Source organism: Kitasatospora sp. GAS1066B (genome assembly GCF_041262605.1).
Lineage (GTDB): Bacteria > Actinomycetota > Actinomycetes > Streptomycetales > Streptomycetaceae > Kitasatospora.
Genome location: NZ_JBGCCO010000001.1, coordinates 1 through 55,712 on the forward strand (window position 1 = coordinate 1; position 55,712 = coordinate 55,712).

Genomic DNA, 55,712 nt, shown 5'->3' on the forward strand with positions numbered 1-55,712 from the left:
CCCAGAGGAAGCACGGACCCCGGCGCGGCCCGGGGGCCCCCCCGGCGGGGGGGGGCCCCCCCCCCCCCCCGGGGGGGGCCCCCCCCCCCCCCCCCCCCCCGCGGGCGCGCCCCCCCGCGGGGGGGGGGCCCCCCCCGGCCCGCTGCGGCGTTCCCGCGATGTCTGAAAGGCGAGTACCCACTCCCCGCCACTCTCAATGTATATCGCACCGGGGGGCTTGCGGCAAGGCCCCGGTCGTGCCGCAGAATCGTCGACCGAAGCCGGAATCCGCGGAACCGGCTGCCAGGAATTCAGCGTTGCCGAACGTTGCCGGAACCTGCCGAAAATGGGGATTGTGATGATCGACGTGATCGTGGTCGGCGGTGGACCGACCGGCCTGATGCTGGCCGCCGAGTTGCGGCTGCACGGCGTGCGGGCGCTCGTGTTGGAGAAGGAGGCGGAGCCGACCAAGGTGGTCCGCGCGCTCGGCCTGCACGCGCGCAGCATCGAGGTGATGGACCAGCGCGGTCTGCTGGAGCGCTTCCTCGCACTCGGCAAGCAGCATCCGGTCGGCGGTTTCTTCGCCGGCATCGCCAAGCCGTCCCCGGAGCGGCTGGACACCGCGCACCCGTACGTCCTCGGCATCCCGCAGCCGACCATCGATCGCCTGCTGGCCGAGCACGCCACCGAGGTCGGCGCCGAGATCCGGCGGGGCTGCGAGCTGGTCGGGCTGAGCCAGGACGAGGACGGGGTGACCGTCGAGTTGGCCGATGGTACTCAGCTGCGCTCGCGCTACCTGGTCGGCTGCGACGGCGGCCGCAGCACGGTGCGCAAGCTGCTCGGCGTCGGCTTCCCCGGCGAACCCAGCAGGGTCGAGACGCTGCTGGGCGAGATGGAACTGACCGCGCCGCCGCAGACGCTGGCCGCCGTGATGGCCGAAGTCCGCAAGACCCAGCTGCGGTTCGGCGCCATGCCCCTCGCGGACGGGGTGTACCGCGTCGTCGTGCCCGCCGAAGGGGTGGCCGAGGACCGCACGGTCCCGCCGACCCTCGAGGAGTTCAAGCAGCAGCTGCGGCTGGTCGCCGGCACCGACTTCGGCGTGCACTCACCGCGCTGGCTCTCCCGCTTCGGCGACGGCACCCGGCTGGCCGAGCGCTACCGGACCGGCCGGGTGCTGCTGGCCGGCGACGCGGCGCACATCCACCCGCCGGCCGGCGGGCAGGGGCTCAACCTCGGCGTGCAGGACGCGTTCAACCTCGGCTGGAAGCTGGCCGCCGCCGTCAACGGCTGGGCACCGGAGGGCCTGCTGGACAGCTACCACACCGAACGGCACCCCGTGGCGGCCGACGTGCTGGACAACACCCGCGCGCAGATGCAGCTGATGGCGCTCGATCCGGGGGCTCAGGCCGTGCGCCGGCTGCTGTCGGAGCTGATGGCCTTCGACGACGTGAACCGGTACCTGACCGAGAAGATCACGGCGATCGGCGTCCGCTACGACTTCGGCGAGGGCCACGAACTGCTCGGCCGGCGACTGCGGGACGTGGGGCTGAAGCGGGGACGCCTCTACGAGCTGATGCACGGTGGCCGCGGGCTGCTGCTCGACCAGACAGGGCGGCTGTCGGTGGCGGGTTGGGCGGATCGGGTGGACCACGTCGTCGACGTCAGCGAGGAACTGGACGTGCCGGCGGTGCTGCTGCGGCCGGACGGCCACGTGGCGTGGGTCGGTGAGGATCAGCAGGAGCTGCTCAGCCGGCTGCCGAGGTGGTTCGGCGCTGCCGCGAGCTGAGCGCGCCGGCCCGGCGACAAGTACCGAGCACGACCAAGGGATAGCCGAGCCGTCCTCCAGGTTCGTAGGCTTCTGCTCAAGTCGAGGATCCAGCAGCAGAGACCGCGAGACCGAGGTGCGGTATGACGCGCAGCCCATCCCCCCGCCCACCCACCCCCGGCGCGGTCGCGCTGTCCGGGGTCAGCAAGGCGTTCGGCGCGGTACGCGCCGTGGACGGCATCGATCTGGAGGTCAGGCCGGGCGAGTTCTTCTCGATGCTCGGCCCCTCCGGCTCGGGCAAGACCACCGTGCTGCGCATGATCGCGGGCTTCGAGGCGCCGAGTGCCGGGCGGGTCCTGCTCGGTGGGATCGATGTCACCCGTCTGGCGGCATTCGACCGCGACGTCAACACGGTGTTCCAGGACTACGCCCTCTTTCCGCATCTGTCGGTGCGTCAGAACATCGAGTACGGCCTGAAGGTGAAGCGGGTGCCCCGGGCGGAGCGGGCCGAGCGGGCCGCCGAGGCGCTGGCGACCGTTCGGCTGCACTCCTTCGGCGACCGGCGCCCCGCCGAACTGTCCGGCGGACAGCGCCAACGCGTCGCGCTGGCCCGCGCCCTGGTCAACCGCCCGTCCGTGCTGCTGCTCGACGAGCCGCTCGGCGCCCTCGACCTGAAGCTCCGTCAGGAGATGCAGCTGGAACTCAAGCAGATCCAGCGCGAGGCCGGCATCACCTTCGTCCTCGTCACCCACGACCAGGACGAGGCGCTCACCATGAGCGACCGGATCGCGGTCTTCAACGCCGGGCGGATCGAGCAGGTCGGCACGCCGGCCGAGGTGTACGAGCGGCCGGCCACCGCGTTCGTGGCGGGCTTCGTCGGCACCTCCAACCTGCTCCAAGGCCCCTGTGCCGTACAGGTGTTCGGCGAGCCCGGGACGTACTCGGTGCGCCCCGAGAAGATCCGCGTCGCCCACCTCGACGACCCGACCGGGCCCGACGAGCACGCCGTCACCGGGACGATCGGCGAGGTCGTCTACGCGGGCGCGCAGACCCGCTTCCTGGTGGACCTGGAAGCGGGCGGCCAACTGGTCGCCGTCCGGCAGAATTTCGAGGAGTCCGGCGCCGACGCCGCCCGGCACCGGGGGGCGGCCGTCCTGCTGGCCTGGCAGCGACAGCACACCGTCCGCATCAACCCCTGATCACCGTGAGGACGTTCATGAGCATCCGTCACCCGCTCCGCACCCTGGCGGCCGCCGCCGCCCTGCTGCTGGCCGCCGCGTGCGGCTCGAACGCCGGTGGCAACAGCGCGAGTACGGGGTTCGCCGCGCCAAACATCCCCGCGCAGAAGTCCCTCGGCCCGGGCGAGGGCACCGTCAACATCGTCGCCTGGGCCGGCTACGTCGAGTCCGGGCAGGACAGCAAGACCGTCGACTGGGTCACCCCGTTCACCAAGCAGACCGGCTGCAAGGTGAACCTCAAGGTGGCGGGCACCTCCGACGAGATGGTCGCGCTGATGAAGACGGGCCAGTACGACACCGTCTCCGCCTCCGGCGACGCGACGCTGCGGCTGATCGCCGGGGGCGACGTCGCGCCCGTCAACACCGCGCTGGTGCCCAACTACGCCGACATCTACCCCGGTCTCAAGAACCAGCCGTGGAACTCGGTCAACGGCGTGGCCTACGGGATCCCGCACGGGCGCGGCGCCAACCTGCTGATGTACAACACCGACAAGGTCGCCCCCGCCCCGACCTCCTGGGGCTCGGTCTTCGCCGCCGACTCCCCCTACGCCGGGCACCTCACCGCGTACGACAGCCCGATCTACATCGCCGACGCCGCGCTCTACCTGATGAAGACCAAGCCCGAGCTCGGCATCAAGAACCCCTACGCCCTCACCACCTCGCAGCTGGACGCCGCGGTGGCCCTGCTCAAGGTCCAGAAGAAGCAGATCGGCTCCTACTGGAGCGACTACACCAAGGAGCAGGCCGCGTTCGACTCCGGCGACGACCTGATCGGCACCACCTGGGAGGTGATCCACCAGGCGGTCGCCGCCGACGGCAAGGTGAGGACCCAGGCGATCCTGCCCAGCGAGGGCTCCACCGGCTGGTCCGACACCTGGATGATCTCGGCGCACGCCCAGCACCCCGACTGCGCGTACCAGTGGATGAACTACATCGTCTCGCCGTCGGTCAACGCCCAGGTCGCCGAGTACTTCGGCGAGGCCCCGGCCAATTCCAAGGCCTGCGCGCAGATCACCGACAATCCGAACTTCTGCACCGACTACCACGCCACCGACGAGAGTTGGTGGAAGAACGTCTACTACTGGACCACGCCCACCGCGCAGTGCGCCGACGGCGGCGGTCGCAACGACTGCACCACGTACGCCCAGTGGGTCACCGCCTGGAACGGGATCAAGAGCTGATGACCGCCCCCGCCGCGACCCGTGCGCCGGACCGTACACCGGAGCGGCTGCCGGCCCGTACGCCGGTGCGCAGGCTGGCCGGGGCGCTGCACCGGCGCCCCGGCCTGCGGTTGGCGGCGCTGCTGGCCGCGCCGATGACCTGGCTGGTGCTGGCGTACCTGGGGTCGCTGACGGTGCTGCTGCTGTCGGCCTTCTGGACCACCAACGAGTTCACCTCCAACATCGAGTACCGCTGGACCGCCGACAACTTCCGCTCGCTGCTGACCGATCCGCAGTACCGGACGGTCGCGCTGCGCACGCTGGGCATCGCGGCGTCGGTGACGGTGATCGACGCGGTGATCGCGCTTCCGATGGCCTTCTACATCGGCCGGGTGGCCAGACCCGGCAGCCGGCGCCTGCTGCTGGTGGCGGTGCTGACGCCGCTGTGGGCCGGCTACCTGGTGAAGGCCTACGCGTGGTGGGTGATGCTCAGTCACGGCGGCGTCCTGGACTGGGTCACCGCCCCCTTCGGCGGGCACTCCCCCGGTTTCGGGGTGTCGGCGGTGGTCATGGTGCTCGGGTACCTGTGGCTGCCCTACATGGTGCTGCCGCTCTGCACCGCGTTCGAGCAGTTGCCCGACAGCCTGCTCGCCGCCGCGGCCGACCTCGGTGCCGGACCCTGGCGGACCCTGCGCACCGTGGTGCTGCCGATGGTCAGGCCGGCGCTCATCGCCGGGTCGATCTTCACCTTCTCACTCAGCCTCGGCGACTACCTGGCGGTGCAGATCGTCGGCGGCACCACGTCCATGCTCGGCAACGTCATCGCGTCCAACGTGACGCTCAACCTGCCCCTGGCGGCGGCGGTGTCCTGCGTGCCGGTGCTGCTGATCATCGGCTACCTGCTCGCCGTGCGCCGCACCGGTGCGCTGGACAGCTTGTGAGGGCCTGATGCAACTCTCCCGCACCGCCCGGATCCTGCTCCGCCTGGCGACGGCACTGGGGCTCGCCGTGATCTACGCCCCGCTGCTGCTGGTCCTGGTGAACTCCTTCAACGCCTCGCGCTCCTTCGCCTGGCCGCCGTCCGGTTTCAGCACCCGCTGGTGGGCGGCGGCCTGGCAGGAGACCGGGCTGCGCGCGGCGCTGGCCACCTCGCTGAAGGCCGGGCTCGGCGCGACCGCGGTGGCGCTGGTGCTCGGCACCATGGCGGCCTTCGCCGCGACCCGCTACCGGTTCTTCGGCCGGCAGTCGGTCTCCTTCCTGCTGATCCTGCCGATCGCCCTGCCCGGCATCGTCACCGGCATCGCGCTCAACGCCGCGTTCCGCACCGTGCTGACTCCGCTCGGGGTGGGCTTCGGCCTGTTCACCGTCGTGGTCGGACACGCCACCTTCTGCATCGTGGTGGTCTTCAACAACGTCGCGGCGCGGCTGCGACGGATAGCGCCGTCGGCCGAGGAGGCGTCGGCGGACCTGGGGGCGCACACGTTCCAGACCTTCTGGTACGTCACGCTCCCGGCCGTGCGCAGCGCGCTGCTCGCCGGCGCGCTGCTGGCCTTCGCGCTCTCCTTCGACGAGATCGTGGTGACCACCTTCACCGCGGGCCCGGGCACCCAGACGCTGCCGCTGTGGATCTTCGACAACCTGGCCCGCCCCAACCAGGGCCCCGTGGTGGACGTCGTGGCCGCGGTGCTGATCGTCCTGGCCGTGCTGCCGGTCTACCTGGCCCAACGCCTCTCCGGCGAGCCGCTGCGCTAGGGCCTGTCCGCTGCCCCCCGGGGGGGGTCAGTCGCTGAGGTGGCGGGCGAACCGTTCGTGAGCGGCCTGCCGGCTGCAGCCGAGCGCCTTGCCGATCGCCTCCCAGGACACGAGGTTCGCGCGGGCGGCCCGGACGGCGCCGATGCCGTAGCCCGGGACCGCCTTCTCGACACGGGCCACCACCCGCAGCGCGGTGACCGACTGACGCTCCGACAGCTGCCCGATCCGCTTCTCCAGCGCGGCGAGCAACTGCTCCACATCGCGCGGCACCATCCCCTCGGCCTGGTCGACGTGGTACTCCCAGTCCGCGTACGGGCCGGTGCGCTGCTCCACGCCCTCGGTCGCCTCGTCATCCCCGAAGTCGATCGGATGCGTCTCGGCGCCGCGCCAGCCGCACTCGCAGGCTCCCCGGACCCCCACCGCGCGCGGGCCGTCCGCCCCGTTGTAGAGCCACCAGGTCGTCCGTCCGTCCGCCACCGGTCCCGGTTCGCTCCCGTCCGCCAGCACCGCTGCCAGATACCCCTCGTGACGACCGGTCTCATCAACCCAGCGCATACCGCACCTCTTCCGCCGCCGAAAACGTGTGTCAAGGTTCCTTGACAACGACGACGCGTGTCAAGGAACCGGGGTGGCCGAACCGATCAGGAATCGAGAAGCGCGGGTCACGGAGCCGCACCTAGCATGACCGCCATGGACATCACCATTCACATGAGCGCCCTCCCGCACGACGACCCGGACGCGTCCCTGGCCTTCTACCGCGACGTCCTCGGCTTCGAGGTCCGCAGCGACGTCGGACAGGGCAAGATGCGCTGGATCACGGTCGGCCCCGCCGGCCAGCCCGACACCTCCATCCTGCTGGCGCCGCCGGCCGCCGACCCCGGGATCACCGAGGACGAGCGCCGCACCATCGCCGAGATGATGGCCAAGGGCACCTACGGCTGGATCCTGCTGGCCACCCGGGACCTCGACGGCACCTTCGAGAAGGTCCAGGCCGGCGACACCGAGGTCGTCCAGGAGCCGACCGAACAGCCGTACGGCGTCCGCGACTGCGCCTTCCGCGATCCCGCGGGCAACCTGGTCCGCATCCAGGAGCTCCGCTGACCCGTCCGGCCGGCGAGCCAAGGAGTCCACACATGTGCCACCCCTCGTGGGGCCCCGCACGCATCGCGGCGCAGCACCTGCACGACCTCGCACGGCTGCGCCGCGTCCGCGACCGGATCGACCGGGAGTACGCGCAGCCGCTGGACGTCGAGGCACTCGCCCGCGGCGCACACATGTCGGCCGGGCACCTCAGCCGCCAGTTCCGGCTCGCGTACGGCGAATCGCCGTACGCGTACCTGATGACGCGGCGGATCGAGCGCGCGGCGGCGCTGCTGCGTCGCGGCGACCTCAGCGTCACCGAGGTCTGCTTCGCGGTCGGTTGCTCGTCGCTGGGTACCTTCAGCACCCGCTTCACCGAACTGGTCGGCGTGCCGCCCAGCGTCTACCGCAGCGACGCGGCCCGCACGACGGCGGGGATGCCGGCGTGCGTGGCGAAACAGGTGACCAGACCGGTCAGGAATCAAGAAGCACCGGTCACCGAGCCGCAACTAGCGTGAGGGCCATGGCAACCATCGAATCCATCATCCTCGACGTGGCCGACCCCACGGCCGCCGACCACTTCTACACCACCGCCTTCGGCCTGGACACCCAGCTGCGCCTGCGCTCCTCGCAGGAACCGACGACCGGCTTCCGCGGGTTCACCCTCTCGCTCACGGTCTCCCAGCCGGCCACCGTCAACGGCTTCATCGACGCCGCGCTCGACGCCGGAGCCACGGTGTTGAAGCCCGCCGCGAAGTCGCTCTGGGGCTACGGCGGCACCGTCCAGGCCCCGGACGGGGCGATCTGGAAGGTCGCGACCTCGGCGAAGAAGGACACCGGCCCGGCCACCCGGCAGTTCGACGATCTCGTCCTCCTGCTGGGCGTCGCGGACGTGGCCGCGAGCAAGCGGTTCTACGTCGACCGAGGCCTCACCGTGGCGAAGAGCTTCGGCCGGATGTACATCGAGTTCGCCGCCGGATCGAGCCCCGTCAAGCTGGGGCTGTACCGGCGCCGCGCCCTCGCCAAGGACGCCGGCGTCTCTCCCGAGGGCACCGGCTCGCACCGCCTCGCGATCGACAGCACCACCGGGCCGTTCACCGACCCGGACGGCTTCACCTGGGAGGCCGCAGCGGCACCGTCGGCGCCCACGCCCTGAGGCGTTACTGCTGCCTGCCTGCCCTGGCCGCCGAGCCGCCCTCCCGCAGTCGAGCCCCACAACGGCGTGGCTCGCCGAGAACCTCGCCGCCCTGCCAATGCCCACCGAGCGACCCGGGCGCGCGGCCGTGCTGCTACGGCGCTGCGGCCGCAGGCCCGGGTCTCGATCGGGGGATCGTCGTCGGTCCAGCACTCGGCGGCACGTGCTCCGGGTACTGTCGCTCAGGAGGCCGAGCCGTCAGGTACGGACGGCGTCATTGCGGACCGGTGGGGAGGGCCACGGTGCTTGAGGAACGCGAGTCGATCGGGAAGCGCATCCGACGTCAACGACTCCGACTTGGCATGCCGCAAGCCGACTTCGCGGCGGCGGTGGGCAGGACGCAGGGATGGGTGTCGAAGGTCGAGCGTGGGCTGATCGAGCTTGATCGCGCCGCCGTCATCAACGAGGTTGCGGCGGCGTTGCACTGCCACCCGAACGACCTGATCGAACGACCCTTCGTCGCGGGGAAGGCATCCGAGAACCAGTGGCAGGTGGCTGCGGCATCGATCCTCCGGGAGTTGCGCCGCTACGACCTGGTGCCCGTGTTCGACGGCGCCCCTCGTCCCTCTGCGACTCTGTGGCAAGAGACCGCGCGGCTTCACCGGCTCCGCGACGCGGCCGCGAACGTCGCGATTCTGCGTGTGCTGCCTGACCTCCTGCGCGAGGCCCGCGCTCTGGCGGAGACCGCCACGGGCCACGAACGGGAAGAGGCGTTCGGAATCTACGCGGTCTGCTGCAAGTTCGCCCACACGGCAGCGCACACCCTCGGCCACCCCGAGCTGATCGCCATGGCCTGCGAGCGTGCGGCATGGGCCGCCGGTCGATCTGGGGACACGGTGCTGCCGGCCGTGGCCGACTGGATGCGGGTCTGGGACATGTGGGCCACCGCCGACTGGGAGGATTCCCTGGCGCTCTCGAACAAGGCACTCAGGTCGATCGACGCGGAGTATGAGGCTGGCCAACCCCTCGCCGTCCGGGCCTGGGGGACCCTGCAACTTCGCGCAGCCGTTTCGGCCGCTCGCGCCGGCAGCCCCGGGGAGACCGAAGACCGGATTTCCCATGCACGGGCAGCAGCAGCCAGGTTGGCGGCCACGGATGTTCCCGTGTTCGATCGGCACTCGCTGACCTTCTCCTCCGGGAACGTTCAAATCCACTCCGTCTCAGTCCAGTTGGAGATGGGAGACCACTCCAAGGCCCTGATGCTGCACGAGCGCGCAGACCCCGCGCAGGTCGCCACGCTCCCCAACTCCCGACGTGGTCACCACCGGATGGACCTGGCCCGCGCTTGGCTGTGGGACGGCAACCGGGACAAGGCACTCGCCGAACTGGAGGAAGCCGAGCGCATCGCCCCCCAACTCGTCCGGAACCACCCGATAGCACGGGCCACCCTGCGCAAGATCGTGTACGCCGAGCGAAGCAGCACCCGGGAGAAACTGCGGCGCATGTCGGACCGCTTCCACCTGGACGGATAGCTGTATTCCGCTGATTCATATTCAGCTGTAGTCGGCCGCCTACTGTCTGTTCCATGAGCGGACGACGTATCAAACCCGCAGACGCGAACGGCCCCGCATCGAGCTGGACGCCCCGGTTGGGAGACCTGGCACGGGACTCGCTCGTTGAGCGCATTGGCGTTGTGGTCGATGTCCCCGGCGAGGGTGTCTACTCCTACCACCTTCGACCCCCGGGCGGTGGAGCGGAGTGGACGGCCCCACGTGACGGCTCCACCCTCCACCCGACCGATGGCCGGCGGCCACGGCGTACCGCAGGCCAGCAGCGCCGGCGGAGTGAGCTGCTGAACGCCTCCTCTGCCCGGGACGCCCCACCCTCCGCGACCGCCTTCGAATGCAGCCCCCAACCAGAGACGGGGGCGCGCTGATGAGCCCGTTGAATACGGCGTCGTTCCCAGTCCCGTACGAGTGGGGTGTTGAGCCTGACGCGGCTGCTGTTCCGCCGGCCCGGCGCTTGATCGTCGACATCGCCCGGTTCTGGAAGGTCCCGTTGTCGGACGACGCGTTGCGGGATGTGGAGTTGTGCGCGGGCGAGTTGTTGGCCAACGCCGTGGAGCACACGAAGGCCCGGTGCATGGTGACCGTTCGCTGGACGGGCCTGCGATTGCGGGTGGAGGCGGCGGACACCAGCCTGCACCTGCCCGATCCGGCGACCACGCAGGACATGGTCACCGGTGGCCGGGGGCTGCTGCTGGTCGCCGGACTGGCGCACTCGTGGGGCTGGGCCCCGGCGGGTGCGGGCAAGGTGGTGTGGTTCGAGGTCGCGTCCGACCAAGTGGTGACCGGCGACCGGCGCTTGGCCGTCCTGGTGGACGCCGCGAAAGCCCAGGTCCTCGACCGCCTCTCGGGCTGACGGCCCGGGGAGCGATGCGCACGAGCCTCCGGCGCCTGGACAGGCCTGCCACAGGCCGACCCGGTAGCAGCCGCACGTCAGGGTGCGGGCCGCTCCATCGACTGGCCCCGGTCACCAGGGCGACCTTGCCGGCGAACGTGTCGGTCCCGGACATGATCAGACCTTCCGATAGAGGATCGGCATCGCCGTCGTGTCGTTGGCGCGCAGGTTCGCCAGGACGTAGCTGCGGAACGAGCTCTTGCTGAACTGCTTGGCCGCGAACCCCAGCAGGCCAGTGTCCCAGCGCGCGTGGTTGACGAACACGTAGTCGGCCGGGCCGATGGGTGCGAGCAGCGTGGAGTTGTCCAGGCCGGTCTCCGTGACGTACCAGCCGGCGAGGTGCTCCCACAGCCGGGTGGCGACCTCGGCGTCCTCGGCCGCGAAGTAGTTGAACAGGAACAGCCCCTGGCGGCTCTTGTCGACATCGCCCAGGTAGCGCAGGCAGTTCGCCGCCATCTCGTGGGTGTCGCTCGCGACCTCGGTGACGTCGGCGACCATCCGCTGGTAGGGCTCCGACGACCGGATCTCGTCGAGAACGTCCGTCGAGGCCGCCTCCACGAGCACCACCACGTCGAAGCGCGCCGGGTGCGCGGCGGCCGCCGGCGCCGGTGGGAGCAGGACGGCTCGGAAGACGGTGGCCTTTCGCACCGTGTCCAGCTGCTCCAGCTCCGCTGTCAGCACCTTCAGCCGGTTCAGCAGCGCCGCCTTGCGCGTGCCGCCCCCGGGGAACGGGGTCCGCCCGCGCGCTGGCTCGACGGCGGCGGCGAGGTGGAGGTACCCGGTGGGCGGGGGTTCGAGGAACGAGGGCGGCGCGTACTCGCGCCGCGGGTTGACGATTCGCAGTTCCATGACGTTGCCTCCTTCAGCGGCAACGTTAGGCCTCTAACGCTTCTACGTCAAACGCTTCGACATCTATTGATTGTGCTACCATCAAGCCATGCCACGACCTGCCCACACCCCGCTCGGCCTGCACCTCGCCCGCACCGCCAGGAACGTCGGCCGCGCTTTCGACGACGCGCTGGCCGAGGTCGGCGGGTCGATGCCGACCTGGCTGATCCTGATCTCGCTGAAGACGCACCAGCTCGGCAACCAGCGCGAACTGGCCGACGCGGTGGGCATCCGCGGCGCGACACTCACCCACCACCTGAACGCGATGGAGGCCGACGGACTCGTCACGCGCCGCCGCGACCCCGCCAACCGCCGCATCCACCAGGTGGAGCTCACCGAGAAGGGCGAGTCCGCGTTCGACTCGATGCGCGGCGCCGCACTGGCCTTCGACCAGCGGCTGCGCCGCGGCCTGTCCGAGCAGGAGACCGCCGTCTTCGAAGAGGTGCTCGGCAAGCTCCAGGGCAACATCGCAGAAGCCTGAGCGCCGCCGGCACGGGTGCGGATCCGCCCGTGCCGACAGCGTGGGTTCAACGGTGGATCCGCCCGTGCCGGCAGCGCGGGTTCAACGCCGGTGCAGGGCCAGGCGGGTGGCGAGGCCGCCGCCCACGCCGGCGACGACGGCCACCGGCAGCCACCAGGCGGGCCAGGCCAGCAGCCCGAGCGGCGCATCGAGCGACCAGCGGCCGGGGCCGGTGGCGGACAGCACCGCGCCGATCGTGATCAGCACCAGCGGGTACTCGAACCCGTCGTTCTGCACCCAGATCCCGTGCGGCCACTTGACGGTCATCGCCACCGTCATCACACCCATCGTGCCGGCGGCGGCCAGCGGCGTGAGCAGGCCCGCCGCGAGCAGCAGCCCCGCCCCGACCTGGGTGCCTCCCGCGGTGAGCGCGGTGAACACCCCGCCGCGAAAACCGTCACCGCGGAACTCCTCGGTACCGCCGGCCAGCCCCCGACCGCCCAGGTGGAAGCTGACCTTCTGGACTCCGTGCCCCGCGACCAGCAGTCCGGCGACCAGCCGGAGCAGCAGGAGACCTGTGTTCACTGACGAACTCCCTTTTCCTGATGCCCGGTTGCCGGTCAGCCGGCCGCGTGCTCGTTGATCATGGTCTGCGCGTAGACCACGCCCAGGCCGTAGGCGCCGGCGTGCTCCTTGATCACGTCCATGACCGGCAGGTAGGTCCCGGTGCGGGCCCAGTCGCGCTGCAGCTCCAGCAGCACCTGGATCCAGGTCACCGGCACCGCACCGGCCGCCGTCATCCGGTGCAGGGCGTGCTCGTGGGCCAGCGGGCTGACGCCGCCGGAGGCGTCCGAGACCACGTACACCTCGTAGCCCTGGTCCAGCGCCGAGAGGGCCGGCAGCACCAGGCACACCTCGGTCCACAGGCCGGAAAGGATGATCTTGCTGCGCCCGGTGGCCTTGACCGCCTCGACCAGCGCCGCGTCCTCCCAGGCGTTCATCGACGTCCGGTCGACCACCTCGTGGTCGGGGAAGACCGCCTTCAGCTGCGGCAGGATCGGGCCGGAGAAGGACTCGGCGGCCACCGTGGACAGCACCACCGGGACGTCGAAGACCCGGGCGGACTTGGCCAGGCCGACGGTGGCGTTGATGATCGCCGTGCGGTCGCCGCTGCCGGTGCCGAAGAACATCTGCGGCTGGTGGTCGACGAACAGCATCATCGAGTTGTCCGGCGTCAGCAGGTCCGAGCTGGGGGCGGCGTGCACGAAGTCGAAGTCGACCATGGCGGTTCTCTCTTTCGGCTGATGAGGTGTCACGGGGACGTCTGCGCGGACGTCGCAAGGCGTGGAAGGCTCGGAACCCGAGCGGTGCCGCAGGCGCTCCGGCGCAGCCACGACGCTAGCCAGTGGCGTCCGAACATCTCTTCTCCCGCCGCGCCCAGGGCTGTTCCCACACTGCACGGCACCGCGCTCCACCACGTCCAGGTGTCCCTGCTCGCGCAGGACAGAGCCGGTGCGTGCAGAGGAAAGTCGCGGCTCGAGGCCTCCCTAGATTGGCTCCGAATGACGCCGCCCGGCCTCCTGAGAGCGAGACCCCATGTCGACCATGCCCGTTGCCGGGCTCCACGCCGGCCACCCCGACCACGCCGCCGACCTGGTGCTGCGCAACGCCAAGGTGCACACCGGCGACCCGTCGCGCCCGGCGGCGAGCGCGGTGGCGATCCGCGCCGGCCTGATCACCGCCGTCGGCGACGACGCGGACGTCATACCGCAGATCGGCCCGCGGACCCGGGTCGTCGACGCACTCGGCCGCCGCGCCGTCCCCGGCCTGAACGACGCCCACCTGCACGTGATCCGAGGCGGTCTCAACTACGTGCTGGAGCTGCGCTGGGACGGCGTGCCGACGCTGCGTCAGGCGCTGGCCATGCTCCGCGTCCAGGCCGAGCGCACCCCGCCGGGCCAGTGGGTACGGGTGGTCGGCGGCTGGTCCGCGGATCAGTTCGCCGAGCGCCGGCTGCCCACCTTGGCCGAGCTGAACGCCGCCGCCCCCGACACCCCCGTCTTCGTGCTGCACCTGTACCAGTCGGCGCTGCTCAACAAGGCGGCGCTGCGGGCCGCCGGGTTCGACCGCGACACCCCGGACCCGCGGGGCGGGCAGATCGTGCGCGGCCACGACGGGCAGCCGACCGGCATGCTGCTGGCCGCCCCCGGCGCCCTGCTGCTCTACTCCACGCTCGCCAAGGCGCCGGCCCTGGACGAGGCCGACAAGGCCGCCTCCACCCGGCACTTCCTGCGCGAGCTCAACCGCTTCGGCCTCACCTCGGCGATCGACGCGGCCGGCGGCTTTCAGAGCTTCCCGGAGAACTACGGCACCGTCATGCAGCTCGCGCAGGCCGGCGAGTTGACCCTGCGGATCGCCTACCACCTCTTCCCGCAGACCGCCGGACAGGAACTCGACGACCTGGCGCGCTGGGTGGCCACCGTCCGGCCGGGCGACGGGGACGAGTGGCTGCGCCTCAACGGCGCCGGCGAGAACCTCACCTGGGCGGCCGCCGACTTCGAGAACTTCACCGAGCCACGGCCCGAACTCGGCCCGTACGAAGCCGGGTTCGAGCAGGCCGTACGGCTGCTGATGGAGAACGGCTGGGGCTTTCGGCTGCACGCCAGCTACGACGAGACGATCCGCCGCCACCTGGCCGTCTTCGAGAAGCTCGCCGCCGAGGGCCTCTTCCCGGGCGGGAACCGCTGGCTCTTCGACCACGCCGAGACCGTCTCCCCCGCGAGCCTGGACCGGATCGCCGCACTCGGCGGCGGCATCTCGGTGCAGAACCGGATGTCCTTCCAGGGCGAGGCCTTCGTGAACCGCTACGGCGCCGCCGCGGCGGCCACCGCGCCGCCGGTGCGGGCGATGCTGGAGCGCGGACTGGCGCTCAGCGGGGGCACCGACGCCACCCGGGTCTCCTCCTACAACCCGTGGGTGGCGCTGCACTGGCTGGTCTCCGGGCGGGCCGTCAGCGGACGCACGCTGTACCCGTCCGGCAACCGGCTCAGCCGCGAGGAGGCCCTGGAGCTCTACACCCTGGGCGGCGCCCGGCTCACCGGCGAGCAGGAGCTCAAGGGCCGCCTGCGGGTGGGAAGTTACGCCGACCTGGCGGTGCTCAGCGCCGACTACCTGACGGTGGACGAGGCCGACATCCCGCACATCGAGTCCGTCCTCACCGTGGTCGGCGGCCGCATCGTGCACAGCGCCCAGGAACACGAGGGCCTCGCCCCCGAGTTGCCCGCCGTGGTCCCGCTGTGGAGCCCGGTGGCGCGCTTCGGCGGCTACCAGGCCACCCCCGCACCCAGCCTGACCGGCGTCCGCCAGGCCGAGCTGGTGGTCGAGGCGGCCGCCGCCTCCGACGAGCAGCGCGACTGGCGCCAGGCCCGCGGGCAGTTCGTCCCCGGCCACGGCGGACCGGCTTTCGACGACCCCTGCTTCTTCTGACCGCCTTCCGTCTCCGCCGTCTCCACCCTCTCCACCGCGCGCTGCCCGGCGGCGCGCGGTGCCAGGCCGCCTTGAAAGGACGCCTTGATGACGCCACCTCAGCCCGAGAGCGCCGTGGCCGCCGCACCCGCAGCCGCCGCACCCGTGGCCGCCGCACAGATCCGCGACCGCCACCCGCTGGCCCTGGCCCTGTTCGCGCTGACCGTGGTGAGCGGCCTGATCGACGCGGTCAGCTACCTGGGGCTCGGCCACGTCTTCACCGCGAACATGACCGGGAACGTCGTCGTGGTCGCCTTCGCCCTCGTCGGCACGCCCGGCTTCTCGCTCGCCGGCTCGCTGACCTCGCTCGCGGCCTTCCTGCTGGGCTCGGTACTGGCCGGCCGGCTGGCCCTGCGGCACCGCGAGGGCCGCCGGTCGCGCTGGCTGCGCACCGCGCTGCTGGCCGAGACGGCGCTGCAGGCCGCGGCGACCGTCATCGCGTTCACCGCGAGCGGGCGGACGCAGCAGGAGGCGCTGATCGCGCTGCTGGCCGTGGCCATGGGCCTGCGCAACGGCACGGTCCGCAAGCTGGGCGTGCCGGACCTGACCACGACGGTGCTCACCCTCACCCTGACCGGCCTCGCCGCGGACTCCTCGCTCGCCGGCGGCACCAACCCCCGCCTGGGCCGGCGCCTCTACGCGGTCCTGGCGATGCTCGCGGGCGCCGCGCCCGGAGCCGCGCTCGTCATCCACGGGCACCTCGCGTGGGCGCTGCTCACCAGCACTCTCCTGGTCGCCGCGATCGCGATCGGCTACCGCGAGCGCGACTGAGGCGTTCGCCCTCCCGCACTCTCTCCGTCAACTCCCGCCCCCGGAAGGACACTTCAGATGACCATGCGCCTGTCCCTGCGACTGCTGACGGCGGTCACCGCCGTCACCGCCCTGGCCTTCGCCACCGCGCCGTCGGCCCCCGCGGCCCCCGACTCGGCACGTCCCTCCCTCGCCGTCGGCCCCCAGTACGACACGGCGCACGTCTACGTGACGCCCGGCACGATGGACTCCTTCGTCGGCAGCTGGGAGTCGACCTTCGGCGGCACCAACACCCCGCAGGCCACCGTCGACGTCACCCCGACCCCCAGCCTGACCAAGTCCGAGCTCATCCTCTCCCCGGTCGGCACGCTCTCCGTCTTCGACTACCAGACGCCGGCCCCCTACCCGTTCGGCGCCGAGCGCACCGGCTGGCTCGTCACGGACCTGGACCGCGGCGTGCACAAGGCCGACTCGGACGGGGCGAACACGGTCGTCACGCCGTTCGCCGACCCGATCGGCCGCGACGCGGTCGTGCAGTTCCCCGGCGGCATCGACGCGCAGCTGTACTGGCACACCAAGGCACCCTCGTACCCGGCGCTGGCCTCCGTGCCGGAGAACCGGCTGTACCTGCCGAGCAGCGCCGCCCGCTCCTTCCTGCACGCCTACCTGGCCTTCACCGGTGGCCGGGTGGTCTCCGACGACCGGCAGGCACCGGGCGCCGAACTCGGCCTGCCCGGCACCAGCTACCGGCGGATCCGGATCAGCTCACCGTTCGGCGACACCTCCGTCGCGGTCACCGACGGGCACCTGCCCTACCCCTTCGGACGCGAGAGCACCGGCTACGCCGTGAACGACCTCGCCACCACCCTGACCAAGGCCCGGGCCGCCGGCGCGACCGTGCTCTGGGGCCCGTACGCCTCCCCGCAGCGCGACAGCGCGATGGTGCAGTTCCCCGGCGGCTACATCGCCGAGATCCACGACGGCGGCTCGCGGTCGTAACCGCGTGCTTGATCACCATCTTGTTGAATGATAAATTAAATGCGGCGCCCGGGCCCCCGGCGCGCCGCCCCACAGCAGGAGGCGTGGAACGATGACGACCACCGTGACGGACAACCCCGACCGCTCGCGCTTCGAGATCACGGACGACGGTGAACTCGCCGGCTTCGCCGAGTACTTCCGGCACGAGAACGAACTCGCCTTCATCCACACCGAGATCGACCCCGCGTTCGGGGGTCGCGGCCTCGGCGGTGTGCTGGCCCGCGCCGCCCTCGACTCCGCCCGGGAGCAGGGCGCGGACGTTCTCCCGTACTGCCCCTTCATCCGCGCCTGGCTGACCAAGCACCCCGACTACGTCGACCTGGTCCCCCCGGCCCAGCGCACCCGCTTCGGCCTGTGAGCACCACCGCCGCCGCCGCTGCCGCCGAGGAGTTCGTCCGGTCCGCCGCCGCCCTGGTCACCAGCACGGGCGAGGACCACCGGGTGGACATCCGCTCGGGGCACCACCGCCTGGCCGCCGACGAGCCCGCCTCGCTCGGCGGCGCCGACACCGCCACCACGCCGACCGGGCTGCTGCTGTCGGCGCTCGGCTCCTGCACCGCGATCACGCTGCGGATGTACGCGCAGCGCAAGCAGTGGCCGCTGGAGACCGTCCGGGTGCACCTCGGCTACGAGAAGGGCCCGGACCACACGGCGCGGATCACCCGGCGCATCGACCTGGTCGGCGAGCTGGACGAGGCGCAGCGCGCCCGGCTGTTGGAGATCGCCGAGCGGACCCCGGTCAGCCGGGCGGTGTCCGGCGGCACGCCGATCATGGAGGAACCGGCCCACCATGAGTGAACTCGACCAGGCCTCCCCCACCCTGCGCGGCGGACGCGAGGACGTGCCGGCCGGCCCCGTCCGGGAACTGCTCGCGCCCCGTGAGACCGCGCTGGGCGGCAGCACCGTCGTGCGCCGCCTGCTGCCCAACCTCGGGCGGCGGATGGTCGGCGCCTGGTGCTTCGTCGACCACTACGGCCCTGACGACATCGCCGACGAGCCCGGCATGCAGGTCCCGCCGCACCCGCACATCGGCCTGCAAACGGTCAGTTGGCTGCACGAGGGCGAAGTCCTGCACCGCGACAGCCTCGGCAACCTGCAGACCGTGCGACCACGCGAACTGGGCCTGATGACCTCCGGCCGCGCCATCTCGCACTCCGAGGAATCCCCGCGCCCGCACGCCCGCCTCCTGCACGGCGCCCAACTCTGGGTCGCCCTCCCCGACACCCACCGCCACACCACCCCCACCTTCGAACACCACGCCCAACTCCCCGAGATCACCGCACCCGGCCTGCACGGCACCGTGATCCTCGGCTCGCTCGACGGCACCACCTCCCCGGGCACCACGTACACCCCGCTGGCCGGCGTCGACCTGACGCTCCGTCAGGATGCAGAGGCCAGCCTCCCGCTGGAGCCCGACTTCGAGTACGCCGTGCTCACCATGTCCGGCCTCACCGAGGTGGACGGCGTCCGCCTGGACCCCGGCTCGATGCTCTACCTCGGCAGCGGCCGGCGCGAGTTGCCCCTGCGCGCACTGGCAGACGGCTCCCTGCTGCTGCTCGGCGGCGAGCCCTTCGACGAGAAGCTCGTCATGTGGTGGAACTTCATCGGCCGCTCGTCGCAGGAGATCACCCAGGCCCGCGAGGACTGGATGACAGGGTCCCGGTTCGGCCAGGTACGCGGCTACGACGGCGACCCGCTGGCCGCTCCCGAGCTGCCCCAACTACCCCTGAAGCCACGGGGAAGGGTGCGCTGACCTGGGACTACGTGGTCATGAGGCGGTGCGCCGAGTCGCGGTGGATCGGGGTCCGGGAGGTCTGCGATCCACCGCTCCGGGGTCTCCTCACCGATCCCACCCAACTGGTCACGATTTCACGCCGATGCTCACCGCAGCAGCCCCGTGCCTACGCTGCGGCCGGTGATCTGGTCGGGCTCGACTCGGATCCACAGTGGACGGTCTCCGCCGGCCCACGGCTCGGTGCCCGGGAGCCCGGCCAGCCGCCGGACCGTGTCGGGGTCGGTGACGTGGCGGGCGGTACCCACGATCAGGACGCTCCAACCCCGGCTCAGGTGGTCGTCGACGCGGTCGACCTGGAAGGACACCGCGGTACCCGCCTCAGCGGCGGCGCCTCCCGACGGGTTGGTGCGGTAGAGCACGGTTTCAGCGTCCACCGCGTAGTTGACGGGGAAGACCAGCGGGCTGGGCACTGCTGGTAGGACGATCCGGCCCACGCCATGCGTGCCGAGCTTGTCCCAGCACTCGGGGATGGTGAGGCGGAGCAGGACCGGACGCGAGGGCGCTCCGCTGTGGCCCGGGGCCGGGTCGCGGCGGCCTTCGAGCAGCTCCTGGTAGGTGAGGTGCAGGGCGGCGGCGACGCGGAGTAGGCCGTTCGGGTCGAAATCGGTGCCGGCGTCGAGCAGTTGCCGCAGGTACCGCGGGGCCATGCCTGCTTGCTTGGCCAGTTGGTCCTCGCTCAGGCCGAGCTGGGCGGACCGTTCGGCGATCCGGCGCGCCACCTCGGTGGCGGGATGCGTGGTCACGGCGGCTCCTCCTCGGCAACGCAGGTGCGGTTCACTCCAGCGTCCGCCCGAGGCGCCCGGAGCGCATGGGCCGAACGGTCCCGATGCGAGGTCTGACGGCCCTCGGAACGCCGCCCCCCGAAGGCGCGCCTGGGCGTGGACCCAGCTGGCAAGCCGCTCTTCGACGAGGACGAGTCGGCGCCGCTGGCGGGCTTCGCCGGGCAGGCGGCGGTCGCGATGCAGCTGGCCGAGCGGCGCCGCGACTCCGAGCAGGTCACCCTGCTCGAGGAGCGCGACCGGATCGCCCGGGACCTGCACGACCTGGCCGTCCAGCGCCTGTTCGCCACCGGCATGACCCTGCAGAGCGCGGACTGCCGGCGGACGGCCGGCGCAGCGGGCTGGCCAACCTCGTCGAGCGGGCCGCCGCCCACGGAGGCAGGTTCCGGGCGCAGGCCCGGCCGGAGGGCGCGACGGAGCTGAGCTGGCGGGTGCCGCTACCGGCCGACTGACTCCTCGGCTGGCTCTGCGGCGTCCACCACGTCGGAGACCGCCAGTCGCGGGGTCGCCGTCCCCTCTCGGCCGTATCCGAGCCGCAGCACCATCTGCACGAAGCCCGGCCGGAGTTCGGGATCCCGCGCCTCCCAGCGAAGCGAGGGCCATTCCAGGGCCTGGTGGAGCAGCGAGGCCCGCACGTCGTGGACGGTCGCCATCAGCAGCACGTGCTCCAGGGCCAGCCCGGCGCGCAACCAGTCCACGGGACGGTCGTGCTCGGTGGCCAGGACGGCCAGGCAGGGCTCGGCCTCGAACTCGGCGGGCGGCAGGTGTTCGGCGGGGCGGATGGCGGAGAAGTCCCGCATCGGGAGGTGGCCGGTGGCGTCCTGCGGTCCGAGGGCGGCGGACGGGATGCCGTACGGCGCGGCGTCGGGCCCCTGGATCCAGGCGCGGCTCTCGGCGCGGCGCTCGGGGTCGGTGGTGCTGCGGCGTTCGGCCTCGGCGGTCAGGCTCAGCAGCCGTTCACGCTCCGCGTGGTCGGGGAAGACGAGCAGCGCTTCCTCGATGCGGGCGGCCTCGGCCAGTTGGTCGAGGACGGTGGCCGGTATCGGGGCTCCGCTGAACGGTGTGCGGATCGTGTGCCGGTGCCAGATCGCGTCGTAGAGCGCGCTGGTGGGGGCGAGGTGGACCTGGGAGGGCTGGTCGAGTTCGACGGTGGCCAGCAGGTCCGGCTCGCCCGGGTCCGGCAGCAGCCGCACCTCGGGTGCCCAGCCCAGGTGGCGGGCGGCGGTGCGCAGGTTGAGCACGGCGGCGCCCACCGAGATGTGCAGGGCCCGGCCCTGCGGGTCGGTGGCCGGCACCGCGCGCTCGCGGGCGGCGCGCACCTCCAGGGTGGAAGTCTCGGGGCACAGCCGGAAGCGCCAGGGCTGGCTGTTGTGCAGCGACGGCGCCGCGACCGCGGCCGAGATCAGCTTCTCCAGTGCGGCGGCGTCGAGGGTGATGGTGAACATGGTGCACTCCCTGACTGACGCGTCAGCCCGCGGCGAGCCGCAGCGCGGAGCTGGGACGGTCCGACGCTCCTCGCCGCTGTGCCGGTGGGCTGTCGGTTCTGGGCTCTCACCTCCCACGGTGCACCGACGGCGACCGCCCGCGCATGGGCCGATCGGCTCCGTCGAGCGGGCCGGACGGGCTCAGTGGTGCCGGGCGGAGTGCCCCTGTTCGGTCTCGACGTGCGCGGCGAGCACGGCCGCCTGGAGCCGGCGTTCAACGCCCAGCTTGGCGAGCAGGCGCGAAACGTGGTTCTTGACCGTCTTCTCCGCCAGGTACAGCTCCTGGCCGATCTGCCGGTTGGTCTTGCCCTCACCGACCAGGACGAGGATCTCGCGCTCGCGCGGGGTCAGTTGGCCCAGTGCCGCCTCGGTGTCGCTCTCCTCGTGGTGGCGCAGGCTCTCCATCAGCTTGCGGGTGGTGGCGGGGTCCAGCATCGACTGACCGGAGGCGACCGTGCGCACGGCGGCCACCAGGTCCTCGCCCTTGACCTGTTTGAGCACGTACCCGGCCGCACCGGCCATGATCGCGTCCAGCAGGGCGTCGTCGTCATCGAACGAGGTGAGCATCAGGCAGGCCAGCTCGGGCAGCCGGTCCCGCAGCTCGCGACAGACGGTCACCCCGTCCCCGTCGGGCAGCCGCACGTCGAGCACCGCCACCCGCGGCCGCAGCGCGGGGATCCGGGCCAGCGCCTGGGCACACGTGCCGGCCTCGCCGACCACGTCGATGTCCGGCTCGGCCTCCAGCAGGTCGCGCACTCCCCGCCGGACCACCTCGTGGTCGTCGAGGAGGAAGACGCGCAGGGGTTGCTCGGGCTCGGGGGATTCGGTGGCCATCGCTGCTCTCCTGGACCGGACGGCTGATCTCTGCCTCGATTCTGCGCGCCTTCGGGCCACCGTGCGCGCATGGTGGAGGACGGAGGTGGACGAGATGGCCGTAGACCGGCAGACGCGCACGCGGCGGCTGGTCGCCGAGGGAGTGGGTACCTTCTTCCTGGTCCTGGTCGCCGCCGGCGCGGGCGTCGTCGATGCCGTCACCGGCGGCCGGGTCACACCGGCGGCCCAGGCCATCGCACCTGGCTTGATGGTCCTCGCCCTCATCTACACCCTCGGCGTGACCTCCGGTGCCCACCTCAATCCGGCGGTGACGCTGGCGTTCGCCGCGCGCGGCCACTTCCCGTGGCGGCGGGTACCGGCCTACCTCGGCGCGCAGCTGCTCGGGGCCGTCACGGCGGCAGCGGTGCTGCGGGCCCTGTTCGGCACCGTGGGCCAGTTGGGGGCCAGCCGGCCGGGGCCCGGCGTCGGTGCGGGCGCGGCCTTCGGCCTGGAAGTGCTGCTGTCGCTCGGCCTGATGACCGTCATCCTCGGCACCTCCACCGGAGCGCGGAACATCGGCCACAACTCGGCCATCGCGATCGGCGGCTACATCGCGCTGGCCGGGCTGTGGGCCGGACCCGCCTCGGGGGCGTCGATGAACCCGGCGCGGAGCCTGGCCCCGGTGCTGCTCGGCGGGCAGGGCGGCCCGCTGTGGATCTACCTGCTCGGGCCACTGATCGGCGCCGGCCTCGCGGTGCCACTGGCCTGGCTGCTGCGCGGCCCGCCCAGCCCGGCGGCCACCCAGGCCGCGCAAGGCACCGACCTGGACGGCGGCCAGGGCACGGGCAGCACACATACACCTGGTGGTGGGACCACATGATCCGATGCCGGGTGGGTGCCTCACACCGTGTGCTCGGTCAGCGCTGCCCGGTGCCGAAGGCATGCGGATGCTCCACTTGGAGCTGCATGTCGTCCTCGCTCCAGTCCAGGGTCTGGTGGACCGCCACCACGCCGTCCACCGCCCGGCACAGCTGCTCCGCGATCGGGATCAGGCTCTTTCGCGGGAGGCGACCGGTCAGCGTGACCACCCCGTCGTGCACGGCTACGCGCACGTCACCGGGGGCCAGCCACAGCGTCTGGCCGAGCACGTCGTGGTTGATCTCCTCACGGATCGCCGAGTCGTGCCGCAGGAACACCTGCAGCAGGTCGCTGCGGCTGACGATGCCGACCAGCCGGCCCACCTCGTCCACCACCGGCAAGCGCTTGACCTTGTGCTTGTCCATCGCCCGGGCCGCCTCGGCGATGGTCCAGCCGGCGCGGGCGGTGACGGCCGGGCTGGTCATCAGGCCACCGGCCGTCTCCGCCTCGGCGCGAGCCCGGTCGTGCGCGTCCAGCCAGCGGCCCGGATCGCGGCCCTCGGGATCGGGCAGCACCGCCTCCTTGCGGATCAGGTCGGCCTCGGAGACCACGCCGATCGGACGGCCCTGGTCGTCGACGACCGGGATGGCGGTGACGTCGTTGCGGTGGAACAGCGCCGCGACCTCCTTGAACGGTGTGTCGGGCCGCGCCGTGACGACCTCCCGGGTCATCACCTCGTGGACACTGCGGTGCTGCATGGTCCTCACTCCTCACAGCTCTGGTTTCCCACCACCACTGTGCGCCCGCCCGGCCGCACTCCCCAGGGCCGTTCGGCCCCCGCACCGGGGCCGGCCCGGCCATGACATCAGGGGAGCGCGGGCTCACGATGGAAGGGCGCTCCCCAGCATCGGAGACGATCATGGACTACGGAATCAGCGTCTGGCTCGACGTCTCGTTCAATGACGCGGTCGAGCGCGTGCGCGCCGCGCTCGCCGCAGAGGGGTTCGGCGTCCTGACCGAGATCGACGTGCGGGCGACGCTGCGGGCCAAGCTCGGCGAGGCGATGGAGGACTACCTGATCCTCGGCGCCTGCAACCCCCCGCTCGCTCACCGTGCCCTCGGCGTCGACCGCCGGATCGGCCTGCTCCTGCCGTGCAACGTCGTGGTGCGCTCCGCCGACGGCGGAACGGTGGTGGAGGCCATGGACCCGCAGGTGATGGTCCAGGTCAGCGGCCAGGCGGAGCTGACACCCGTGGCCGACGAGGCCGCCGCCCGGCTGCGTTCGGCGCTGGACGCCCTGCACGAGTGAGGAAGCCGGGAGGACCTGCGCCCCGAGGCCGGAGTGAGACCGGAGGATCACCGTGAGCAGACTGATCATCGCCGGATTCGACGTGTCGACCGAGAGCACGGCCGCCACCGACTGGGCCGCGCGCGAAGCACGGCGGCGCGGGTTGCCGCTGGAGCTCATCCAGGCCTGGCCCGGGTCGCCGAGCAGGCCCCTGGGCACCGGGCAGGCCGAGCGCTGGGGGCGCCAGCGGCTGGCTGATCAGGCGGACGCCATCCGCGCCCGCTTCCCCGAACTCGACGTGCGGGCGGCGTACGTTCCGGACGACCCGGTGGCCGTACTGGAGGCAGCGGCCGACCGGGCCACGATGCTGGTGCTCGGCTCTCGCGGGCTCGGCACGCTGCGCGGTTTCGTCGTCGGCTCGGTGAGCCAGCAGGTGCTAGGCCGGGCCAACTGCCCGGTCGTCCTGGTCCGGGCCGAACCCGCGGCGGCCGCCCCTGGTCGCCAAGCCGACGAACCACCGCCGGCCGCCACCGGGGAGCCGGGCGTCACCGTGGGGCTGGACCTGGAGCACCCCTACGAGAAGGCGCTCGCCTTCGCCTTCGAGGCCGCCTCGCTGCACCGGGTCCCGCTGACCGCAGTGCGCGTCTGGGAACCGCCGCCCGGCAGCGAGTACCTGACGTTCGGCGCGATCGCGAGCATGGACGAGGAGTTGGAGGCCGACGAACGGCGCCGCCTGGACGCGGCGCTCGCCCCCTGGCGTGAGCGCTACCCCGACCTGCCGGCGGCGACCGAACTGCTCCGCGGCCACGCCGGCATCGCCCTGGTGGAGGCCGCCGCGCACGCGGGGCTGCTGGTCATCGGCGCCCGCCACCGCAGCAGTCCGCTGGGGGCGCACCTGGGGCCGGTGGCCCACGCGGTGATCCACCACGTGCGATGCCCGGTCGCGGTCGTCCCGTTCAGCTGACCCACGCTCGGTCAGCCGCCCCAGCGGACCACCGAGGCCGGGATCGGCGAAGGACTCGGTGGAAGTGCCGTCGAGCACGCCGCGGTTCATGGCTCTCGCTCCTGAGCGGCGGCCGGGCGGCGCAGCCGTCGCAGGTACGGGTCGAAGGCGGGCCGCGGTTCCAGGCGGACCCGGGCGTCCACGCAGAGCAGTCCGCCCGGGCGGGCGATCAGCGGGTTGAGGTCGACCTCGGCCAGCTGCGGGAGGTCGGTGGCCAGCCGGGAGAGTCCGGCGAGCACCCGGCGCAGGGCAGTCAGGTCGACCGGCGGTGTGCCGGGGCGGCCCAGGAGCAGCGGGGCGGAGCGCAGTTCGGTGACCATGGTGGTCAGGTCGCGTTCGGTGAGCGGGGCGAGCCGGGCCGTGCGGTCGTCCAGCAGGTCGGTGGCGGTGCCGCCCAGACCGAGCATGACCAGCGGCCCGAAGACCTGGTCCTGGACGACGCCGGCGAGCAGTTCGAGCCCGGGGGCGGCCATCGGCTGCACCACGACACCGGCCATCGACTCGCCGAAGCGCGCCTCGAACTCGCGGTAGGCGGCGCGGACCTCGTCGGTGCCGCCGAGTCCGGTGCGCACGGCGTCGGCCGCGCTCTTGTGGAGCTGATCGGGCCAGTACGCCTTGAGCACCGACTTGCCCTCGTGGCCGAGTTGACCCAGCGTCCGGGCGGCGAGCAGCACGTCGTGCTCGCCGCGTGTCCAGATCGAGGTGGTGAGCGGCAGGTCGTAGCAGTCGAGCAGGTCGGCCGTCTGCTTCGGGTCGAGCCAACCGCCCCGCGGGTAGTCGGTGAGGAAGGCTGCCGCCAGGTGCCGGGCCACGGCGGTGTCGGCGGTGTCGGGCACCGCGGCGGCGGTGGGCGGCTCGGCGAGCCAGCGCGCGCGGTCCCGGGCGTGGGCGAGGGCTCGGGCGGCGCTGGCCGGATCGGCGTAGGCGGGGAGCCGGTCACCGTCCGTACAGGTCAGATACCGCACGGGCGCCTCCTGGTCGGGCAGCACGGCCAGCACCGGTACCCGCCGCCGGGCGGGCTCCGAGCGCAACGCCCGGTGCGGATCCTGCTCGCCTCCCGCGCCCAGCGCGGTCGGCACGATCGACACCAGCACCGCGTCGATCGACCGGCACTTCGTCAGTACTCGTATGCAGCGGGCGAGTTCAGCCGCTGCGACGGAGGCCGTGGTGTCCACCGGATTGCTCACCCCGGCGCCGTCCGGCAGCAGCTCCCGCAGCTCGGCGGCCGTGGCGGCGGGAAGCTCCGGCAGGCTCAGTCCGGCATCGGCGCAGGCGTCGGCGGCCAGGATGCCGATCCCACCGGCGTTGGAGACCACCGCGACCGCTCCCCGGGTGCCGGGCAGCGGTTGGGCGTGCAGCAGCGCGGCGGTCTCGACGAGTTCGGCGATGCTGCGGGTGGCGGTGATGCCCGCCTGGCGGAAGAGTGCCTCGCGGGTCACCGTCGGGGTGGCCGCGGCCGCGGTGTGCGAGGCGGCGCCACGGCGCCCGGCCGCCGAGCGTCCGGCGTCGACGGTGAGCACCGGCAGGCGGCGGGTGACCCGGCGGGCGGTGCGGGAGAAGGCACGTGGGTTGCCGAAGGACTCCAGGTGCAGCAGCGCCAGGTCGGTGCGGCCGTCACCCTCCCACCACTGCAGCAGGTCGTTGCCGCTGACGTCGTACTTGTCACCGAGCGAGACGAAGCTGGAGACGCCGATCCCGAGACGGGCCAACTGCCCCAGCAGCGCGATGCCGACGCCCCCGGACTGCACCGCGACCCCGGCCGTGCCGGGCCGGGCGGCAGCACCGCCGAACTCGGCGTCCAGCCGCACGGCCGGGTCCAGCTGCGCGATGCCCAGGCTGTTCGGGCCGACCAGCCGCATGCTGTGCCGGCGGCAGGCGTGCATCAGTTGCCTCGCCTGGTCGGCGTCCAGGCCGGCGGTGAGCACCACCAGCGCACGGACCCCGGCGACCCCGCACTCCTCGGCCGCGCCGGGCACCACTGCCGCCGGCACCGCCAGCACGGCGAGGTCGGGCGCGGCGGGCAGGGCGGCGAGCGACGGGTAGGCGGGCGCGTCCGCGATCCGCTCCGCGTAGGGGTTGACCGCCCACAGGTCCCCGGTGAACCCGTTGCCGCGGATCTTCAGCAGCACCGCCTGTCCGACCGAACCCGGCCGTCGGGAGGCGCCGACGACGGCGACCGAGCGCGGGCGCAGCAGCGCCGCGAGGCTGGCCACGTCAGCGGCCCGGCCGCGCTGCTCGACGGCCTCCTGGTAGTGCTCGGCCTCCTCGTTCAGGGGAACCAGGACCCTGACCTCGCCCTGCTCGAAGCGGCGGTGGACAGGCAGCCCGAGGTCGGTGAAGAGCCGGTGCACCGCGCGGTTGTCGGCGAGCGTGTCGGCTTCGAACGTGGCGATGCCGCGCTCGCGGGCGGCATGGACCAGGTGCTCGATGAGCAGGGTTCCGGCGCCACGGTGCTGCCAGGCGTCCGCGACGGCCAGCGCGAGCTCCGCGGTCTCGGGGTGGCCCTCCACCGGCTCGCAGTCCGCCTCCCCGACCAGCTCGCCGTCCACCCAGGCTCCGAGCGCCAGCAGCTCGGGTTGATGCCCGCCGCACAGCCGGTCGGCGGCCAGTTGCGGTGCGCGGCGGCTGGCGCCGAAGAACCGCAGCCGGCGGCTTCCCTCGGACATCCGCTCGCCGTGCAGATCGAGCACGGCGGCGTGGTCGCCCGGGCGCAGCGGGCGGATCGTGGCGGTGGTCCCGTCGGCCAGCAGCGCCTCAACGGCGTGCGGCAGGTACTGGACGGTGGACATCTCGGCTCCCTCGATCGGTCCCTGCCTCCACACTCCTGCCGAACGTCGCCTGCGGACAGGGCCGGACGGCCCTCCCCGAAGAGCCCGGCCGGCCCTCGCGACACCCGCCGATCCGGCCGACGATGAAGGGAACGAGCCTCGCTGAGAGGGCATGAGAGGGCAGGTGACGGGAGATGTTCATGAACTCCGAGCAGCGCGATCCCGCCCGAGCGGGCCCCGCCGAGGTCCGCCCGGGACATCCTGGAGACCTCGGCCGCCGGGTCACCCAGCGCCGCGAGAAGCTCGGCCTCAGCCGAGCCCGGCTGGCGGCCGAGGCCGGGCTTTCCGCCTCCTGCCTCGCGTACCTGGAGTCCTCCCCCGGCGTGGTCGAGCTGGCGACGCTCACCCGGCTGGCGAATGCTCTCAGCACCACGGTCTGGTTCCTGCTCGGCGTCAGCACCGACCCGCTGGCCGGCCAGCCCCTGCCCACTGTCACCGGGCGACCGGTCCGCACGCCCGACCCGCTGCCGTGAACGACCCGGACCGGCCGGACGACGCCTGGCACCTGCGCTTCGAGGGCTTCGAGGCGGCCGAGGAGGGCGTGCGCGAGGTGCTGTGCGCGGTGGGCAACGGCTACCTGGTCAGCCGGGCCGCCGCGCCCGAGTCGTCGGCGGACGGTGTGCACTACCCCGGCACCTACCTGGCCGGCGTCTACGACCGGGCCGTCTCGGTCGGCGGCGGCCGCACCGTCGAGAACGAGGACCTGGTCAACTGCCCGAACTGGCAGGCCTTCACCTTCCGCCCCGCCGACGGCGAGTGGTTCACCGGCCCGCCGGACGAACAACGGCTCGAGCTCGACCTGCGCCGGGGCGTGCTGACCCGGCACGCGCTGGTCGTCGACCGGGACGGGCGCCGCACCCGCCTGCTACAGCGCCGCATCGCCAGCCAGGCCCAGCCCCACCTGGTCGTGCTGGAGACCGAGCTGACGGCGGAGAACTGGTCCGGCCCGCTCGAAGTCCGCTCCGCCCTGGACGGCACCGTCGCCAACACCGGGGTCGCCCGCTACCAGGGTCTGACCAGCCGTCACCTCGCCCCCGCTGGGCAGGGGTTGAAAGAGGAGGGCACGCTGTGGCTCCAGGTCACCACCGCGGGCTCAGCCCTGCACATCGCAGTCGCCGCCCGCGCCCGCGCCACCCCGCCCGCGACGCACCGCTCCACCGAGCTGCGCGAGGGCTGGGCTGCCGAGCTGCTCACGCTGGACCTCACCGAGGGCCGCCCCGTCACCGTCGAGAAGACCGTGGCGGTGTACACCTCCCGCGACCCCGCCATCGAAGCGCCCCTGCCGGCAGCCCAGCGCCTGGCCGCCCGAGCCCCCGACTTCGACCACCTGCTGCACGAACACGGCCTGCGCTGGGCCGAACTGTGGCGGCGCTGCCGGATCGAGGCCGACTTCGACGGCGAACTCGCCCTCCACCTGAACCTGTTCCACCTCCTGCAGACCTACTCCGAGAACTCGGTGGACCTGGATGTCGGCATCCCCGCCCGGGGCCTGCACGGCGAGGGCTACCGCGGCCACGTCTTCTGGGACGAGCTGTTCGTCCTGCGCCTGCTCAACCTGCGCTTCCCCGAACTGGCCCGCGCCGTGATCGGCTACCGCCACCGCCGCCTGGACGCCGCCCGGCAGACCGCCCGCGAGGCCGGCCTGCGCGGCGCGATGTACCCGTGGCAGAGCGCGAGCGACGGCCGCGAGGAGTCCCAGCAGTTGCACCTCAACCCGCTCTCCGGCCGCTGGCTCCCGGACCACAGCCGCCTGCAGCGACACGTCGGCTCGGCCGTCGCCTACAACATCTGGCAGCACTACCAGGCCACCGGCGACCTCGACTTCCTCGCCACCACCGGCGCCGAGATGCTGCTGGAGATCGCGCGCTTCTGGTCCGCCCTCGCCGCTCACGACCCGGCCCGCGAGCGGTACTCGATCCGCGGCGTGCTCGGCCCCGACGAGTACCACGACGCCTACCCCTGGGCCGACCAGCCCGGCCTGGACGACAACGCCTACACCAACGTCCTCGCCTCCTGGGTACTGGCCCGCGCCCTGGACACCGTCGAACTCCTGCCCGACTACCGGCGGGACGAACTGCTGGAACGCCTGGCGATCGACCGGGCCGAGCTCGACCGCTGGCAGGAGGTCGGCCGCCGCCTGCACGTCCCGTTCCACGCGGGCGTGATCAGCCAGTTCGAGGGCTACGAGCGGCTGGCCGAACTGGACTGGACGGCCTACCGGCGGCGCTACCCGGACCTGAGGCGCCTCGACCGGATCCTGGAGGCCGAAGGCGACAGCGTCAACCGCTACCAGGCGTCCAAGCAGGCGGACGTCCTGATGCTCTGCTACCTCTTCTCCCCGCGTGAACTGCGCGACCTGCTGCGCCGACTCGGCTACCGGGCCGGACACGAACTGCTGCGCCACACCACCGACTACTACCTGCGCCGCACCGTCCACGGTTCGACCCTCAGCGCGGTCGTGCACGCCTGGGTCCTCACCCGCGCCGACCGCCGAAGGTCCTGGCGGTTCTTCCGCGACGCCCTGCGCAGCGACCTGCTCGACCTCCAGCACGGCACCACCGCCGAGGGCGTCCACCTGGGCGCGATGGCCGGCGCCGTCGACCTCCTCCAGCGCTGCTACACCGGCCTGGAGATCCGCGAGGACACCCTGTGGCTGGACCCGCGCCTGCCCTCCGCCCTCGGCCGCCTAGAACTCGACCTGCGCTACCGGGGCCACTGGGGCGTACGGATCACCGTCGACCGCCACACCGCCACCGTGAGCCTCCCCGAGAGCCATCAGCCGCCGATCCAGGTCGCCGTGCGGGGCTCGACGACGGCGATCCACCCCGGTGAGAGCCGCAGCTTCACGCTCTGACGGCTGCTCGTGCCGACCCGCGTGCCGGACCCCGAGCAAGTCGACGCCGAAGCCCACCGCGCCGAACTCGATCACCGGAGCCCGATCCGCCACGGGACTACTCCTGCTCGCCGGCGCGCAGTTCCTCGCCCACCTGGTGGGCCCAGCGCCGGAAGGCCTCCGAATCGCGGAAGGGCCGCTCGCCCCATGTCGTGGGGACCGAGCCGCCCCTTCCATGCCGGGCTTCAGGAGCCGCTTTCGCCCCGCTCGACGGTGAGGTCGAGGAAGTGGGCCGAGCAGGAGATGCACGGATCGTGGTTGCGGATCGCCCGTTCGCACAGGGCGGTCAACTCCGCGTCGCCGGGATCGCCGGCCCGCAGCCGGTCCCGCACGATCCGGCGCAGGTCCTCCTCGATCGCCCCCTGGTTCTGCGCGGTGGGCGGGACCAGGACGGCGTCGGTGACCGTGCCGTCCTCGTCGAGGGTGTAGCGGTGGTAGAGCAGGCCTCGCGGCGCCTCGGTGGCGCCGTGGCCCGTACCGGCCCGCGCGGGCACGTCGACATACGGGCGCGGTGCGGGTTCGTAGGCGTCGATGATGCGCACTGCCTCGTCGAGGGCGTGGAGCACCTCGACCGCGCGGACGACGATGCTGCGGAAGGGGTTTCGGCAGACGGTGCCCTGCCGGGGGTCGCCGAGTCCGGCGTCCTGGGCGGCCTGGAGGGCGATCGGGGAGAGCCAGCGGCCGCTGATCGCGTAGCGGGCGAGCGTGCCGGTCAGGTGGCGGCGTCCGTCCAGCCGGGAGTGCAGCGCGGTGGAGTGGGGCACCTGGCGTTCCACGACGTGGCCGCCGAACGTGTGGAGTTCGAAGGTGCGGATGGGCAGCGCCCGGTCGGAGCCGGCGGGCAGGCCCGCGGTGGTCGGGGCGGGCATGACCGCCGGGGTGCCGGACTCGATGGCGTAGGTGCCCGGTTCGGCCAGCGCGAGCAGGTCGTGGTCGCAGCCGGCGTCGGGAAACTCGAAGCCGGCCACCCAGCGCACGGTCTCCTGCGCGTCGTCCCGGGCCCGGCGCAACTTCTCGGCCAGTGGCCGCAGTTCGGCCACGCTCGGGATCCGGTGGAAGCCGCCGAGCCGGACGTTGACCGGGTGGATGGCCCGGCCGCCGAGCAGTTCGACGATCGCGTTGCCGGTTTGCTTGAGTCGCAGGCCGCGCTCCACGTCGGCGCGCCGGGTGCGGGCCAGCTCGACGGCGCCGGCGCAGCCGAGGAAGTCCGGCGCGTGGAGCAGGTGGACGTGCAGCGTCTGGCTCTCGATCCACTCGCCGCAGTACAGCAGCCTGCGCAGCGCTGCCAGTTGCCCGTCCACGGTGACGCCGCAGGCGTCCTCGAGTGCTCGGCAGGCGCTCAACTGGTAGGCGACCGGGCAGATCCCGCAGATCCGGGAGGTGATGTCGGGCGGCTCGGTGTAGGAGCGTCCGCGCAGGAACGCCTCGAAGAAGCGCGGGGGTTCGTAGATCGCCAGCCGGGCCTCGGTGACCTCGCCGCCGTCCACGAGCAGGTGCAGCGCGCTCTCGCCCTCGACTCGGGCGAGCGATCCGACGTGCAGCACCCGGGAGCCGCGGTGGGTCACTGGTCGAGTTCCTTCCGGGAGGCGTCGTCGAACTCCGGGGCGGCCGTGTTGAAGGTTCGCAGCACCCGCACGATGTCCAGGGTGTCCATGCCGTCGCGGCGCAGCAGCGGGATGAAGGAGGGGAAGTTGGTGGAGTCGGACGGACCGAAGCAGCCGTAGCAGCCCCGCCCGTACGCGGGGCAGAGCGCGCCGCATCCGGCGTGGGTGACCGGGCCCAGGCAGGGCGTGCCGTGCGCCACCGTGACGCAGGTCGTGCCGCGCTGCTTGCACTCGAAGCAGACGCTGTGCGCGGGCACGTCCGGTCTGCGCCCGGCCAGGTAGGCGGTGATGACCTCCACGAGCTGGCCACGGTCGATCGGGCAGCCCCGCAGTTCGAAGTCGACGGCGACGTGCGCGCTGATCGGCGTGGAGGTGGCGAGCGTGTCGATGTAGTCCGGCCGGGCGTAGACGACGGCCTGGAACTCGGCGACGTCCGCGTAGTTGCGCAGCGCCTGGACGCCGCCGGCGGTCGCGCAGGCGCCGATGGTCACCAGCCGCTTGGAGACGGCGCGGACGTGCTGGATCCGCTCGGCGTCCTGCGGTGTGGTCACCGAGCCCTCCACCAGCGACAGGTCGAACGGGCCGGGATCGGTCGCGCTGGACGCCTCCAGGAAGTGGGAGATCTCGATCCGCTCGGCGATGCCGAGGAGTTCGTCCTCGCAGTCGAGCAGCGTGAGCTGGCAGCCGTCGCAGGAGGCGAACTTCCACACGGCGAGCTTCGGGCGATCGCTGGCGGTCATGTCACAGCTCCCGGACCATGAGGAGGGGTCGGGCACGGGCCCAGGTGACGACCGGGCCGTCACGGCAGAGCAGCAACGGGCCCAGCTGGCAGTGGCCGCAGTGGCCGGTCGCGCAGTGCATGGTGCGCTCCAGCGAGACCCGGATCCGGTCCGGGTCGACGCCTCGGTGCACCAGCTCACCGGCGGTGGCCCGGATCATCGGCTCGGGGCCGCAGATGAACGCCGCCGTGCCCGGCGGGTCGAAAGCGGCACGGTCGAGCAGGGTCGTCACGACGCCGACCTCGCCCCGCCACCGCGCGTCGGGCCGGTCCACGGTGGTCAACGCCGCAGGCCAGCCGCCGACCTCCGCGGCGTACAGCAGCTCGCGGGGCTCGCGCGCGCCGATCAGGACGTTCAGCCGCCCGTACCGCCCGGGGGCGGCGAGCGCCTCGCACACCAGCGGGCGCAGCGGCGCCAGCCCGATGCCGCCGGCCACCACCAGCAGGTCGAGCCCGGCCGCGCCGGCCAGCTGCCAGCCGGTACCGAACGGGCCGCGCACCGCGACGCTCGCACCGGGGCGCAGCGCGTGCAGCGCACCGGAGATCGCCCCGACCGCGCGCACCGTGTGCGTCAGCCGCAGGCCGTCGATCGCGCAGACCGACAGCGGGATGTCGCCGACGCCGAAGGCGTACACCATCGCGAACTGCCCCGGCGCGAAAGGCCGCAGGGCCTGGCGGACCGGTTCCAGGGTGAGGGTGGCGGTGTCGTGGGTCTCGACCGCGCGGTCCACCACCCGGTACGGCAGGGGAACGGTCATGCGGGCGGCCCGTACAGGTCGAGCAGGCGGGTACGGGTGGCCTTCAGCCGACGGGCGATCACCTGGGCGACGCAGTGGGTCACCGCCAGGCCGAAGGCGGGATCCGCCGCGCAGGCGGCACGCACCCGCTGCGCGTCGAACTCGGACGCCGACACGGCGGCGCGGGTCAGAGCGCCCAGCTGCCAGTGGTAGGGCTCGAACAGCCAGGACCAGCCGAGCAGATCACCCTCGCCGAGGGTCTCCACGACGGCCGCGCGCCGACCCGGAACATGGACGTCGAGCGCGACGAGGCCGGAGCGGACGATCCAGAACCGGTCGGCGACGCCGTCCTCCTCGAAGATCCGGGTGCCTGCGGGGAACGAGACGTCCTGGGCGAACGCGAGCAGGCGGTCACCGTGACCGGGCGCCAGTGCGCCGAGGAAGCCATGCCTGCCGGCGGTCACGGCGTTCCCTTCCGGTCGGCGCCCTCGCGTTCGCGGTTCAGCGCGTGGGCCTCCTCGGTGATGTCGATGCCGACCGGGCACCACACGATGCAGCGACCGCAGCCCACGCACCCCGAGCTGCCGAACTGGTCGTACCAGGTGCCGAGCTTGTGGGTGGCCCACTGCCGGTAGCGGCTGTGCGAGGAGTCGCGGACCGGGCCCGTCGGCAGGTGGGAGAAGTCCCGGTCGAAGCAGGACTCCCAGCGCCGCCAGCGCTCGGCGTGGTCGCCGGTGAGGTCGGTGACGTCCTCCGCCGTGGTGCAGAAGCAGGTCGGACAGACCATCGTGCAGTTGCCGCAGGTCAGGCAGCGGGCCGCGACGTCGTCCCAGCGCTCGGCCGTGAGGCTCTCGCGCATCAGCACCTGCAGGTCCACCAGCGGCATGCTGCGGCCCATCCGGTCCGCCGCCTCGGCGACCCGCTCCTGGGCGGCGGTCCTGGTGGCGGTGTCGGCGGCCCGGCGCGGTAGCTCGGCCAGCACCGCCTCCCCCTGTTCGCTGCCGGCCCGCACGAGGAAGCGGTGGCCGTCCGCGTCGAGCACCTCGGTCAGCGCCAGGTCGTAGCCAGGGCCCACGGCCGGCCCGGTCCCCATGGACACGCAGAAGCAGGTGGCGCCCGGTTCGGTGCACTCCACCGCCACCAGGAAGGCCCGCTCCCGCCGCCCGCGGTAGGCGGGATCGGTGTACAACCCGCCGGTCAGCACCCGGTCCTGGATCGCGATGGCCCGCAGGTCGCAGGGGCGCACCCCGAGGAACGCGTACGAGGGGGCCGGCGTCCGGTCCTCGGTCACCACCAGCTCACCGTCGGCGTCCCGGTCAGCGCTCCACTGCCGCTCGCGCGGCGGGTGCAGGAAGGTCTTCCAGGACTGCGGGCCCGCGCTGTGCGCGAACGCGGCGCCGTCCTCGCGGGCGCGCAGCCGATAGCTGCCGGCCGCCAGCTCGACGCCCCAGCCGTAGGGCAGATCGTCGCCGCCGGAGATCTCGGCCAGCACGATCGCCCCGTCGCGGACCGTCGGCCCCACGACCGTTCGGCCGCGCGCGACGAGCACCGCGATCAGCGTGTCCAGCCCGCCTTTGTCGATCACCGCTGCGCCGTCCGCCACCGTCGACCTCCCGCGCCCGCGCTGCTGTCCGGGCCAGTATCGGCAGCGGTCCGCCGTCGGGGTGGAAGGACTGGCCCGGTTCTGCTCCAGGTGGCCCTGTCTGTGACCCGTGCGGCCCACGTGACACCCGCGAGCGACTGACCGGCACGACAGCCGGGGAGAGCGAGGCACATGAACCTCGCGTCGCGGATCGTCGTCATCGGTGTCGGCAACGAGTACCGCCGCGACGACGGGGTGGGCCGGACCGTCGTGGCCCGACTGGCCGAACGGGCCGTGGCCCGGCCGCTGCCGGACGGCACCACACTCCGGGTGTGCGACGGGGACCCGGCCCGGCTGCTCACCCTGTGGGAGGCCGCCGACCTGGCCGTGGTGGTGGACGCCGCGCACGCGCACCCCGGACATCCGGGTCGGGTACACCGCCTGGAACTAGGCAGTGAACGCCTTTCCCCCTCCGACGGCCCGACGAGCTCCCACGGACTCGGCCTCGGCGAAGCCGTCGAACTCGCCCGCGCCCTGGACCGCCTCCCGGGAACACTCGTCGTCTACGCCGTCGAGGGAGCGAACACCACCATGGGCACCGGCCTGTCGGCACCCGTCGCGGCCGCCGTGGATCCACTGGTCGCTCGGATCGCCGACGACCTGCGCGCGGCCACGGCGGACACCTCGACCCGGGCGGCGGCCGGACCGGCGGCCACCGCGTGAGGCCGGGCCTGCTCGCGCCTGCCCCGGTGCCGCACCGAGGCAGGCGCAACGCACGTGCGTCGGTACGGCGTTGTGCGAGGACGGTCGACGCCGGGAGTCGCTACGGCGTGGTGCTGAGTGTCAGGATCTGTCCGGGGGCGGAGCTGCACCCCGCCAGGTCGAACAGTGGGCCCGGGTATCCGTTCGGCGTCGGGTACACCTGGATGCAGTCGGCGGTGGGGTAGCCGGACGTGCCAGGGGCGACGAACTGGTACCGGTTACCACCCGTGCCGACCGGGTGGAGTGTCCATTCGGTGTAGCTGCTGCAGGCCGCCTGCCGGACGCCCAGGCGGTACTTCTCGATGCACAGACCATTGGCCTGGCTGACGATCTGGTAGGTCGCGGTCGTGCCGGTGACCGCCTGGAAGGCGAAGTTCTGGGTCGTGGACCCGTTGCAGGCGTGGCCGTAGGTGTCGAGGAAGTAGTGAGCGGGGTCGGTCGTGCTGGTGTCCAGACAGGTGTTCTGCGCTGCCGAGTAGATGGTGCTGATCGGCGCTGCCTGCGCGGCGGCCGCCTGGGGGACCACGATCGCGCCCGCGCCCGCGGCCGCGGCTGCTGTCGCCGCGATGAGGAGGGACTTGCTGATCACGAGGAGTTCTCCTGTTCCCCGCCCGCCGTCGGTTCGCGAGCGGCTCGTACCCGCCGGCCCGTCGGCCGGCACCGGCGTCCGTCGTCGAGCTGCCGCGGTGCCGCTGGTGACGATCGCCACCGTGCCGGTTCGGTCAGCGGGTGGTGGAACTGCTGGGCACACGCCGTCCCACGGCGGCCTGCGTCGTCCTGAGGGCAGCCAGCAGGATGGTGGCGGCCGTGATCAGGAGGGTGCCCTCCACGGCGACGCTGATGAGGCCGAGGGGTTCGGTCCAGTTGCCCTTGTCGTCGCTGTAGTCGGGCAGGCCGGGGCCCCGGGAGAGGATGAAGCCGAGCAGCGGGCCGAGGGCGACTCCCGCGGCGAGCAGCCAGTCGACGGGGTAGGCGTCGCGGGGCACGCGTCGCCGGGTGCCGGCGAGGAGCAGTACCGCGCAGAGCACGCCGGTGGCCTCCAGCAGGTAGTAGCCGATGCCGACGTAGTGCGGTGTCTTGTCGCCGGGGAAGCCTCCCTGGTCCTGGACGTGGATCCAGGACACCGCGAGGCAGAGCAGCGCGGCGACCACTCTGGGGAGTAAGCGGGCACGGTCGAGCGAGGGCATGGACATCAGAGCCTCCGGGGCAAGAGCGCGTCGGACAGCCGCTGGGAGCGGACTTGGCGCTGTGCCTTCAATGCTGACGAGATGTCAGCTGAGTTGCCATGTTCCTGACCTCTGAGGATCCTCTGAGTCCCGCCCTGGCCGGGGGCCAGCGTGGCGAGCGAAGAGGCTGCGGTCCCCCGGAGGATGGCTGTGACGACTCGTGCCGGAGGTCCTGACGGCATGTCCTTCCTCGACCAGCTGTATCCGCACCCGGAGCCGGCGGGTCACTCGGCCCACCGGGTGAAGCGCGGTAGCGCCTCGACCACGACGGAACACCCACACGCGACACTCAGCCGTGGGCGCTACGCCGAAGGCCTGACGAAGCCTCACCGCCGTGGTGCGCTCCCTTCGGCCGGTGCTTTCGGGTTCCGGCCCGGGAGTGTCGAGCCCCAGTCAGTCCATCTGATCCAGAGAGTCAGGGGCCCGTGACCGGATCCGGATACCAGTTCACCCGCACGCTCGCCGCGCCGATCGACCTCAACGGCACCGGGCACTACGTCCACTGGGGCGTCGTGCAGATCTCCGTCGCCAATCTCGTGGTGATCGCCCTGATGGTGCTCGTCTTCGTGCTCGCCCTGCTGCTGCCCTTCCCGCGTGGACGGAAGCGCGGATGAGCAGCGCCGCCCCGGCCCCCGAGCGCGGCTGGACCGCGGCAGTGCGTCGCCGGCTGGTCACGGCGCTGCCGCCGGAGAAGCTGCTGCCCGACAGCCAGCCGGCCTACATGGCCTCGTGGGTGTACGTCTTCGGCGTCCTGACGGTCTCCTCGCTGATCGTGGTGCTGGTCAGCGGGGGGTTGCTGGCCCTGAAGGGGCCCGCGTGGTGGCACGTCTCCACGGTCGGGAAGTACGTCAACAGCCTGCACCTGTGGAGCGTCGAGCTGTTCATGTTCGTCCTGGTGCTCCACCTGTGGGCGAAGTTCTTCATGGCGGCCTGGCGCGGCCGACGGGCCCTGACCTGGATGACCGGCGTGGTCGCGTTCCTCACCGCCATCGGCACGGCGTTCTCCGGCTACCTGGTCCAGCAGAACTTCGACTCGCAGTGGATCGCGGACCAGGCCAAGGACGGCATGAACGCGGTCGGCATCGGCGCGTTCTGGAACGTCCTCGACTTCGGCCAGATGCTGATGTGGCACATCGTGCTGTTCCCCGTCGTGATCTGCCTGCTGAGCGCGTGGCACGTGCTGCTGGTACGGCTGCGCGGCATCGTGCCACCCATCGACGCCCCGCTGACCGACGCCGAGCAGGTCCCGCCCGGACAGGAGGGCCAGGCGTGAGGCGCGGAACCCGCCGGGCCGGCACGCCGGAGTCGTCCGCGTTCCCGACCCGGCCCTACGACCTGATCAAAGAGGTCACCATCGCGCTGGTCCTGGTCGCCGCACTGACCGCCGGCCTCGCCGCGCTGTTCTCCTCCCCCGACGAGCCTCCCGTCACCCTGGGCTCGTGGTCACGCGCCGACTCGGCCGACTTCACCGCCACCGCGGTGTCCGAGCTCGGCGGCACCAGCACCACCGCCCAGTACGGCCCCCCGTACAACCACACACCGGGAGCCGGACAGAAGATCGGACCAGTCGGCCTCCAGCGCTTCGCCGGCGTGCGCATCCCGATCGACACAGCGAACGACTTCGTGATCCAACCCCTGCGCCAGGCCCCCGAACCGGCCCCCGTCACCGCCGCCCTCACCACCTGGAACACCGCACCCGCGAACCAGCAGCAGGCGTGGACCTCCGCCTACGCCGACGCCCTCGGCAAAGCCCCGAACGGCGACCTCGCCCAGGTGCCCCCCGGCGACTACGGCCCGGTCCCGGTCCTCACCGCACGCCTGCTGGAACTGGCCCAGTCGGGTGCGCTGGACGGCGAACTGCTCACCGAGGGAACCCAGTTCTACCAGACCGACTACACCCGCCCGCTGCTCTTCCTCGGCGACGGAACCTACTTCGCCGGCCTCGCCCAGGACCAGCACCTGGCGGGCGACCAGTGGGGCATGATGAACGAGACCGGCAACTACCCAGGCCAGGCCTGGCTGTGGCTCTACACCTTCTGGTACCAGATCGAGCCGTTCAAGAGTTCCCACAACGCCGACGCCCTGGTCTGGGCACTGATGGCCCTGCTCAGCCTGGTCCTGGCCCTGGTGCCCTTCCTCCCCGGCATCCGGTCGATTCCGCGCTGGACCAGGGTGCACCGGCTCATCTGGCGCGACTACTACCGCACCCAGCAGCCGCCCCGCTGACCCGGTGCGCGGGGCGGCCCCGTGCGCGGGGCTGTGATGACTGGCAGGTGCCCGGAACTGTTCGCGCCCCGCTGCCGTCGGTGGTTGAACCGAGGGCAACGGGGCGCGGCGGGTGGCGGCCCGGTCAGGTGGTCGTGGCGCGCACGGCTTCGACGATCAGCCCGGCCACCTTCTTGGGGTGGGCCGGCATCACCAGGTGCGAGGAGTGGACCTCGACCTGGACGCATCAGCGAACCGCCGTGCACCAGCACGACGGTCGGGGAAGCCGGCCCGTGGCTGGTGCGAGCGGACGTCAGGCGCCGTGCAGCGCGTCGCGCAGCGTCTGCGCCGCCAGCGTGATGGCGGCCTGGGCCGCATGCGTCTCGCGCAGCGCGTTGAGCATCACGAAGTCGTGGATGATGCCCTGGTAGCGCACGGCGGTGACCGGGACGCCCGCCGCACGCAGCTTGTTGGCGTAGGCCTCGCCCTCGTCGCGCAGCACGTCGGCCTCGCCGGTGATGACCAGGGCGGCGGGCAGGCCGGTGAGCTGGGCGGTGGTGGCGCGCAGCGGGGAGGCGGTGATCTCGGCGCGCTGGGCGGGGTCGGTGGTGTACTGGTCCCAGAACCACTGCATGCCGTCACGGCGCAGGAAGTAGCCGGTGGCGAACTGGTGGTACGAGTCGGTGTCGAAGGCGGCGTCCGTCACCGGATAGAAGAGCACCTGGTGACGGAGCGTCACATCGCCGCGCTCCTTGGCCATCAGGGTCAGCGCGGCGCTCATGTTCCCGCCGACCGAGTCGCCCGCGACGGCGAGCCGGGTGCCGTCCAGCTCCTTGGTGGCGCCCTCCCGCACGATCCACTGGGCGACGGCGTAGTTCTGCTCGATGGCGACGGGGTAGCGGGCCTCCGGCGACAGGGCGTACTCGGGGAACACCACCGCCGCGTCCGCGCCGATGGCCAGCTCCCGCACCAGGCGGTCGTGGGTGTGCGCGTTGCCGAAGACCCAGCCCGCGCCGTGGATGTAGAGGACCACCGGCAGGGTCCCGGTGGCACCGGCCGGGCGCACGATCCGGGCCCGGACGCTGCCGGTCGGGCCGCCCGCCACGGTGATCCACTCCTCGTCGACAGCCGGCAGCTCGACCGGGCCCGACTGGACCTCGTCGACCGCCTTGCGGCCCTCGGCGGGCGCGAGATCGAACAGGAACGGGGGCTCGGCCGTGGCCTGCGCGAACGCCTGGGCCGCCGTCTCCAGTACGGGCTGGACCGGCTTGAAGTCGTGCGTCATTTCCGTCTCCTAATAGTGCGAGTGGTCCCGCCTCGGCGGGAGCCGGCCGGCCTCGGTACCCCGAGGCGCGATCGCCACCGTAGGACCACTCGGCCGGGCCGCGTTTGCCGACAGCGACTCGGCTCTGGCCTGTCCGCGCATGCACCGGGGCGGCCCATCCGAGCCTAGGTCAGTCGACGGGTCGGTCAGTGGACAGCACGTCGTCCAGCGCGTCGCGCAGTTGGGCCCGCGTGGTGATGCCCAGCTTGGGAAATATCTTGTGCAGGTGGAAGCCGATGGTGCGCGGGGAGAGCAGCAGCTTCGCGCCGATCTCCCGGTTGGTCAGCCCGGCGGCCGCCGCCTGGGCGATCTGCAGCTGTTGCGGCGTCAGTTCGGCGGCGTGGTGGGCGGGTTCGGTTCGCGCGGTCGGCACGCCGGCGGCCCGCAGCTCCGAGGCGGCGCGCTCGGTCCACGGGCGCGCGTCCAGTCGCTCGAAGACGCCGAGGGCGGCGCTCAGCAGCGTGCGGGCCTCGGTGACCCGGCGGCGTCGGCGTAGCCACTCGCCGAACTCCAGTCGTGCCAGGGCCCGTTCGAAGGGCCACTGGTCCCCGGCGGGGTCGGCGAGGGCGGCGCGGAAGTGCGGTTCCGCCTCGTCCGGCTCGCTGAGCAGCGCGGTCGCCCGGTGCGCCACCGCGTCCAGGCGCGCGGAGCGGTGCTCGCCGAGCGAGCGGACGGCGACCTGCACGACGGACCGGGCGTCGTCCGTCTGGCCGGCCCGGACCGATGCCGCGGCGAGGTCGGCGAGGTAGTAGTACGACGCGTGGTAGTGGACCGGGACGGGGTGGAAGTCGCGCGAGAAGACGGCTCGCAGGTGCCGGTACGCCGCGAGGTGGTCGCCCTCGACGAAGGCGGCCAGGCCCAGCGCGTGGCAGGACCGCACGAACAGGCTGGGCGAGCAGGACAGGTCCACCCCGGCGACGGCTGTCTCGGTGAGCCGGCGCGCCCCGGCCGCGTCGCCGTGCAGCGCCAGCAGCGTGGCTTGCAGGATCGGCGATCCCGCCACCACGTTCTCCGCCCCGACCTCGACGGCGATCCGGTAGGCCTCCTGCGCGGTGGACCGGGCCGCGGACCACGCGCCGCTCTCGAACAGCGCGAACGCGAGTGCCTGCGCGGCCACGGCGTCGCCACCGGCCGTGGCGGTGCGGCGCAGGTGGTCGATCACCTGCCCGAGGATCCGCACGGCCGTCGCGGTCTCGTCGAGGATCCAGGCGGCACCGCCGAGTTGGGTCAGCTGGAGGAGCGAGTCCTCGGGCGCCTCGGCCAGTGTCCGGTGCAGGGCGGGCACCGCCCATGCGCGGTCCGCGAGCGGTTCGGTGGCCGCCCGCAGCCAGACCCGGGCCGGTTCGTCGGGCTGCGGCGGCACCAGGTCGGCGAGGCGGCGCAACTCCGCGCGGTAGAAGGCGGATCCGACGTTGTACGCCGGGGTCGCCGCCGTCCCCAGGGCGTTCATGGCGAGCTCGGGGGCCGGAGCCACCATGGACTGCGCGACGGGCACCAGGAATCCCAGCGCCTCCTCGTGCCGGGTGGTCACGGCCAGGGACCAGCCGGCCCGGATGGACGCCTCGGCGAGCAGTTCCGGGTCGTCCGCGGTGGCGCAGACCTTGACGGCCAGCTCGCCGACCCACTGGGGGCAGCCGCCGAGCATCGCCATGGTGGCGGCCTCGAGCAGCCTGCGCGCCCGCAGGTCCGCGTCCGGGGTCAGTGCGGCCGCGCGCTCCAGGGTGGCCGCGGCGGCAGCGTAGCCGCTGCCTCGGCGGGTCCGCTCCGCGCTGGCGGCCAGTGCCTTGGCCACCTCGTCGTCCGGTCCGAGGGTGGCCGCGGCGAGGTGCCACGCGTGCCGGTCGGAGTCGTCGACCAGTGCCTCGGCCAGCGCCTGGTGGGCGGCCCGCCGCTCCTCGAAGGAGGCCGCCCGGTAGACGGCGGAGCGCACCAGCGGATGGCGCAGCCGGACCTGCCCCGAGTCCAGCCGCACCAGGCCCGCCTGTTCGGCGGGCAACCAGACCTGCGGGTCACCCGCGTCGGGCGTGGCCCGCAGCACCTCGGAGAACTCGGCGGCGCCGGCCGCGGCCGCCAGCACCAGCACCTGCCGGGTGCGCTGCGGCAGGCCCGCGAGGTCCGCCGCGAAGATCCGCTCCAGCCGGGTGGTGAGCGGCAGCGATTCCGCCGCGTCCGCGCCTTGGCTGCCGGGCGTCAGCGCGACCGCACGAGCCAGCTCGATCAGCACCAGCGGATTGCCGGCCGCCTGCTCCAGGATCCGCAGCCGGGCCTGGCCGCGCGGCGGCTGCGGTTGGCGATCGAGCAGCATGCCCGCGTCCGCGCGGTCCAGCGGCGTGATGGCCAGGTGGGCGAAGTCCCGGTCGAACCAGGCCGGCAGCGCGTCCTCCCGCGCGGCCAGCAGGACGGCCATCGTCGTGCCGTCCAGGCGGCGTGCGACGAAGGCGAGGACCTCCACGGTGCCCGGGTCCAGCCACTGCGCGTCGTCGACCAGCAGCAGCAACCGCCGGTCGGTGGCCGCGTCGGCGAGCAGACTCAGCGCGGCACAGCGGATCAGCAGCGGATCGGGCTGTCGGCCGCCGGTCACCGCCTGCTGGCCGAAGGCGGCCAGCAGCGCGTCCCGTTGTGGGGCGGCCAGCCGGTCGACGGATCCGAGCAGCGGGCGCAGCAGCTGGTACAGCCCGGCGAATCCGAAGCCCGTCTCGCCCTCGCCGCCGCGCACTCGCAGCACCTGGTAGCCCCGGCTCGCCGCGAGGGCCGCGGACCAGTCGACCAGCGTGCTCTTGCCCGCTCCCGGTTCGGCGGTGAGCACGAGCACCTGGCCCCCGGCGCAGCTTCGGCCGTCCGCGGCGTCGAGCACGTCCGTGATCCGCGCCAGCTCGCAGTCCCGGCCGAGGATCGACGGGGCTGACGCGGACTCGAAGACGCTTTGCATGGCACCCCTTGCTCGATGGTGTTCGGCGCTGTCCACGGTGTTCGACGCCGTCCACCGGCACGAGACCGGTCATCTGACAGAAGCGCGGTCACCCGGACCATGGGAAAGATGGTGCCAGGTCAGCACGGGGGATCAAGGCCGACCGACGACCGTGCCCTGCTCTCCACCCGGGGACCGGCACGGTCGGGAACAGACCTCTCCGCCGGCGAAGGGAGCCTCGTGTCGACCACGGTGTCCACCGAATCGCTGTCCCCCGCCGAGCGTGCCGAGTTCTGGCGGGAGACCGTCTCGCGGGCCTACGTGCCGCTTCAGGTCGACTTGCTGGAGCAGCGTCCGTCCGTCGCGGTCCTCAGCAGCGACCAGCTGGGAGCCGTGCAGATCTCCCGGGTGTCGGCCGGACCGCAGACCGTCAGCCGCAACCGGCGGACCATCGCGATGGGCGGTGAGGGCTGGGTGTCGGTGGCGCTGCAGCACCGGGGCCGCGCGAGGATCTCCCAGGACGGGCGGGAGATCACGCAGGGCCCGGGCGAGCTCGTCGTGTCCGAGTCCAGCCGCCCGTTCACCAAGGAGTTCCCGGACGCCTTCGACTTCACGGCGATCCGCCTGCCTCGCGCCGCTCTCCAGGTCCACGACAACGACCTGAAGGCGGCCACCGCCACGGCGTTCGCTCCCGGGTCCGGAGCCACCGACGTGGTCGCCGCCTACCTTCGCCAACTGGCCGCTCAAGCGCCGCAGCTCGACCCCTACACCGGGGGCCGGCTCGCCGACGCGGCCATCGATCTGCTCGCCCTGCTCATCCAGGAGCGCACCGGCGCCCTGAACCCGACGGCGCCGGAGACCGCTCCGGCCATGCTCGCGCGGATCAAGGACTACGCCATCCACCACCTCGGCGACCCGTCGCTCTCACCCGAGCAGATCGCCACCGCGCACCACGTCTCGGTCCGCTACCTCCACAAGCTCTTCCAGAGCGAGGAGACCACGGTGGCCCGCTGGATCCAGCGCCGCCGCCTGGAGATGTGCGCCCGGGACCTGTCCCGGCGCGCCGCGGCCTCGCCGACCGTGTCCTGCGTGGCCCGGCGCTGGGGATTCGTCAGCCCCGCGCACTTCAGCCGCGTCTTCCGCGCCGCCTACGGCGCCACGCCCCGCGAGTGGCGCGCCCGGGCGAACGCCGGCTGAGGGCAGCGCGCCCCGGGGCCGCACTCGCCTCGGCCACCGTCGAGCAGCGTCAGCGGCCGACGTCCTCGGAGACGGCCTCCCGGTCGCGGGCCAGCTGTTCCTCCAGCTTCTCGCCCTCGATGTCGGGGTTCGGCACGTACTTGGAGAACCACTGCGGGTGGTACCAGACCTTCGCGCGGACGATCGCCAGCACCGCGGGCACCAGGGTCAGCCGGACCACGAAGGCGTCGAGGAAGACGCCCGCCGCGAAGCTGAAGCCGATGGCCTTGATGGTGGGGTCCTTGCTGAACATGAACGCCACGAAGATGAAGAACATGATCAACGCGGCGGCGGTCACCACCCGGGCCGACAGGCCGGTGCCGCGCTGGACGGCGCCGCGGGCGTCGCCGGTCTTCGTGAAGTCCTCCTTGATCCGGGAGACGACGAAGACCTCGTAGTCGCTGGAGAGGCCGAAGATGATGGCGAGCATGATGATCGGCAGGAAGCTGATCGTCTCGGCCTTGGTGATACCGAAGACGCTCTGGCCCCAGCCCCACTGGAACAGTGCGACCGTCAGGCCGAACGCGGCCGAGACCGACAGCAGGAAGCCGATGATCGACTTGATCGGCACCAGGATCGTCCGGAACGCGAACGTCAGCAGGAGGAACGCCAGCCCGACCACGACCGCCAGGAACACCGGCAGCGCGGCGGACAGCTTGGCGGACACGTCGATGTTCGAGGCCGTGACGCCGCCGATCAGCACCTTCGCCCCGCTGGACCCCTCGATCGCGGCCCGGTTGTCGCGCAGGGCGTGAACCAGGTCGGCGGTGGCCGGGTCGCTCGGGCCGGTCGTGGGGACGACGCGGATGACCCCGACGCCGTTGGTCAGGGCCAGCTGGGTGACCGCCGTGACGCCGGGGACCTTGCTCAGCGTGGCCGCCATGGCCGCCACCGCCTGCGGGGTGGTGACGCCGTCCGCGACGACCTGGAGCGGGCCGTTGAAGCCGGGACCGAAGGCCGCCGTCGTCAGGTCGTAGGCCCGGCGGGAGGTGTCGGAGGTCGGCTTGGAGGAGCCGCTGGGCAGCCCCAGCTGCACGTCCAGCGCCGGCACCGCGCACAGCAGGAGCAGCGCGACGCCGCCGATCAGGGTGGGGATGCGGTAGCGGACCACGAAGCGGGCCCAGGCCGCCCCGAAGGTCTTCTGTGGCGCGGTGGCCGCCGTCATCGCGACCTCCTCGTGGTGGCCCCGGCGCAGCGGCGAGCTGATGAAGTTGGTCACCTTCTCGCCCGCGAAGCCGAGCATGGCGGGGAGCAGGGTGAGCGAGATCAGCAGCGCGATGGCCACCGCGGCGGCCGCGGCCAGGCCCATGATCGTCAGGAACGGGATGCCGACGACGGACAGCCCGCAGAGCGCGATGATGACGGTCAGTCCGGCGAACACCACCGAGCTGCCGGCCGTGCCGGCGGCCAGGCTGACCGACTGCTCCACCTCGCGGCCCTGCAGCAGGTGGTTGCGGTGCCGGGAGAGGATGAACAGGCCGTAGTCGATGCCACAGGACAGGCCGAGCATCAGGGCGACGGTCGTCGAGGCCGAGGCGATGGTGACGACCGAGGCGATGGCGGTGACGCCGGTCAGGGTGATGGCCACGCCGATGACCGCGGTGAGGATCGGCAGACCGGCGGCCACGAACGCGCCGAAGGTGATCAGCAGGATGATGAACGCGACCACCAGGCCGATGAGTTCCGGGAGCTCCGAGGGGACGAGCCGCCAGCCCGGGTAGACGCTGCCGGAGTACTCGACCTGGACGCCCGCGTCCCGGGCCGGTGTGACGGCGGCCTGCACCGCGTTCAGCGTGGCGTCCTTCACATCGGCCGGCTGCGCGGTGTACTGCACCTGGCCGAGCGCGACCTGGCCGTTCGGGGAGATCGCCTTCGCCAGGAACGGGTTCGAGACCGAGGCGACCTGCGGGACCTTCGCCAGGTTCGCGACCGCGGCCTCGATCCCGGCCCGCGGCACCGGATCGGTGACCTTGACCGCCCCGTGGGTGGCGAAGACGACCTGCGTCTGACCACCCGCCAGAGCCGGCAGCTTCGCCTTGAGCAGGTCTGCGGCCTGCTGCGACTCGGTACCGGGGATGGTGAAGTTGTCGTTGGTCTTACCGCCACTGGCGACCGAGACGGTGATCGTGACGACGGCGACCAGGAGCCAGATGCTCAGCACCAGTCGCCGTCGCCGAAACGCCCACTGGGCCAGGCGGAACAAGTAAATTGACACTTGCTCACGGTCACACGCCACGCCCCCGGCCGGCCCGCCGGGCTGCGCCGTCCGGGGCGAGTGCGCCGGCAGCGGGTCAGGAGTCGAAGCCGAGCCCGAGGCGGTCCATCGTCTTGAGCCAGAGGTTGCGCCGGCCCGCGTTGCGGTCGGCGTGGTCGAGGGAGCGCTTGGTCAGCTCGATGCCAGCCCAGCGCACGGGCTCGGGCGGGAAGGGGAGCGGCTTGCGGCGCACCATCTCCAGCGCCGTCCGCTCGGTGCGCTCGCCGGCCAGCAGGTCGAGCATCACTTCGGCGCCGAAGCGGGTGGCGCCGACACCGAGGCCGGTGTAGCCGGCGGCCAGGGCGACCTTGCCCCGGTAGGCGGTGTCGAAGAAGGCGGAGAAGCGCGTGCAGGTGTCGATCGCGCCGCCCCAGGCGTGGGTGAAGCGCAGGCCCTCAAGCTGCGGGAAGGTCTGGAAGAAGTGCGTGGCCAGCGTCTGATAGGTCTGCGGGCGGTGGTCGTACTCGGCCCGGACCCGGCCTCCGTAGTGGTAGACGGCGTCGTAGCCGCCCCAGAGGATCCGGTTGTCGGCGGAGAGCCGGTAGTAGTGGAACTGGTTGGCACTGTCCCCCAGCCCCTGCCGGTTTCGCCAGCCGATCGAGGCGAGTTGCTCGGCGCTCAGCGGCTCGGTCATCAGCGCGTAGTCGTAGACCGGAACGGTGTAGGCACGGGTGCGGCGGACCAACGAGGGGAAGACGTTCGTCCCGAGGGCGACGCGGCCGGCGAAGATCCGGCCGTACGCCGTGCGCACGGCAAGGCCCGCACCGGATTCGGCGAGCGCGGTCGCCTCGGTGTGTTCGTAGACCCGCACGCCCAGGTCCAGGCAGGCCTGCTTCAGGCCCCAGGCGAGCTTGGCCGGGTTGACCATGCCCACGCCGTCCTTGTCCCAGAACCCGCCGAGGTAGGTCGGGGAGTTGACCTCGGCGCGCACCGCGTCGGCGTCCAGGACGGCGAAGTCGCCGCCGAACTCGGCTGCCATTTCGGCGAGTTCGTGCAGGTCGTCGACCTGGTAGGGCTCGGTCGCCACGTCGATCTCACCGGTGCGCTCCCAGTCGCAGTCGATCGCGTAGCGCTTGATGCTGTCCTCGACGGCCTGGAGGTTGCGCGCGCCCAGCTTCTCGAGCCGGGCCAACTCGCCGGGCCAGCGCTGCTGGCCGTTGCCGAGGCCGTGGGTGAGGCTGGCGGCGCAGAAGCCGCCGTTGCGCCCGGAGGCCGCCCAGCCGATCCGCTGCCCCTCGATCAGGACCACGTCCAGCGAGGGGTCGCGCTCCTTGGCGATCAACGCCGTCCACAGGCCGCTGTAGCCGCCGCCGACCACGAGCAGGTCGCAGTGGACGTCGCCGACCAGCGCGGAACCGGCCTCGGGGCGCGCGGGATCATCCAGCCAGAACGGGACCGGCTTGACGTCCTGCAGGGAGGCGACGGGATCCATCAGGGTGTTCCTTCGTGCGAGGGGGTGGGGGCGGGGCCGGCCGGGGATCAGGCGGGGTCGCGGAGCGTGATGGCGTAGGCCTTGCGCAGCGTCTCGTGCACGGTCCAGGTCGTCCGGTCACCGTGGTTCAGGACGGCGGCGTCGCCTGGTCCCACCTCTAGGGTGGGGCCGCCGGCGATCTCGACGGTGGCTCGACCGCTGACCACCACGAAGAGCTCGTCGGCCTCGGTGTCCGTCACCACGCCGGGGGTGATCTGCCAGATCCCGCGAAGTTGCCGGCCGTCCGGGGACTCCCAGAGCACCCGACCGGTGACCTGGGGCGTTCCGGAGATGACCTGCGACGGATCCAGCGGCTCCGGTTCGAGGTCGGCGTCGGGTATGTGCAGGGCGAAGCTGTTGGTCATGGAGCGACGCTATCCGCCCGTGGCAGAACCAGGGGGAGGCAGAGTGTGTCGCTCCCGCGTTCCGGGGTGACATCCCGTAAGAGGGTCCCCCGTCGGTGGGCTGTGCTGGGATCATCCCGCCCGGACCCCGCACCGTCCCACTGCCAGATCAGCAGACCTTCTGTTGCGCCTTTTACAAGGTGTAGGTGGCCAAGCGGGGGCCTTATCACGCAGGGTGATCAACGATGCGGAAGTCGTTGCAGAACGCTCAATGTTGGTAACGATTCCGCTGTCATCCGAGGTCTGAGCAGGGGGAATCCGTTGTTCCCGCCCTAATCTCTGACCCCATCCGCTGTCCCCGCAGCGCAATTCCCCCACCACCGCTGGAAAGGACCATCGACCAGCACCCCGCGTTCTGCAGAAAGGCCACTCCATCCCCATGACGGGCCCCAGTTTTGCCGATCTGGTGCGGTTCACCAACCGAACCCGCTCTCATTCGGCGGCCGCCGCGATAAGCCGCCGTTCCCTGCTCCGTGGTGTGACAGCGGGAGGGCTGGCCGTGGCCGGCACCGGACTGCTGTCGGCCTGCGGCGTGCCGGGCCATGTCGTTCCGCCCGGTGGCAAGGAGGTGGGGCAGGCCGGCAAGGACTACTCCGCCACCGAACGGACGGTCGACTTCGCGACCTGGCCGGCGTACATCGACGTCGATCCGAAGGACCCCAACAAGCGGCCCACGCTGGACGCCTTCGTCAAGCAGAGCGGCATCCAGGTCAACTACCTGGAGATCATCAACGACAACAACGACTGGTACACGAAGGTCGACCCGTCGTTGGTCAAGGGCGTCGACACCGGCTACGACCTGATGGTCGTCAGCGACTACATGGTGGCCAAGTACCGGGCGTACGACTACATCCAGGAACTCGACCTGGCGAACATCCCCAACCACGCGAAGATGCTGCCCAGCGTCATCAAGGACGCGACCGATCCGGGCCGCCGCTTCTCCGTGCCGTGGGCCTACGGGTACACCACCTTCGCCTACAACACCGACCTGGTGAAGCAGCCGATCACCTCGATCGCGGAGGTCTTCACCCGGGCGGACCTGCGGGGAAAGGTCTCGCTCTTCAGCGAGATGGAGGACACCGTCGCGATCTCGCTGCTGGCGCTGGGATTCGATCCGGAGAACTTCACCGAGGCCCAGTTCAACCAGGCACTGGAGTACGTCCGCCGGGCCAAGGACTCGGGCCAGATCCGCTCCTTCACCGGGAACGACTACCTGAGCGCCTTCCAGCAGGGCAACACGGCGGTGACGATGGCCTATTCGGGCGATGTGGCGCAGCTCGGCAAGCCCAACCTGGTCACCGTCGACCTGCCCACCGAGGGCATGCTCTCCTGGTCCGACAACTGCGTCATCCCCAACTTCGCGCGGCACAAGACCAATGCCGAGAAGCTGCTGAACTACTACCTGGAGCCGGACGTCGCCGCCGCCCTGGACGACTTCATCAACTACATCCCCTCGGTGGACGGCGCGGTGGCGTCGCTCCAGCAGCTGGACCCCACCGCCGCCGCCGTGCCGCTCATCGTCCCCAGCCAGGAGATGCAGGACAAGGCCCGTGGCTTCATGGCCCTCAGCATCGCCCAACTGGACGACTACACCAGCCGATTCCAGCAGGTCACCGGCCAGTAGCGGACCCGTCTCCTCAGCGAAAGAAGTATCGATGAGCTCCAACGACGTACTGGGCCGCATTGAGGGCGGGGACCTCCGCCTGGTCGGCCTCACCAAGCGCTTCGGCGCCTTCACCGCCGTCGACAATCTCGACCTGACCATCCCGCAGGGCTCGTTCTTCGCCCTGCTGGGCGCGTCGGGCTGCGGCAAGACCACCACCCTGCGGATGGTCTCCGGGCTGGAGGACCCGACGGCGGGTCAGATCTTCCTGGGCGACGCCGAGGTCACCGACACCAAGCCCTACCGGCGCCCGGTCAACACCGTCTTCCAGAACTACGCGCTCTTCCCGCACCTGGACATCTTCGAGAACGTCGCCTTCGGCCTGCGCCGGCGCGGTTTCAAGAGTGTCCGGCCCCAGGTGGAGGAGATGCTGGAGCTGGTCGAGCTGGGCCACCTGGCCAAGCGCAAGCCCAACCAGCTGTCCGGCGGCCAGCAGCAGCGCATCGCGCTCGCCCGCGCCCTGATCAACCAGCCGCAGGTGCTGCTGCTGGACGAGCCGTTGGGCGCGCTGGACCTCAAGCTGCGCCGCCAGATGCAGATCGAGCTCAAGCGGATCCAGACCGAGGTCGGCCTGACCTTCGTCCACGTCACCCACGACCAGGAGGAGGCCATGACGATGGCCGACACCATCGCGGTGATGAACCAGGGCCGGATCGAGCAGTTGGGCTCCCCCGCGGAGCTGTACGAGAACCCGAGCACCACCTTCGTCGCCAACTTCCTGGGCCAGTCCAACCTGATACCCGGTGTGGTCGAGGGCGTCGACGGCGGTGTGGTCACCGTCCGCGCCCACGGCCGCGCGCTCACCCTGAAGGCCGACCGCGCCCGCGCCACCAGCGGTGCCGTGATCCTCGGCGTCCGCCCGGAGAAGGTGCAGATCGCCGGGTCCGAGGACGAGGTGCCCAGCGGTTTCAACTGCCTGACCGGCACCGTGGTCGACACCTCGTTCATCGGTGTCTCCACCCAGTACCTGGTCAAGCTGGCCTCCGGCGAGGAGATCTCGGTGTTCGAGCAGAACACCGGCCGCGCCATCCAGCGCCCGGGCAACGAGGTCGCCGTCTACTGGGACCCGAGCCAGGGCTTCGGCCTGGACGGCACCCAGGACATCGAGGCCGGCGCCGTCCTGGACGAGGAGGGCGCCGCGTGACCGCTGTCGCCGACCCCACGGCCGGAGCGACGCAGCGCAAGCCGGCCCCGCCGGATCACAAGCCGCGCCGCAACCTGACCCCCTGGATCCTGCTGCTGCCGGGTCTGCTCTGGCTGACCGTCTTCTTCCTGCTGCCGATCCTCACCTCGGTCTCGGCCTCGGTGCAGACGGGCAACTACGACGACGGCTTCAAGCTGACCTGGCACTGGGCCAACTACGGGCACGCGATCTCCGACTACGGGACGCAGTACTGGCATTCGGGCCTGTACTCGACCCTCACGACGGTCCTCTGCCTGGCGCTGGGCTACCCGGTGGCCTACTTCATCGCCTTCAAGGGCGGCAAGTGGAAGTCACTGCTGATGGCCCTGGTGATCGTGCCGTCGTTCACCAGCTTCCTGATCCGCACCATCGCCTGGGAGACCATCCTCGCCGACCAGGGCCCGGTCGTTCACGTGCTGCGCAGCGCGCACGTCCTCGGGCTGACCGAGGCGCTCGGCTGGACCACCGGCGGCCATGTGATCAACACCCCGGCAGCGGTGGTCTGCGGCATGGTCTACAACTTCCTGCCGTTCACGATCCTGCCGCTCTACACCTCGCTGGAGAAGATCGACCCCCGGCTGCTGGAGGCGGGCAGCGACCTCTACTGCAGCACCTTCACCACCTGGCGGCGGATCACCCTGCCGCTGTCGATGCCCGGCGTCGTCGGCGGCACCCTGCTGACCTTCATCCCGGCGATCGGCGACTACATCAACGCCCAGCTGCTGGGCAACCCGAACACCGGCGTGGTCGGCCAGAAGATCGAGGACCTGTTCCTGCGGCAGACCTCCGGTTACCCGGTCGGTTCGGCGATCTCGGTCGTGATGATGGTCGGCACGCTCGTCCTGGTGATGAGCTACATCCGCAAGGCCGGTACGGAGGATCTGCTCTGATGACGACTCTGACTGCTCCCCCCGCGGCCGGCGCCGGTGCCCCGGCGGTCCGCCGCCGCAGCCCGCTGAGCTGGGCCCGCGAGCACATCCTGCTGGTCGTCACGGTGGCGATCTTCGTCTTCATGCTGCTGCCCAACGCGGTCATCCTGTGGATGTCGTTCAACCAGCCGGTGGGCAAGTTCAACTACGTCTGGAACCACTTCTCCACGGCGGCCTGGGCCAACCCGTGCGCCAACCCCGCGATGTGCCACAGCATCGGGCTCTCGCTGGAGATCGGCGCCGTCGCCACCGTGGTGGCGACGATCCTGGGCACGATGATCGCCTTCGCGATGGTGCGCCACCGCTTCAAGGCCCGCTCCGGCATCAACGCCCTGCTGTTCCTGCCGATGGCCGCCCCCGAGGTGGTGATGGGCGCGACGCTGGCCGCGATGTTCTTCAACACCGTCGGCCCCGGCGGGCTCGGCTTCTGGACCATCACGATCGCGCATGTGATGTTCTGCGTCAGCTATGTCGTGGTGACGGTCAAGGCCCGGCTCGCGGGGATGGACCCGACCCTGGAGCGGGCGGCCCAGGACCTCTACGCCACGCCGTTCCAGACCTTCACCAAGGTCACCCTGCCGCTGGTGGCCCCCGGTATCGCGGCGGCGGCGCTGCTCGCCTTCGCGCTGTCGGTGGACGACTACATCATCACCGTCTTCACCGCCGGCAACCTGGAGACCTTCCCCATGTACATCTGGGGATCGGTGCAGCGCGCCTACCCGGCGCAGATCGACGTCATCGGTTCGATGATGCTGCTGGGCACCATGGCGGTCATCGCGCTCTCGACGATCCTCGGTCGGGTGCGAGCCGCCCGGAAGTAGCCTGATCGCGACAAGGCCCCCGACCGCAGCACAGCGGTCGGGGGCCTTGTCGTGCTCAGGTTGCCGCAGTTCCCCGCCTACACCCCCACCGTCCAGCCCGGCACCGGCACGGCCTCGCGCAGCGCCCGGGTGTACTCCTCGGCCGGCGCGTCGAGCACCCGCGCGCAGTCGCCCTGCTCGACCACCCGACCGCCGCGCAGCACCAGCACCGTGTCGCAGAGCTGCCGCACGACCGCCAGGTCGTGCGAGATCAGCAGGTAGGTCAGCCCGGTCTCGGCGCGGATGTCCGCGAGCAGGTTGAGGATCTGCGCCTGGATCGAGACGTCCAGCGCCGAGACCGCCTCGTCCAGCACCAGCACCCGCGGCCGGGCCGCCAGCGCCCTGGCGATCGCCACCCGCTGGCGCTGGCCGCCGGAGAGATCGCGCGGCCGGGCCAGGGCCTGGCGCTCGGTCAGGCCCACCTGGTCGACCAGTTCGTCGAGTCGCTTCGCGCGCTGCTCCGCCGTCAGCCCGCCGTGGTGGCGCAGCACCTCCGCCACCGCGGCCCGCGCGCTCTGCCTCGGGTCGAGCGAGGTGTACGGGTCCTGGAAGACGATCTGCAACTCCCGCGCCCGGGCACCGCGCTCCACGCCCCGGCGCGCCGGTCGGCTGCGGTCGCGCCCGAGGACCGCGATGCGGCCGCTGGTCGGGCGTTCCAGCCCGACCAGCATCCGGGCGATGGTGGTCTTGCCCGATCCCGACTCGCCGACGATGCCGAGCGAGCCGCCGACCGGGACGTCGAACGAGACGTCCGCCACGGCCTGGTGCCGGACCCCGCGCGCGCCCTTGAACACCTTGGTCAGTTCCCGTACCTCGACCGCCTGCGCGGTGTCGGTCCCTGCTGTGCTCATACGCTCGCCTCCTTGCTCGGCCGCGCCGGGCGGATCTCGGTCACCCGCGCGCAGCGCACCAACCCGCCGTCGAACTCGGTGAGTTCCGGCGGCCGCTGCTCGCAGGCCGGCCGCGCGTGCGCGCAGCGCGGCGCGAACGCGCAGCCCTGGCCCGACTCGAACGCCGAGACGGGACGGCCTGGAATGGCCGCCAGGCGCTCGGCCCGCCGGTCGATCGCGGGGCGCGAGCCGAGCAGCCCGGCCGTGTACGGGTGGGCGGCGCGCTCGTGCAGCGTGTCGGCGGACCGCAGTTCGACGATCCGCCCCGCGTACATCACCGCGACCCGGCCGCAGACAGCCAGCGCGAGGTCGAGGTCGTGGGTGATGAAGACCATGCCCATGCCGCGCTCACGGCGCAGCCGGTCCAGGATGGCGACGACCTCCTGCTGGATCGTCACGTCGAGCGCGGTGGTCGGCTCGTCGGCCAGGATCAGCCGGGGCTCGGCGAGCAGCACCGAGGCGATCATGACGCGCTGCAGCATGCCGCCGGAGATCTCGTGCGGGTACTGCCGCAGTCGCCGGGCCGGGTCGTCGATGCCGACCTCGGCCAGCACCGCCGCCGCCCTGGCCAGCGCCTCGCGTCTGGGCACCTTTCGGTTGCGGACCAGCGCCTCGATCAGGAACGCGCCGATCCGGCGGGTCGGGTTGATGTGCGCACGGGGGTCCTGGAAGACCAGGCCCACACCGCCGTCGCGGTAGGCGCGCAGGGCGGACCCGTCCATCGC

The 55,712-nt window shown here is 72.0% G+C and carries 54 protein-coding genes and 1 pseudogene (1 of these 55 running past the window's edge); 32 read left to right on the forward strand and 23 right to left on the reverse strand.

All coding sequences use genetic code 11. The features are described 5' to 3' along the window. The first annotated feature begins 337 nt into the window (after nt 1-337). The 5 genes from rox (at nt 338) to ABH937_RS00025 (ending at nt 5,894) form a co-directional block, all read left to right on the forward strand. Nucleotides 338-1,765 carry a rifampin monooxygenase gene (rox, locus tag ABH937_RS00005; protein ID WP_370216848.1) on the forward strand — a complete coding sequence of 476 codons (1,428 nt, stop codon included), beginning with the start codon at nt 338-340 and terminating at the stop codon, nt 1,763-1,765. Between the two features lie 122 nt (nt 1,766-1,887). After that, nucleotides 1,888-2,943, forward strand: coding sequence for an ABC transporter ATP-binding protein (locus tag ABH937_RS00010; protein WP_370216673.1), 1,056 nt, complete (start codon nt 1,888-1,890; stop codon nt 2,941-2,943). 17 nt (nt 2,944-2,960) lie between these two features. After that, nucleotides 2,961-4,163: an ABC transporter substrate-binding protein gene (locus ABH937_RS00015; RefSeq protein WP_280693428.1), complete on the forward strand. Its 1,203-nt coding sequence runs from the start codon at nt 2,961-2,963 to the stop codon at nt 4,161-4,163. Further along, a complete protein-coding gene (locus ABH937_RS00020) occupies nt 4,163-5,083 on the forward strand; it encodes an ABC transporter permease (RefSeq protein WP_370216674.1) in 921 nt (306 codons plus the stop codon). The genes ABH937_RS00015 and ABH937_RS00020 overlap by 1 nt, the downstream gene beginning before the upstream one ends. A gap of 7 nt (nt 5,084-5,090) precedes the next feature. Further along, on the forward strand, nt 5,091-5,894 hold the full coding sequence (locus tag ABH937_RS00025) for an ABC transporter permease (RefSeq protein WP_370216675.1): 804 nt from the start codon (nt 5,091-5,093) through the stop codon (nt 5,892-5,894). Between the two features lie 27 nt (nt 5,895-5,921). Here the strand turns inward: ABH937_RS00025 and ABH937_RS00030 are convergent, their stop codons facing one another. Continuing rightward, nucleotides 5,922-6,449, reverse strand: coding sequence for a hypothetical protein (locus ABH937_RS00030; protein WP_280693425.1), 528 nt, complete (start codon nt 6,447-6,449; stop codon nt 5,922-5,924). Between the two features lie 135 nt (nt 6,450-6,584). Between ABH937_RS00030 and ABH937_RS00035 the strand changes: the two genes are divergently transcribed. The 5 genes from ABH937_RS00035 to ABH937_RS00055 all read left to right on the forward strand — a co-directional run bounded on the left by ABH937_RS00035 (nt 6,585) and on the right by ABH937_RS00055 (nt 10,530). Beyond that, nucleotides 6,585-6,995, forward strand: coding sequence for a VOC family protein (locus ABH937_RS00035; RefSeq protein ID WP_280693424.1), 411 nt, complete (start codon nt 6,585-6,587; stop codon nt 6,993-6,995). Nucleotides 6,996-7,027: 32 nt separating this feature from the next. Next, nucleotides 7,028-7,492 (forward strand): helix-turn-helix transcriptional regulator, encoded by a 465-nt coding sequence (locus tag ABH937_RS00040; protein WP_280693423.1) that lies wholly within the window; start codon nt 7,028-7,030, stop codon nt 7,490-7,492. A gap of 5 nt (nt 7,493-7,497) precedes the next feature. Continuing rightward, a complete protein-coding gene (locus tag ABH937_RS00045; RefSeq protein ID WP_370216677.1) occupies nt 7,498-8,130 on the forward strand; it encodes a glyoxalase in 633 nt (210 codons plus the stop codon). A 281-nt stretch (nt 8,131-8,411) separates the two neighbouring features. Continuing rightward, nucleotides 8,412-9,641 (forward strand): helix-turn-helix domain-containing protein, encoded by a 1,230-nt coding sequence (locus tag ABH937_RS00050; protein ID WP_370216678.1) that lies wholly within the window; start codon nt 8,412-8,414, stop codon nt 9,639-9,641. Between the two features lie 403 nt (nt 9,642-10,044). Further along, complete coding sequence (locus tag ABH937_RS00055) at nt 10,045-10,530, forward strand: ATP-binding protein (protein ID WP_370216680.1); 486 nt, start codon at nt 10,045-10,047, stop codon at nt 10,528-10,530. A gap of 156 nt (nt 10,531-10,686) precedes the next feature. On the opposite strand, the gene ABH937_RS00060 is transcribed toward ABH937_RS00055, so the two are convergent. After that, a complete protein-coding gene (locus ABH937_RS00060; RefSeq protein WP_370216682.1) occupies nt 10,687-11,418 on the reverse strand; it encodes a hypothetical protein in 732 nt (243 codons plus the stop codon). A gap of 88 nt (nt 11,419-11,506) precedes the next feature. On the opposite strand from ABH937_RS00060, the gene ABH937_RS00065 reads away from it, so the two are divergent. Continuing rightward, nucleotides 11,507-11,938, forward strand: coding sequence for a MarR family winged helix-turn-helix transcriptional regulator (locus ABH937_RS00065; protein WP_280693418.1), 432 nt, complete (start codon nt 11,507-11,509; stop codon nt 11,936-11,938). Between the two features lie 81 nt (nt 11,939-12,019). On the opposite strand, the gene ABH937_RS00070 is transcribed toward ABH937_RS00065, so the two are convergent. Next, nucleotides 12,020-12,502: a DoxX family protein gene (locus tag ABH937_RS00070; RefSeq protein ID WP_370216683.1), complete on the reverse strand. Its 483-nt coding sequence runs from the start codon at nt 12,500-12,502 to the stop codon at nt 12,020-12,022. A 35-nt stretch (nt 12,503-12,537) separates the two neighbouring features. After that, complete coding sequence (locus ABH937_RS00075; protein ID WP_280693416.1) at nt 12,538-13,200, reverse strand: hydrolase; 663 nt, start codon at nt 13,198-13,200, stop codon at nt 12,538-12,540. Nucleotides 13,201-13,513: 313 nt separating this feature from the next. Between ABH937_RS00075 and ABH937_RS00080 the strand changes: the two genes are divergently transcribed. The 6 genes from ABH937_RS00080 (at nt 13,514) to ABH937_RS00105 (ending at nt 18,983) form a co-directional block, all read left to right on the forward strand. Next, complete coding sequence (locus ABH937_RS00080; protein WP_370216685.1) at nt 13,514-15,403, forward strand: amidohydrolase; 1,890 nt, start codon at nt 13,514-13,516, stop codon at nt 15,401-15,403. Between the two features lie 87 nt (nt 15,404-15,490). Then, nucleotides 15,491-16,213 carry a YoaK family protein gene (locus ABH937_RS00085; RefSeq protein WP_370216686.1) on the forward strand — a complete coding sequence of 241 codons (723 nt, stop codon included), beginning with the start codon at nt 15,491-15,493 and terminating at the stop codon, nt 16,211-16,213. 57 nt (nt 16,214-16,270) lie between these two features. After that, the gene (locus ABH937_RS00090; protein ID WP_370216688.1) at nt 16,271-17,191 is read left to right on the forward strand and encodes a glyoxalase; all 921 of its coding nucleotides are present in this window, start codon (nt 16,271-16,273) and stop codon (nt 17,189-17,191) included. 91 nt (nt 17,192-17,282) lie between these two features. After that, nucleotides 17,283-17,588, forward strand: a complete 306-nt coding sequence (locus ABH937_RS00095) for a GNAT family N-acetyltransferase (RefSeq protein WP_280693412.1) — start codon at nt 17,283-17,285, stop codon at nt 17,586-17,588. Continuing rightward, nucleotides 17,585-18,028, forward strand: coding sequence for an OsmC family protein (locus tag ABH937_RS00100; protein WP_280693411.1), 444 nt, complete (start codon nt 17,585-17,587; stop codon nt 18,026-18,028). The genes ABH937_RS00095 and ABH937_RS00100 overlap by 4 nt, the downstream gene beginning before the upstream one ends. Further along, nucleotides 18,021-18,983: a pirin family protein gene (locus tag ABH937_RS00105; protein WP_370216690.1), complete on the forward strand. Its 963-nt coding sequence runs from the start codon at nt 18,021-18,023 to the stop codon at nt 18,981-18,983. The genes ABH937_RS00100 and ABH937_RS00105 overlap by 8 nt, the downstream gene beginning before the upstream one ends. A gap of 128 nt (nt 18,984-19,111) precedes the next feature. Here ABH937_RS00105 and ABH937_RS00110 read toward each other — a convergent pair whose 3' ends face one another. Then, the gene (locus tag ABH937_RS00110; RefSeq protein WP_280693409.1) at nt 19,112-19,768 is read right to left on the reverse strand and encodes a pyridoxamine 5'-phosphate oxidase family protein; all 657 of its coding nucleotides are present in this window, start codon (nt 19,766-19,768) and stop codon (nt 19,112-19,114) included. Between the two features lie 144 nt (nt 19,769-19,912). Here ABH937_RS00110 and ABH937_RS00115 point away from each other — a divergent pair. Next, nucleotides 19,913-20,116 (forward strand): annotated as a pseudogene (locus ABH937_RS00115) (histidine kinase); the annotation flags it as partial. Between the two features lie 125 nt (nt 20,117-20,241). On the opposite strand, the gene ABH937_RS00120 reads toward ABH937_RS00115, so the two are convergent. Continuing rightward, nucleotides 20,242-21,249 (reverse strand): hypothetical protein, encoded by a 1,008-nt coding sequence (locus ABH937_RS00120; RefSeq protein ID WP_280693408.1) that lies wholly within the window; start codon nt 21,247-21,249, stop codon nt 20,242-20,244. Between the two features lie 180 nt (nt 21,250-21,429). Next, complete coding sequence (locus ABH937_RS00125) at nt 21,430-22,122, reverse strand: response regulator transcription factor (protein WP_280693407.1); 693 nt, start codon at nt 22,120-22,122, stop codon at nt 21,430-21,432. A gap of 94 nt (nt 22,123-22,216) precedes the next feature. Between ABH937_RS00125 and ABH937_RS00130 the strand changes: the two genes are divergently transcribed. After that, a complete protein-coding gene (locus ABH937_RS00130) occupies nt 22,217-22,981 on the forward strand; it encodes an MIP/aquaporin family protein (protein WP_370216692.1) in 765 nt (254 codons plus the stop codon). 37 nt (nt 22,982-23,018) lie between these two features. Here ABH937_RS00130 and ABH937_RS00135 read toward each other — a convergent pair whose 3' ends face one another. Then, on the reverse strand, nt 23,019-23,717 hold the full coding sequence (locus ABH937_RS00135; RefSeq protein WP_280693405.1) for a CBS domain-containing protein: 699 nt from the start codon (nt 23,715-23,717) through the stop codon (nt 23,019-23,021). Between the two features lie 161 nt (nt 23,718-23,878). On the opposite strand from ABH937_RS00135, the gene ABH937_RS00140 reads away from it, so the two are divergent. Further along, nucleotides 23,879-24,268 carry a DUF302 domain-containing protein gene (locus ABH937_RS00140; RefSeq protein ID WP_280693404.1) on the forward strand — a complete coding sequence of 130 codons (390 nt, stop codon included), beginning with the start codon at nt 23,879-23,881 and terminating at the stop codon, nt 24,266-24,268. A gap of 52 nt (nt 24,269-24,320) precedes the next feature. After that, nucleotides 24,321-25,211 (forward strand): universal stress protein, encoded by an 891-nt coding sequence (locus tag ABH937_RS00145; protein WP_280693403.1) that lies wholly within the window; start codon nt 24,321-24,323, stop codon nt 25,209-25,211. An 86-nt stretch (nt 25,212-25,297) separates the two neighbouring features. Here ABH937_RS00145 and ABH937_RS00150 read toward each other — a convergent pair whose 3' ends face one another. Next, nucleotides 25,298-28,039 (reverse strand): GNAT family N-acetyltransferase, encoded by a 2,742-nt coding sequence (locus ABH937_RS00150; RefSeq protein ID WP_280693402.1) that lies wholly within the window; start codon nt 28,037-28,039, stop codon nt 25,298-25,300. Nucleotides 28,040-28,218: 179 nt separating this feature from the next. On the opposite strand from ABH937_RS00150, the gene ABH937_RS00155 reads away from it, so the two are divergent. Beyond that, entirely contained in the window at nt 28,219-28,551 is a 333-nt protein-coding gene (locus tag ABH937_RS00155) for a helix-turn-helix domain-containing protein (RefSeq protein WP_280693401.1), read from the forward strand. After that, nucleotides 28,548-30,932 carry a glycoside hydrolase family 65 protein gene (locus ABH937_RS00160; protein WP_370216694.1) on the forward strand — a complete coding sequence of 795 codons (2,385 nt, stop codon included), beginning with the start codon at nt 28,548-28,550 and terminating at the stop codon, nt 30,930-30,932. The genes ABH937_RS00155 and ABH937_RS00160 overlap by 4 nt, the downstream gene beginning before the upstream one ends. Nucleotides 30,933-31,156: 224 nt before the next feature. Here ABH937_RS00160 and ABH937_RS00165 read toward each other — a convergent pair whose 3' ends face one another. The 5 genes from ABH937_RS00165 to ABH937_RS00185 are packed head-to-tail and all read right to left on the reverse strand — an operon-like array spanning nt 31,157 to nt 35,693. Beyond that, nucleotides 31,157-32,536 (reverse strand): Ni/Fe hydrogenase subunit alpha, encoded by a 1,380-nt coding sequence (locus ABH937_RS00165; RefSeq protein ID WP_370216695.1) that lies wholly within the window; start codon nt 32,534-32,536, stop codon nt 31,157-31,159. Continuing rightward, a complete protein-coding gene (locus tag ABH937_RS00170; protein WP_280693398.1) occupies nt 32,533-33,315 on the reverse strand; it encodes an oxidoreductase in 783 nt (260 codons plus the stop codon). Before ABH937_RS00170 ends, ABH937_RS00165 begins: the two co-directional genes overlap by 4 nt. 1 nt (nt 33,316) lies before the next feature. Further along, nucleotides 33,317-34,111: an FAD/NAD(P)-binding protein gene (locus tag ABH937_RS00175; RefSeq protein WP_280693397.1), complete on the reverse strand. Its 795-nt coding sequence runs from the start codon at nt 34,109-34,111 to the stop codon at nt 33,317-33,319. Next, nucleotides 34,108-34,554, reverse strand: coding sequence for a cyclic nucleotide-binding domain-containing protein (locus ABH937_RS00180; protein WP_280693396.1), 447 nt, complete (start codon nt 34,552-34,554; stop codon nt 34,108-34,110). The genes ABH937_RS00175 and ABH937_RS00180 overlap by 4 nt, the downstream gene beginning before the upstream one ends. Continuing rightward, complete coding sequence (locus tag ABH937_RS00185; protein ID WP_280693395.1) at nt 34,551-35,693, reverse strand: 4Fe-4S dicluster domain-containing protein; 1,143 nt, start codon at nt 35,691-35,693, stop codon at nt 34,551-34,553. Before ABH937_RS00185 ends, ABH937_RS00180 begins: the two co-directional genes overlap by 4 nt. Nucleotides 35,694-35,864: 171 nt before the next feature. Here ABH937_RS00185 and ABH937_RS00190 point away from each other — a divergent pair, with 171 nt between their 5' ends. Continuing rightward, on the forward strand, nt 35,865-36,395 hold the full coding sequence (locus ABH937_RS00190; protein ID WP_280693394.1) for a hydrogenase maturation protease: 531 nt from the start codon (nt 35,865-35,867) through the stop codon (nt 36,393-36,395). Nucleotides 36,396-36,495: 100 nt separating this feature from the next. On the opposite strand, the gene ABH937_RS00195 is transcribed toward ABH937_RS00190, so the two are convergent. After that, nucleotides 36,496-37,023, reverse strand: a complete 528-nt coding sequence (locus ABH937_RS00195) for a hypothetical protein (RefSeq protein WP_280693393.1) — start codon at nt 37,021-37,023, stop codon at nt 36,496-36,498. Nucleotides 37,024-37,156: 133 nt separating this feature from the next. Beyond that, complete coding sequence (locus ABH937_RS00200) at nt 37,157-37,627, reverse strand: hypothetical protein (protein ID WP_280693391.1); 471 nt, start codon at nt 37,625-37,627, stop codon at nt 37,157-37,159. Nucleotides 37,628-38,085: 458 nt separating this feature from the next. Between ABH937_RS00200 and ABH937_RS00205 the strand changes: the two genes are divergently transcribed. Genes ABH937_RS00205 through ABH937_RS00215 form a run of 3 tightly spaced genes read left to right on the forward strand, consistent with a single transcriptional unit; the run spans nt 38,086 to nt 39,886 of the window. Continuing rightward, nucleotides 38,086-38,274 (forward strand): hypothetical protein, encoded by a 189-nt coding sequence (locus ABH937_RS00205; RefSeq protein ID WP_280693390.1) that lies wholly within the window; start codon nt 38,086-38,088, stop codon nt 38,272-38,274. Further along, nucleotides 38,271-38,933, forward strand: coding sequence for a cytochrome b N-terminal domain-containing protein (locus tag ABH937_RS00210; RefSeq protein ID WP_280693389.1), 663 nt, complete (start codon nt 38,271-38,273; stop codon nt 38,931-38,933). The genes ABH937_RS00205 and ABH937_RS00210 overlap by 4 nt, the downstream gene beginning before the upstream one ends. Continuing rightward, nucleotides 38,930-39,886: a hypothetical protein gene (locus ABH937_RS00215; RefSeq protein WP_280693388.1), complete on the forward strand. Its 957-nt coding sequence runs from the start codon at nt 38,930-38,932 to the stop codon at nt 39,884-39,886. The genes ABH937_RS00210 and ABH937_RS00215 overlap by 4 nt, the downstream gene beginning before the upstream one ends. 292 nt (nt 39,887-40,178) lie before the next feature. Here ABH937_RS00215 and ABH937_RS00220 read toward each other — a convergent pair whose 3' ends face one another. After that, a complete protein-coding gene (locus tag ABH937_RS00220) occupies nt 40,179-41,150 on the reverse strand; it encodes an alpha/beta hydrolase (RefSeq protein ID WP_370216697.1) in 972 nt (323 codons plus the stop codon). A gap of 169 nt (nt 41,151-41,319) precedes the next feature. Further along, a complete protein-coding gene (locus ABH937_RS00225; protein WP_370216698.1) occupies nt 41,320-44,118 on the reverse strand; it encodes an AAA family ATPase in 2,799 nt (932 codons plus the stop codon). Between the two features lie 219 nt (nt 44,119-44,337). Between ABH937_RS00225 and ABH937_RS00230 the strand changes: the two genes are divergently transcribed. After that, nucleotides 44,338-45,294 (forward strand): helix-turn-helix domain-containing protein, encoded by a 957-nt coding sequence (locus tag ABH937_RS00230; RefSeq protein ID WP_280693385.1) that lies wholly within the window; start codon nt 44,338-44,340, stop codon nt 45,292-45,294. Nucleotides 45,295-45,343: 49 nt separating this feature from the next. Here ABH937_RS00230 and ABH937_RS00235 read toward each other — a convergent pair whose 3' ends face one another. The 3 genes from ABH937_RS00235 to ABH937_RS00245 form a co-directional block, all read right to left on the reverse strand. Continuing rightward, nucleotides 45,344-47,548 carry an MMPL family transporter gene (locus tag ABH937_RS00235; protein ID WP_370216700.1) on the reverse strand — a complete coding sequence of 735 codons (2,205 nt, stop codon included), beginning with the start codon at nt 47,546-47,548 and terminating at the stop codon, nt 45,344-45,346. 76 nt (nt 47,549-47,624) lie between these two features. Then, nucleotides 47,625-49,019, reverse strand: a complete 1,395-nt coding sequence (locus tag ABH937_RS00240; RefSeq protein WP_370216701.1) for an NAD(P)/FAD-dependent oxidoreductase — start codon at nt 49,017-49,019, stop codon at nt 47,625-47,627. Nucleotides 49,020-49,066: 47 nt separating this feature from the next. Further along, entirely contained in the window at nt 49,067-49,423 is a 357-nt protein-coding gene (locus ABH937_RS00245; RefSeq protein ID WP_370216702.1) for a cupin domain-containing protein, read from the reverse strand. A gap of 538 nt (nt 49,424-49,961) precedes the next feature. Between ABH937_RS00245 and ABH937_RS00250 the strand changes: the two genes are divergently transcribed. Genes ABH937_RS00250 through ABH937_RS00265 form a run of 4 tightly spaced genes read left to right on the forward strand, consistent with a single transcriptional unit; the run spans nt 49,962 to nt 54,058 of the window. Continuing rightward, on the forward strand, nt 49,962-51,086 hold the full coding sequence (locus tag ABH937_RS00250) for a spermidine/putrescine ABC transporter substrate-binding protein (protein WP_370216703.1): 1,125 nt from the start codon (nt 49,962-49,964) through the stop codon (nt 51,084-51,086). A gap of 31 nt (nt 51,087-51,117) precedes the next feature. Next, nucleotides 51,118-52,269: an ABC transporter ATP-binding protein gene (locus ABH937_RS00255; RefSeq protein ID WP_280693379.1), complete on the forward strand. Its 1,152-nt coding sequence runs from the start codon at nt 51,118-51,120 to the stop codon at nt 52,267-52,269. Then, nucleotides 52,266-53,198 carry an ABC transporter permease gene (locus ABH937_RS00260; protein ID WP_280693378.1) on the forward strand — a complete coding sequence of 311 codons (933 nt, stop codon included), beginning with the start codon at nt 52,266-52,268 and terminating at the stop codon, nt 53,196-53,198. Before ABH937_RS00255 ends, ABH937_RS00260 begins: the two co-directional genes overlap by 4 nt. Next, entirely contained in the window at nt 53,198-54,058 is an 861-nt protein-coding gene (locus tag ABH937_RS00265) for an ABC transporter permease (protein WP_280693377.1), read from the forward strand. The genes ABH937_RS00260 and ABH937_RS00265 overlap by 1 nt, the downstream gene beginning before the upstream one ends. 77 nt (nt 54,059-54,135) lie before the next feature. On the opposite strand, the gene ABH937_RS00270 is transcribed toward ABH937_RS00265, so the two are convergent. Together ABH937_RS00270 and ABH937_RS00275 are read right to left on the reverse strand one after the other, a co-directional pair. Then, nucleotides 54,136-54,948, reverse strand: coding sequence for an ABC transporter ATP-binding protein (locus ABH937_RS00270; RefSeq protein ID WP_280693376.1), 813 nt, complete (start codon nt 54,946-54,948; stop codon nt 54,136-54,138). Further along, nucleotides 54,945-55,712, reverse strand: the 3' portion of a protein-coding gene (locus ABH937_RS00275) for an ABC transporter ATP-binding protein (protein ID WP_280693375.1). The gene runs 234 nt beyond the window's last position; the window shows 768 of its 1,002 coding nt (coding positions 235-1,002); its start codon lies off the right edge, out of view — the gene reads right to left on this strand; the stop codon is at nt 54,945-54,947. Before ABH937_RS00275 ends, ABH937_RS00270 begins: the two co-directional genes overlap by 4 nt.

Bases quoted from the DNA above. Each gene is read 5' to 3' on its own strand.
- rox (WP_370216848.1), top strand. From the start codon at position 338: ATGATCGACGTGATCGTGGTCGGCGGTGGACCGACCGGCCTGATGCTG.
- ABH937_RS00010 (WP_370216673.1), top strand. From the start codon at position 1,888: ATGACGCGCAGCCCATCCCCCCGCCCACCCACCCCCGGCGCGGTCGCG.
- ABH937_RS00015 (WP_280693428.1), top strand. From the start codon at position 2,961: ATGAGCATCCGTCACCCGCTCCGCACCCTGGCGGCCGCCGCCGCCCTG.
- ABH937_RS00020 (WP_370216674.1), top strand. From the start codon at position 4,163: ATGACCGCCCCCGCCGCGACCCGTGCGCCGGACCGTACACCGGAGCGG.
- ABH937_RS00025 (WP_370216675.1), top strand. From the start codon at position 5,091: ATGCAACTCTCCCGCACCGCCCGGATCCTGCTCCGCCTGGCGACGGCA.
- ABH937_RS00030 (WP_280693425.1), bottom strand. From the start codon at position 6,449: ATGCGCTGGGTTGATGAGACCGGTCGTCACGAGGGGTATCTGGCAGCG.
- ABH937_RS00035 (WP_280693424.1), top strand. From the start codon at position 6,585: ATGGACATCACCATTCACATGAGCGCCCTCCCGCACGACGACCCGGAC.
- ABH937_RS00040 (WP_280693423.1), top strand. From the start codon at position 7,028: ATGTGCCACCCCTCGTGGGGCCCCGCACGCATCGCGGCGCAGCACCTG.
- ABH937_RS00045 (WP_370216677.1), top strand. From the start codon at position 7,498: ATGGCAACCATCGAATCCATCATCCTCGACGTGGCCGACCCCACGGCC.
- ABH937_RS00055 (WP_370216680.1), top strand. From the start codon at position 10,045: ATGAGCCCGTTGAATACGGCGTCGTTCCCAGTCCCGTACGAGTGGGGT.
- ABH937_RS00060 (WP_370216682.1), bottom strand. From the start codon at position 11,418: ATGGAACTGCGAATCGTCAACCCGCGGCGCGAGTACGCGCCGCCCTCG.
- ABH937_RS00065 (WP_280693418.1), top strand. From the start codon at position 11,507: ATGCCACGACCTGCCCACACCCCGCTCGGCCTGCACCTCGCCCGCACC.
- ABH937_RS00075 (WP_280693416.1), bottom strand. From the start codon at position 13,200: ATGGTCGACTTCGACTTCGTGCACGCCGCCCCCAGCTCGGACCTGCTG.
- ABH937_RS00080 (WP_370216685.1), top strand. From the start codon at position 13,514: ATGTCGACCATGCCCGTTGCCGGGCTCCACGCCGGCCACCCCGACCAC.
- ABH937_RS00085 (WP_370216686.1), top strand. From the start codon at position 15,491: ATGACGCCACCTCAGCCCGAGAGCGCCGTGGCCGCCGCACCCGCAGCC.
- ABH937_RS00090 (WP_370216688.1), top strand. From the start codon at position 16,271: ATGACCATGCGCCTGTCCCTGCGACTGCTGACGGCGGTCACCGCCGTC.
- ABH937_RS00095 (WP_280693412.1), top strand. From the start codon at position 17,283: ATGACGACCACCGTGACGGACAACCCCGACCGCTCGCGCTTCGAGATC.
- ABH937_RS00105 (WP_370216690.1), top strand. From the start codon at position 18,021: ATGAGTGAACTCGACCAGGCCTCCCCCACCCTGCGCGGCGGACGCGAG.
- ABH937_RS00120 (WP_280693408.1), bottom strand. From the start codon at position 21,249: ATGTTCACCATCACCCTCGACGCCGCCGCACTGGAGAAGCTGATCTCG.
- ABH937_RS00125 (WP_280693407.1), bottom strand. From the start codon at position 22,122: ATGGCCACCGAATCCCCCGAGCCCGAGCAACCCCTGCGCGTCTTCCTC.
- ABH937_RS00130 (WP_370216692.1), top strand. From the start codon at position 22,217: ATGGCCGTAGACCGGCAGACGCGCACGCGGCGGCTGGTCGCCGAGGGA.
- ABH937_RS00135 (WP_280693405.1), bottom strand. From the start codon at position 23,717: ATGCAGCACCGCAGTGTCCACGAGGTGATGACCCGGGAGGTCGTCACG.
- ABH937_RS00140 (WP_280693404.1), top strand. From the start codon at position 23,879: ATGGACTACGGAATCAGCGTCTGGCTCGACGTCTCGTTCAATGACGCG.
- ABH937_RS00150 (WP_280693402.1), bottom strand. From the start codon at position 28,039: ATGTCCACCGTCCAGTACCTGCCGCACGCCGTTGAGGCGCTGCTGGCC.
- ABH937_RS00155 (WP_280693401.1), top strand. From the start codon at position 28,219: ATGAACTCCGAGCAGCGCGATCCCGCCCGAGCGGGCCCCGCCGAGGTC.
- ABH937_RS00170 (WP_280693398.1), bottom strand. From the start codon at position 33,315: ATGACCGCCAGCGATCGCCCGAAGCTCGCCGTGTGGAAGTTCGCCTCC.
- ABH937_RS00175 (WP_280693397.1), bottom strand. From the start codon at position 34,111: ATGACCGTTCCCCTGCCGTACCGGGTGGTGGACCGCGCGGTCGAGACC.
- ABH937_RS00190 (WP_280693394.1), top strand. From the start codon at position 35,865: ATGAACCTCGCGTCGCGGATCGTCGTCATCGGTGTCGGCAACGAGTAC.
- ABH937_RS00200 (WP_280693391.1), bottom strand. From the start codon at position 37,627: ATGTCCATGCCCTCGCTCGACCGTGCCCGCTTACTCCCCAGAGTGGTC.
- ABH937_RS00210 (WP_280693389.1), top strand. From the start codon at position 38,271: ATGAGCAGCGCCGCCCCGGCCCCCGAGCGCGGCTGGACCGCGGCAGTG.
- ABH937_RS00220 (WP_370216697.1), bottom strand. From the start codon at position 41,150: ATGACGCACGACTTCAAGCCGGTCCAGCCCGTACTGGAGACGGCGGCC.
- ABH937_RS00225 (WP_370216698.1), bottom strand. From the start codon at position 44,118: ATGCAAAGCGTCTTCGAGTCCGCGTCAGCCCCGTCGATCCTCGGCCGG.
- ABH937_RS00240 (WP_370216701.1), bottom strand. From the start codon at position 49,019: ATGGATCCCGTCGCCTCCCTGCAGGACGTCAAGCCGGTCCCGTTCTGG.
- ABH937_RS00245 (WP_370216702.1), bottom strand. From the start codon at position 49,423: ATGACCAACAGCTTCGCCCTGCACATACCCGACGCCGACCTCGAACCG.
- ABH937_RS00255 (WP_280693379.1), top strand. From the start codon at position 51,118: ATGAGCTCCAACGACGTACTGGGCCGCATTGAGGGCGGGGACCTCCGC.
- ABH937_RS00265 (WP_280693377.1), top strand. From the start codon at position 53,198: ATGACGACTCTGACTGCTCCCCCCGCGGCCGGCGCCGGTGCCCCGGCG.
- ABH937_RS00270 (WP_280693376.1), bottom strand. From the start codon at position 54,948: ATGAGCACAGCAGGGACCGACACCGCGCAGGCGGTCGAGGTACGGGAA.